56 protein-coding genes and 1 pseudogene (1 of these 57 running past the window's edge) are annotated in these 54,389 nt (G+C 63.5%); 29 read left to right on the top strand and 28 right to left on the bottom strand.

The features are described 5' to 3' along the window. Together FFS37_RS30425 and FFS37_RS30420 are read left to right on the top strand one after the other, a co-directional pair. Positions 1-1,162 carry the 3' portion of an NAD-dependent succinate-semialdehyde dehydrogenase gene (locus FFS37_RS30425; RefSeq protein ID WP_137934661.1) on the top strand. Its footprint begins 296 nt before the window's first position, so the window shows 1,162 of its 1,458 coding nt (coding positions 297-1,458); its start codon lies beyond the left edge, outside the window; the stop codon is at positions 1,160-1,162. A 110-nt stretch (positions 1,163-1,272) separates the two neighbouring features. Next, on the top strand, positions 1,273-2,295 hold the full coding sequence (locus tag FFS37_RS30420) for an aldose epimerase family protein (protein ID WP_137934660.1): 1,023 nt from the start codon (positions 1,273-1,275) through the stop codon (positions 2,293-2,295). A gap of 22 nt (positions 2,296-2,317) precedes the next feature. Here FFS37_RS30420 and FFS37_RS30415 read toward each other — a convergent pair whose 3' ends face one another. Beyond that, positions 2,318-3,235 (bottom strand): sugar kinase, encoded by a 918-nt coding sequence (locus FFS37_RS30415; protein ID WP_137934659.1) that lies wholly within the window; start codon positions 3,233-3,235, stop codon positions 2,318-2,320. Between the two features lie 151 nt (positions 3,236-3,386). Here FFS37_RS30415 and FFS37_RS30410 point away from each other — a divergent pair, with 151 nt between their 5' ends. Further along, complete coding sequence (locus tag FFS37_RS30410) at positions 3,387-3,836, top strand: FixH family protein (protein ID WP_137934658.1); 450 nt, start codon at positions 3,387-3,389, stop codon at positions 3,834-3,836. 7 nt (positions 3,837-3,843) lie between these two features. Then, a complete protein-coding gene (locus tag FFS37_RS30405; RefSeq protein ID WP_137934657.1) occupies positions 3,844-5,043 on the top strand; it encodes a cytochrome-c peroxidase in 1,200 nt (399 codons plus the stop codon). A gap of 6 nt (positions 5,044-5,049) precedes the next feature. Here FFS37_RS30405 and FFS37_RS30400 read toward each other — a convergent pair whose 3' ends face one another. Next, positions 5,050-5,502 carry an Lrp/AsnC family transcriptional regulator gene (locus FFS37_RS30400; protein WP_137934656.1) on the bottom strand — a complete coding sequence of 151 codons (453 nt, stop codon included), beginning with the start codon at positions 5,500-5,502 and terminating at the stop codon, positions 5,050-5,052. Positions 5,503-5,664: 162 nt separating this feature from the next. Here FFS37_RS30400 and putA point away from each other — a divergent pair, with 162 nt between their 5' ends. Continuing rightward, complete coding sequence (gene putA, locus FFS37_RS30395) at positions 5,665-9,273, top strand: bifunctional proline dehydrogenase/L-glutamate gamma-semialdehyde dehydrogenase PutA (RefSeq protein ID WP_137934655.1); 3,609 nt, start codon at positions 5,665-5,667, stop codon at positions 9,271-9,273. A 14-nt stretch (positions 9,274-9,287) separates the two neighbouring features. Here the strand turns inward: putA and FFS37_RS30390 are convergent, their stop codons facing one another. The 5 genes from FFS37_RS30390 to FFS37_RS30370 form a co-directional block, all read right to left on the bottom strand. Then, entirely contained in the window at positions 9,288-9,659 is a 372-nt protein-coding gene (locus FFS37_RS30390; protein ID WP_137934654.1) for a bleomycin resistance protein, read from the bottom strand. A 2-nt stretch (positions 9,660-9,661) separates the two neighbouring features. After that, positions 9,662-9,976, bottom strand: coding sequence for an antibiotic biosynthesis monooxygenase family protein (locus FFS37_RS30385; RefSeq protein ID WP_137934653.1), 315 nt, complete (start codon positions 9,974-9,976; stop codon positions 9,662-9,664). Between the two features lie 60 nt (positions 9,977-10,036). Next, positions 10,037-10,924, bottom strand: a complete 888-nt coding sequence (locus FFS37_RS30380; RefSeq protein WP_232375822.1) for an energy transducer TonB — start codon at positions 10,922-10,924, stop codon at positions 10,037-10,039. A gap of 238 nt (positions 10,925-11,162) precedes the next feature. Beyond that, positions 11,163-11,600: a hypothetical protein gene (locus tag FFS37_RS30375; RefSeq protein WP_137934652.1), complete on the bottom strand. Its 438-nt coding sequence runs from the start codon at positions 11,598-11,600 to the stop codon at positions 11,163-11,165. A gap of 6 nt (positions 11,601-11,606) precedes the next feature. Next, positions 11,607-13,817, bottom strand: coding sequence for a TonB-dependent hemoglobin/transferrin/lactoferrin family receptor (locus FFS37_RS30370; RefSeq protein WP_137934651.1), 2,211 nt, complete (start codon positions 13,815-13,817; stop codon positions 11,607-11,609). A gap of 200 nt (positions 13,818-14,017) precedes the next feature. Between FFS37_RS30370 and hemP the strand changes: the two genes are divergently transcribed. Genes hemP through FFS37_RS30345 form a run of 5 tightly spaced genes read left to right on the top strand, consistent with a single transcriptional unit; the run spans position 14,018 to position 18,117 of the window. Continuing rightward, the gene (gene hemP, locus FFS37_RS30365) at positions 14,018-14,224 is read left to right on the top strand and encodes a hemin uptake protein HemP (RefSeq protein ID WP_137934650.1); all 207 of its coding nucleotides are present in this window, start codon (positions 14,018-14,020) and stop codon (positions 14,222-14,224) included. A 20-nt stretch (positions 14,225-14,244) separates the two neighbouring features. After that, entirely contained in the window at positions 14,245-15,306 is a 1,062-nt protein-coding gene (locus FFS37_RS30360) for a hemin-degrading factor (protein ID WP_137934649.1), read from the top strand. An 11-nt stretch (positions 15,307-15,317) separates the two neighbouring features. Beyond that, positions 15,318-16,211, top strand: a complete 894-nt coding sequence (locus FFS37_RS30355; RefSeq protein WP_137934648.1) for a heme/hemin ABC transporter substrate-binding protein — start codon at positions 15,318-15,320, stop codon at positions 16,209-16,211. 9 nt (positions 16,212-16,220) lie between these two features. Further along, the gene (locus tag FFS37_RS30350; protein WP_137934647.1) at positions 16,221-17,321 is read left to right on the top strand and encodes a FecCD family ABC transporter permease; all 1,101 of its coding nucleotides are present in this window, start codon (positions 16,221-16,223) and stop codon (positions 17,319-17,321) included. A 7-nt stretch (positions 17,322-17,328) separates the two neighbouring features. Next, positions 17,329-18,117: a heme ABC transporter ATP-binding protein gene (locus FFS37_RS30345; protein ID WP_137934646.1), complete on the top strand. Its 789-nt coding sequence runs from the start codon at positions 17,329-17,331 to the stop codon at positions 18,115-18,117. 40 nt (positions 18,118-18,157) lie between these two features. Here FFS37_RS30345 and rirA read toward each other — a convergent pair whose 3' ends face one another. After that, entirely contained in the window at positions 18,158-18,619 is a 462-nt protein-coding gene (gene rirA, locus FFS37_RS30340) for an iron-responsive transcriptional regulator RirA (protein WP_137934645.1), read from the bottom strand. Positions 18,620-18,925: 306 nt separating this feature from the next. Here rirA and FFS37_RS30335 point away from each other — a divergent pair, with 306 nt between their 5' ends. The 3 genes from FFS37_RS30335 (at position 18,926) to FFS37_RS30325 (ending at position 21,453) form a co-directional block, all read left to right on the top strand. After that, complete coding sequence (locus tag FFS37_RS30335; protein WP_137934644.1) at positions 18,926-20,221, top strand: DUF445 domain-containing protein; 1,296 nt, start codon at positions 18,926-18,928, stop codon at positions 20,219-20,221. Positions 20,222-20,325: 104 nt separating this feature from the next. Next, positions 20,326-20,754 carry a phasin family protein gene (locus tag FFS37_RS30330; protein ID WP_137934643.1) on the top strand — a complete coding sequence of 143 codons (429 nt, stop codon included), beginning with the start codon at positions 20,326-20,328 and terminating at the stop codon, positions 20,752-20,754. 201 nt (positions 20,755-20,955) lie between these two features. After that, entirely contained in the window at positions 20,956-21,453 is a 498-nt protein-coding gene (locus FFS37_RS30325) for a MaoC family dehydratase (protein ID WP_137934642.1), read from the top strand. Positions 21,454-21,489: 36 nt separating this feature from the next. On the opposite strand, the pseudogene cml reads toward FFS37_RS30325, so the two are convergent. Then, positions 21,490-22,675: pseudogene (gene cml, locus FFS37_RS30320) on the bottom strand (CmlA/FloR family chloramphenicol efflux MFS transporter). 232 nt (positions 22,676-22,907) lie between these two features. Continuing rightward, positions 22,908-24,353 (bottom strand): MFS transporter, encoded by a 1,446-nt coding sequence (locus FFS37_RS30315; protein ID WP_137934641.1) that lies wholly within the window; start codon positions 24,351-24,353, stop codon positions 22,908-22,910. Positions 24,354-24,493: 140 nt separating this feature from the next. Here FFS37_RS30315 and FFS37_RS30310 point away from each other — a divergent pair, with 140 nt between their 5' ends. Continuing rightward, entirely contained in the window at positions 24,494-25,384 is an 891-nt protein-coding gene (locus FFS37_RS30310; RefSeq protein ID WP_137934640.1) for a LysR family transcriptional regulator, read from the top strand. Positions 25,385-25,396: 12 nt separating this feature from the next. On the opposite strand, the gene FFS37_RS30305 is transcribed toward FFS37_RS30310, so the two are convergent. Next, the gene (locus FFS37_RS30305; protein WP_137934639.1) at positions 25,397-26,800 is read right to left on the bottom strand and encodes an aminotransferase-like domain-containing protein; all 1,404 of its coding nucleotides are present in this window, start codon (positions 26,798-26,800) and stop codon (positions 25,397-25,399) included. Between the two features lie 104 nt (positions 26,801-26,904). Between FFS37_RS30305 and FFS37_RS30300 the strand changes: the two genes are divergently transcribed. After that, positions 26,905-27,768, top strand: a complete 864-nt coding sequence (locus FFS37_RS30300) for a DMT family transporter (RefSeq protein WP_137934638.1) — start codon at positions 26,905-26,907, stop codon at positions 27,766-27,768. Between the two features lie 23 nt (positions 27,769-27,791). On the opposite strand, the gene FFS37_RS30295 is transcribed toward FFS37_RS30300, so the two are convergent. Both FFS37_RS30295 and FFS37_RS30290 read right to left on the bottom strand, forming a co-directional pair. Then, positions 27,792-28,832 (bottom strand): zinc-dependent alcohol dehydrogenase family protein, encoded by a 1,041-nt coding sequence (locus FFS37_RS30295; RefSeq protein WP_137934637.1) that lies wholly within the window; start codon positions 28,830-28,832, stop codon positions 27,792-27,794. Next, the gene (locus FFS37_RS30290) at positions 28,813-29,073 is read right to left on the bottom strand and encodes a hypothetical protein (protein WP_137934636.1); all 261 of its coding nucleotides are present in this window, start codon (positions 29,071-29,073) and stop codon (positions 28,813-28,815) included. Before FFS37_RS30290 ends, FFS37_RS30295 begins: the two co-directional genes overlap by 20 nt. Positions 29,074-29,184: 111 nt before the next feature. On the opposite strand from FFS37_RS30290, the gene FFS37_RS30285 reads away from it, so the two are divergent. The 5 genes from FFS37_RS30285 to FFS37_RS30265 all read left to right on the top strand — a co-directional run bounded on the left by FFS37_RS30285 (position 29,185) and on the right by FFS37_RS30265 (position 32,724). Further along, a complete protein-coding gene (locus tag FFS37_RS30285; RefSeq protein WP_137934635.1) occupies positions 29,185-29,583 on the top strand; it encodes a GFA family protein in 399 nt (132 codons plus the stop codon). 149 nt (positions 29,584-29,732) lie between these two features. Further along, the gene (locus tag FFS37_RS30280) at positions 29,733-29,930 is read left to right on the top strand and encodes a hypothetical protein (protein ID WP_137934634.1); all 198 of its coding nucleotides are present in this window, start codon (positions 29,733-29,735) and stop codon (positions 29,928-29,930) included. 183 nt (positions 29,931-30,113) lie between these two features. Continuing rightward, positions 30,114-30,986 carry an undecaprenyl-diphosphate phosphatase gene (locus FFS37_RS30275; protein ID WP_137934633.1) on the top strand — a complete coding sequence of 291 codons (873 nt, stop codon included), beginning with the start codon at positions 30,114-30,116 and terminating at the stop codon, positions 30,984-30,986. Between the two features lie 206 nt (positions 30,987-31,192). After that, on the top strand, positions 31,193-31,819 hold the full coding sequence (locus FFS37_RS30270; RefSeq protein WP_137934632.1) for a transglutaminase-like cysteine peptidase: 627 nt from the start codon (positions 31,193-31,195) through the stop codon (positions 31,817-31,819). A gap of 119 nt (positions 31,820-31,938) precedes the next feature. After that, the gene (locus FFS37_RS30265; RefSeq protein ID WP_137934631.1) at positions 31,939-32,724 is read left to right on the top strand and encodes a phosphodiester glycosidase family protein; all 786 of its coding nucleotides are present in this window, start codon (positions 31,939-31,941) and stop codon (positions 32,722-32,724) included. Between the two features lie 51 nt (positions 32,725-32,775). Here the strand turns inward: FFS37_RS30265 and FFS37_RS30260 are convergent, their stop codons facing one another. Next, on the bottom strand, positions 32,776-33,417 hold the full coding sequence (locus tag FFS37_RS30260; protein WP_137934630.1) for a DedA family protein: 642 nt from the start codon (positions 33,415-33,417) through the stop codon (positions 32,776-32,778). 26 nt (positions 33,418-33,443) lie between these two features. Further along, positions 33,444-34,409 (bottom strand): DUF1402 family protein, encoded by a 966-nt coding sequence (locus FFS37_RS30255; protein WP_408631460.1) that lies wholly within the window; start codon positions 34,407-34,409, stop codon positions 33,444-33,446. A 235-nt stretch (positions 34,410-34,644) separates the two neighbouring features. Between FFS37_RS30255 and FFS37_RS30250 the strand changes: the two genes are divergently transcribed. From FFS37_RS30250 to FFS37_RS30240, 3 genes are all read left to right on the top strand, one after another. Next, entirely contained in the window at positions 34,645-35,718 is a 1,074-nt protein-coding gene (locus FFS37_RS30250) for a glycoside hydrolase family 25 protein (RefSeq protein ID WP_137934628.1), read from the top strand. Between the two features lie 217 nt (positions 35,719-35,935). Next, entirely contained in the window at positions 35,936-36,235 is a 300-nt protein-coding gene (locus tag FFS37_RS30245) for a Sec-independent protein translocase subunit TatA/TatB (protein ID WP_171026482.1), read from the top strand. Between the two features lie 96 nt (positions 36,236-36,331). Further along, complete coding sequence (locus FFS37_RS30240) at positions 36,332-37,288, top strand: magnesium transporter CorA family protein (protein ID WP_137934626.1); 957 nt, start codon at positions 36,332-36,334, stop codon at positions 37,286-37,288. Positions 37,289-37,324: 36 nt separating this feature from the next. Here FFS37_RS30240 and FFS37_RS30235 read toward each other — a convergent pair whose 3' ends face one another. Further along, entirely contained in the window at positions 37,325-37,513 is a 189-nt protein-coding gene (locus tag FFS37_RS30235; protein ID WP_137934625.1) for a hypothetical protein, read from the bottom strand. Between the two features lie 148 nt (positions 37,514-37,661). Beyond that, positions 37,662-38,030: a VOC family protein gene (locus FFS37_RS30230; protein ID WP_137934624.1), complete on the bottom strand. Its 369-nt coding sequence runs from the start codon at positions 38,028-38,030 to the stop codon at positions 37,662-37,664. Positions 38,031-38,294: 264 nt separating this feature from the next. Here FFS37_RS30230 and FFS37_RS30225 point away from each other — a divergent pair, with 264 nt between their 5' ends. Continuing rightward, positions 38,295-38,744 carry a lysozyme inhibitor LprI family protein gene (locus FFS37_RS30225; RefSeq protein WP_137934623.1) on the top strand — a complete coding sequence of 150 codons (450 nt, stop codon included), beginning with the start codon at positions 38,295-38,297 and terminating at the stop codon, positions 38,742-38,744. Between the two features lie 238 nt (positions 38,745-38,982). Further along, positions 38,983-39,210, top strand: coding sequence for a hypothetical protein (locus FFS37_RS30220; protein ID WP_137934622.1), 228 nt, complete (start codon positions 38,983-38,985; stop codon positions 39,208-39,210). Positions 39,211-39,377: 167 nt separating this feature from the next. On the opposite strand, the gene FFS37_RS30215 is transcribed toward FFS37_RS30220, so the two are convergent. The 6 genes from FFS37_RS30215 to FFS37_RS30190 form a co-directional block, all read right to left on the bottom strand. After that, entirely contained in the window at positions 39,378-43,160 is a 3,783-nt protein-coding gene (locus FFS37_RS30215) for a vitamin B12-dependent ribonucleotide reductase (protein ID WP_137934621.1), read from the bottom strand. 661 nt (positions 43,161-43,821) lie between these two features. Further along, complete coding sequence (locus tag FFS37_RS30210) at positions 43,822-44,133, bottom strand: PilZ domain-containing protein (protein ID WP_137934620.1); 312 nt, start codon at positions 44,131-44,133, stop codon at positions 43,822-43,824. Between the two features lie 112 nt (positions 44,134-44,245). After that, positions 44,246-44,734, bottom strand: coding sequence for an NUDIX hydrolase (locus FFS37_RS30205; RefSeq protein WP_137934619.1), 489 nt, complete (start codon positions 44,732-44,734; stop codon positions 44,246-44,248). 204 nt (positions 44,735-44,938) lie between these two features. Further along, entirely contained in the window at positions 44,939-45,439 is a 501-nt protein-coding gene (gene gpt / locus FFS37_RS30200; RefSeq protein WP_137934618.1) for a xanthine phosphoribosyltransferase, read from the bottom strand. Between the two features lie 115 nt (positions 45,440-45,554). Continuing rightward, complete coding sequence (locus FFS37_RS30195; protein WP_137934617.1) at positions 45,555-46,388, bottom strand: universal stress protein; 834 nt, start codon at positions 46,386-46,388, stop codon at positions 45,555-45,557. A gap of 80 nt (positions 46,389-46,468) precedes the next feature. Continuing rightward, positions 46,469-47,212, bottom strand: a complete 744-nt coding sequence (locus FFS37_RS30190; RefSeq protein ID WP_137934616.1) for a competence/damage-inducible protein A — start codon at positions 47,210-47,212, stop codon at positions 46,469-46,471. A gap of 171 nt (positions 47,213-47,383) precedes the next feature. On the opposite strand from FFS37_RS30190, the gene wrbA reads away from it, so the two are divergent. The 3 genes from wrbA to FFS37_RS30175 all read left to right on the top strand — a co-directional run bounded on the left by wrbA (position 47,384) and on the right by FFS37_RS30175 (position 49,465). After that, positions 47,384-47,983, top strand: a complete 600-nt coding sequence (gene wrbA, locus FFS37_RS30185) for an NAD(P)H:quinone oxidoreductase type IV (protein ID WP_137934615.1) — start codon at positions 47,384-47,386, stop codon at positions 47,981-47,983. A 143-nt stretch (positions 47,984-48,126) separates the two neighbouring features. Next, entirely contained in the window at positions 48,127-49,131 is a 1,005-nt protein-coding gene (locus tag FFS37_RS30180) for an alpha/beta fold hydrolase (RefSeq protein WP_137934614.1), read from the top strand. A gap of 55 nt (positions 49,132-49,186) precedes the next feature. Then, positions 49,187-49,465 (top strand): hypothetical protein, encoded by a 279-nt coding sequence (locus tag FFS37_RS30175; protein ID WP_137934613.1) that lies wholly within the window; start codon positions 49,187-49,189, stop codon positions 49,463-49,465. 69 nt (positions 49,466-49,534) lie between these two features. Here the strand turns inward: FFS37_RS30175 and FFS37_RS30170 are convergent, their stop codons facing one another. From FFS37_RS30170 to FFS37_RS30155, 4 genes are all read right to left on the bottom strand, one after another. Then, positions 49,535-49,774, bottom strand: coding sequence for a DUF2188 domain-containing protein (locus FFS37_RS30170; protein ID WP_013895802.1), 240 nt, complete (start codon positions 49,772-49,774; stop codon positions 49,535-49,537). A gap of 30 nt (positions 49,775-49,804) precedes the next feature. Continuing rightward, the gene (locus tag FFS37_RS30165) at positions 49,805-50,098 is read right to left on the bottom strand and encodes a DUF982 domain-containing protein (RefSeq protein WP_137934675.1); all 294 of its coding nucleotides are present in this window, start codon (positions 50,096-50,098) and stop codon (positions 49,805-49,807) included. A 132-nt stretch (positions 50,099-50,230) separates the two neighbouring features. Next, entirely contained in the window at positions 50,231-50,548 is a 318-nt protein-coding gene (locus tag FFS37_RS30160; protein WP_137934612.1) for an SH3 domain-containing protein, read from the bottom strand. Positions 50,549-50,667: 119 nt separating this feature from the next. Beyond that, positions 50,668-51,771: an NADH:flavin oxidoreductase/NADH oxidase gene (locus tag FFS37_RS30155; RefSeq protein WP_137934611.1), complete on the bottom strand. Its 1,104-nt coding sequence runs from the start codon at positions 51,769-51,771 to the stop codon at positions 50,668-50,670. Positions 51,772-51,924: 153 nt separating this feature from the next. On the opposite strand from FFS37_RS30155, the gene FFS37_RS30150 reads away from it, so the two are divergent. Continuing rightward, positions 51,925-52,503 carry an NUDIX domain-containing protein gene (locus FFS37_RS30150; RefSeq protein ID WP_137934610.1) on the top strand — a complete coding sequence of 193 codons (579 nt, stop codon included), beginning with the start codon at positions 51,925-51,927 and terminating at the stop codon, positions 52,501-52,503. A 426-nt stretch (positions 52,504-52,929) separates the two neighbouring features. Here the strand turns inward: FFS37_RS30150 and FFS37_RS30145 are convergent, their stop codons facing one another. Next, positions 52,930-53,916 carry an NRAMP family divalent metal transporter gene (locus FFS37_RS30145; RefSeq protein WP_137934609.1) on the bottom strand — a complete coding sequence of 329 codons (987 nt, stop codon included), beginning with the start codon at positions 53,914-53,916 and terminating at the stop codon, positions 52,930-52,932. Between the last annotated feature and the right edge of the window lie 473 nt (positions 53,917-54,389).

Here is a 54,389-nt window from a genome sequence, read left to right as displayed (position 1 = left end):
CAAGTCGCTGTTTGAATCCAAGGGCGAGATCGGTTCTGCCGCGGCCTACATCCTGTGGTTCGCCGAGGAAGGCCGTCGCACCTATGGCGACGTCGTGCCTTCGCCGTGGGCGGATCGCCGCATCCTGGTCACCAAGGAGCCGGTTGGCGTCATCGCCGCCATCACGCCGTGGAATTTCCCGTCCTCGATGCTGGCGCGCAAGCTCGGGCCGGCGCTCGCTGCCGGCTGCACCGCGGTCGTCAAGCCGGCCTCGCAGACGCCGTATTCGGGCCTCGCCTGGGGCGCGCTCGCCGAGGAAGTCGGCTTCCCCAAGGGCGTCGTCAACATCCTGACCGGTTCGGCCGCCGAGATCGGCGACGAAATCTGCGCCAACCCGCTGGTGTCGAAGATCACCTTCACCGGATCGACCGAGATCGGCAAGCTGCTCATCCAGAAGTCGTCGGTGACCGTGAAGAAAGTATCGATGGAGCTTGGCGGCAACGCGCCGTTCATCGTCTTCGACGACGCCGACATCGACCGCGCGGTGACCGGCGCGATCACCGCCAAGTACCGCAATTCCGGCCAGACCTGCGTGTGCACCAACCGCTTCCTCGTGCAGGCCGGCGTCTACGACAAGTTCGTCGAGAAGCTCGCCGCCGCCAGCAACGCGCTGAAGGTCGGCTCCGGCCTCGAGGAGGGCGTGCAGCAGGGGCCGCTGATCGACGAGAAGGCGGTCGAGAAAGTCGAGGAACTGATCGCCGACGCCACGTCCAAGGGCGGCAAGATCGTCGCCGGCGGTCATCGTCACGCCCTTGGCGGATCGTTCTTCCAGCCGACCGTCATCGCCGACGCGACCCCCAAGATGCGCTTCATGAAGGAAGAGATCTTCGGGCCCGTCGCCCCGGTGTTCAAGTTCGAGACCGAGGAAGAGGCCGTCGCGCTCGCCAACGATACCGAGTTCGGCCTTGCCTGCTATTTCTACACCGGTGATCTCGGCCGCGCCTTCCGCATCATGGAAGGGCTGAAATACGGCATGGTCGGCGTCAATGAAGGCCTGATCACCACGCCGGAAGCGCCGTTCGGCGGCGTCAAGGAATCCGGTCTCGGCAAGGAAGGCGGGCACCAGGGCATCGAGGACTACCTCGATACCAAATATGTGTGCATCGGCGGCCTCGGCCTCTGATAGTCTTTCCCTGAGACGGGCAGGCCTGTAACCTGCCCGTCTCAGGCTCCGGAAACCTCCTGGGCTCTGGGAATCTGCCGAAATCCTCGGATCAACTGGCATTTGCGGGCGTGGCGATGAAGGACGGCGAGGTATTCGGCACGACGCAGGCGGGCGAGCCGATCCGCCGCTTCGCGATCAGGGGCGGCGGCCTCACAGCCAACATCATCGGGCTGGGCGCGATCATCCAGGATTTGCGCCTGACCGGCCATGACGCACCGCTGGTGCTCGGCTACGACACCCTGGCGGCGTATGAAGCCGACAATGCCTTTTTCGGCGCCACCGTCGGCCGTTACGCCAACCGCATCCGCGATGGCCGTTTCACGATCGCCGGCAATCGCTACCAGACCGAGCCCAATTTCCTCGGCAAGCATACCTTGCATGGTGGCTCGCAGGGCTACGCGCATCGGCCGTGGACGGTTTCGCTGCATGGCAAGGATTTTGTCACGCTGACGCTGCACGACCCCGATGGAACCATGGGCTTTCCCGGCGCGCTCGACGTCACCTGCACCTACCGGCTGAAGATACCGGGTACGCTCAGCGTCGAACTGACGGCGACCTGCGAGGAGCCGACGCTGTGCAATCTGACCCAGCATTCCTATTTCAATCTCGATGACGGCGGCGCCGGCGATATTCTCGACCACCGGATGATGCTGAATGCCGGTGCCTATCTGCCTGTCGACAGCGACATGATCCCGACCGGCGTCGTCAAGCCTGTCGACGGGACGCCGTTCGACTTCCGCCAGGCGCGGCCGCTGCGCATGGAGACGGAAGGCGAGCAGTTGCCCTACGACCAGAATTTCTGTCTCGGCTCGGCACGCGGGCCGCTCCGGCAGGCGTCATGGGCGCAAGGGGCGAATTCGGGTGTCGAGATGGAAGTCTGGACCACCGAGCCCGGCGTCCAGCTCTACACCGGCCAGTATGTGACGCCGCGCACCGGGCTGGAGGGCCGTAATTACAAGGCCTTCTGCGGCTTCTGCCTGGAGCCGCAGATCTGGCCGGACGCGCCGAACCGGCCCTATTTCCCGCAGGCCACGCTGTGGCCCGGCTCCATCTACCACCATGTGACGGAATACCGTTTCCGCCTTCCCTGATTGCAATCTGGCCTGATTGTTGTCAGGCGAAAGCTGCCCGCAGCGTTTCGAACGGCGCCAGGGCGCCGCGCACCTGCACGACAGCAGCCGCGACCCGGTGCGCACGGTGTGCCGCGTCGGCCGGACCAAGACCGGCAAGGCGGGCGGCAAGGTAGCCGCCATTGAAGGAATCGCCGGCGCCTGTGGTGTCGAGCGGCCGGGCGACATGAATTGCCGGAACCTCCCGCAGCGTCTGCGCCTGCGCGACCAGTGCCGGAGCCTCACCATTCTTGACGACGACTTCGCCCACGATACGCCCGAGCCGCGAAGCGGTCGCGAGAGGCGTTTCATCGCCAAACAGCATCTGTTCGTCGGGAAAGGTCGGAAGGGCGATGTCTGTCGTCCCGAGCGCTTCGATGATGACGGCCTGGGCTTCCTCGCGGCTGCGCCAGAGCCGCGGCCGATAATTGGGATCGAAGGCGATCATCGAACCAGCGGCGCGAGCCTTGGCCACTTCTGCCAGAAGCGTCTTACGCGCGGCCTCGTCCAGGATTGCCAAAGTGATTCCGGAAAAATACACAAGCGCCTGATTTTCCAGGCTTTTCGAGAGCGATCCGGGATCCGACGCCAGCTGCCTCGCGGCAGCATCGCCACGCCAGTAAGTGAAGGAGCGCTCGGCCCCGGTCAGCGTGATGGCATAGAGCCCGGGGCGGGCGCCTGGTATCACCGGGCTGGAGCCGATGCCGATGCCATTTTCAGCGAAGAAACCGATCTGGCCCTGCGAGAAGGGATCGTCGCCGAAAGCAGACACGTAGGTCGCGGGCCGCCCATCGCTCAGGGCGTGCAGCGCCCACAGCGTGTTGAACGTGTCGCCGGCAAAGCCCATGCGCCAGTCCGGGCCGCTCTGGCCCGACAGTTCGATCATGCATTCGCCGATCGAAGCGATGCCGTTTCGGGCCATCCGTGATCCTCCAGTGGACTTCGGTCCTGTAGCTTTTTGCCTGGCGCAGCGCCATGCTTGGCAAGCAGGCTTTTTTGCGCCACAGCGTTTTCCCACAGTTTGGCGGGACGCAATCCCGCCGGCAGACGTTGTCTGCAGAAGAGGAACCGGTTTGGCATCGATATGGCGTTATCTCCTGGCGGGTCTTGGCCTGGCTGCTCTGCTGGTCGGCGTTCTCGCGGTCGTCTATCTGACGGCGCCGCAATCGGCGCAGCCCGTCGGCCCGGATGTCTCGCGCGCCAAGAGCACGGACAACGGGTTGTTCCTGGCGAGCTTCGAGCCCGAACGCGGCGTCGTGCGGCAGGGCGAACTGGAATCCTGGTTGCTGACCTTGAAGACGAAGGCCGGCGGGCCGGTGGAGGGCGCCGCGATAGCCATCTCGGGCGGCATGCCGCAGCACAATCACGGTCTGCCCACCAGCCCCCAGGCGACCGACTATCTCGGCGAGGGGCGCTACCGGATCGAAGGCGTGAAATTCACGATGAGCGGCTGGTGGCAGTTTCATTTCGCCATTTCAGCGACCGCCGGGTCCGATACGGTGCTGTTCAACGTGGTGCTGTGAGCGATCGATGAAGCGCCTCCTCTGCTTTCTGGCGCTGACGGTGGCCGCCATCCTTGCCGGTTGCGGCAAGCCTGATTTTTCCGACGCCCAGAAGAAGACCATCGCGTCACTGGCGCTGAACACGCTGCCTTCGCTCAAACCCGACACCACCAACCGCTTCGCCGACTTGCCGGCTGCCGCGGCGCTCGGCTCGACGCTGTTTTTCGACCTTGGCATGAGCCGTGACGGTAAGGTGTCCTGTTCCACCTGCCACAAGATCGACAGGCAGTTTCAGGACGACCTGCCGCAAGCGGTGGGTGTCGGGCGCACCAACCGGCGCACCATGCCGTTGGCCGGCGTGGCGCGCGACCCCTGGTTCTTCTGGGACGGCCGCCGCGACAGCCTTTGGTCGCAGGCGCTGACGCCGCTCGAAAACCCGCTGGAGCAGGCGGGAAACCGCACCGCCTATGCGCATTACATCAAGGCGCGCTTCGGCGAACGCTATGAACGCATCTTCGGGCCGTTGCCGGATTTTTCCGGCATTCCGCCGAATGCGAGCCCGCTCGGGACCGATGCCGAGAAGGCCGCCTGGAACGCGATGAGCGCCGCGCAGCAAGACGGTATCAATCGCGTATTCGCCAATATCGGCAAGGCGATCGCGGCTTTCGAACGCTCGATCGAGCCGACACAGACGCGTTTCGACCGTTTTGCGCTGGACCTCGCCACTGGCGCCGAGCCGAAGGACGATGCCGCTTTTTCCAGGGAGGAAATCCTCGGGCTGAAGCTGTTCATCGGAAAGGCCAATTGCGTGACGTGCCACAACGGGCCGCGCTTCACCGACAATGGTTTTCACAATACGGGCGTGCCGCCGGTGCCGGACCTGCCTTTGGATCGCGGACGTGTCGATGCGGTGGCGCAGGTTCAGGCCGATCCGTTCAACTGCTTCGGCGCCTATCGCGATGGCGATGTCGGAGCCTGCGGCGAGTTGCGCTTCATGGTCAAGGACGCGCCGGAACTGGTGCGCGCCTACAAGACGCCATCGCTGCGCGGCGTGGCCGGGCGGCCACCGTACATGCATGCCGGGCAGTTCTCCTCGCTCGACGAGGTCGTGGCGCATTATGCGCGGGCGGCGCCAAGCGTCGAAGGCACCTCGGAAATACACCCTCTGCAGCTGTCGGACCGCGAGCGCTCGGCGCTGGTGGCGTTCCTGAAAACGCTGTCGGAGTAGAGGGATCTACCTGTCCTTCACCGTCTCCATCGCCACGAAAGTGGATGTCTGGGCGACATGGGGAAGGGCAGAGATGCGCTCGCCCAGTACGCGGCGATAGGCGGCGATATCCCTGGTGCGGACCTTCAGCAGATAGTCGAAGCTGGACGCCATCATATGGCATTGCTCGATCTCAGGCACGCTCTGGACGGCGCGGTTGAAGGCATCGAGCGCGGCGGAGCGGGTGTCGGACAGTTTCACCTGGACGAAGGCGACATGGCCTTCACCCATGCGCTCGCGGTCGATGATCGCCTGATAGCCCCTGATATAGCCGTCCTTCTCGAGCCGCTTCACCCGCGCCTGGACGGGCGTCTTGGAGAGACCGACCCTTGCCGCCAGTTCCGACATGGAAAGCCGGCCATTGCTCGCCAGTGCCGACAGGATGTTCCTGTCGATGCGGTCCAATTGGTCTTCCGTCATGGAAATTGCAGCCCGATCATCTGATATGACCTGCCATGTTAGATCAAATGGCCTGGGAAGTCGATTTCTTCGGACCGACTGGAAATCGCGCCTGTGCTAGCGTGCGCCATTCGGTCCGGTGACCGCCGGCCCGCTCCCTGGTGCTTGCTCCATAGGACCGTCATGCCGCTCGATACCATCCGCCAGCAGATACGCGCCAACTACCTTCCCGATGAGGACGAGGCCGTGAAGCGGCTGGCGGATGCGACGGGACTTTCAGCGAAAGACCGCGCCGCGATCTCGGCGCGAGCCGCCGATCTGGTGCGGGCCGTGCGCGGCTCGACCGATCCCCGGCTGATGGAGGTTTTCCTCTCGGCCTACGGTCTCTCGACCAAGGAAGGCGTGGCGCTGATGTGCCTGGCGGAGGCGCTGCTGCGCGTGCCCGATACCGAAACGATGGACGACCTCATCGCGGACAAGATCGCGCCGCACGACTGGTCGGCGCATTCGGGCGGTTCGAGCTCCATCTTCGTCAACGCCTCGACCTGGGCGCTGATGCTGACCGGGCGCGTGCTCGACGAAGGCGAGGGCGGCATCGAGGGCACGCTGCGCTCTATGGTGCGGCGGCTGGGCGAACCGGTCATCCGCAAGGCGGTGGCCGCGGCGATGCGCGAGATGGGCGAGCAGTTCGTGCTGGGCCGCACCATTGCCGAAGCCGTCAAGCGCGGCCGGCCGATGACGCAGAAGGGCTATCTCTATTCCTTCGACATGCTGGGCGAGGCGGCCCGCACCGAGGCTGACGCCCTGCGCTATCACAAGGCCTATGCGGACGCGATTTCGTCGCTCGATTCGGGCTCCAACGGGCCCGATATCCGCCATAACCATGGAATCTCGGTCAAGCTGTCGGCGCTGCATCCGCGCTACGAGGTGGCGCAGAAGGAAGAGATGCTGCCTGTGATGGCCGAGCGCCTCTTGTCGCTGGCGCTCGCTGCGCGCCATTCGCGCATGGGTCTCAATATCGATGCCGAGGAGGCCGACCGCCTCGACCTGTCGCTGGACGTCATCGAAAGGGTGCTGGCCGAGCCGGAACTCGCCGGCTGGAATGGCTTCGGCGTCGTCGTCCAGGCCTACGGGCCCCGGGCGGCCTACGTCATCGACTGGCTCTATGCGCTGGCGAAAAAGTACGATCGCACCATCATGGTGCGGCTGGTCAAGGGCGCCTATTGGGACACCGAGATCAAGCGGGCACAGACGCTCGGCTTGGCCTCCTATCCCGTCTTCACCCGCAAGGCCAACACCGACGTTTCCTACATCGCCTGCGCGAAGAAACTGCTCGGCATGACCGACCGCATCTATCCGCAGTTCGCCACCCACAACGCGCACACCGTGGCCGCCATTCTTTCGATGGCAGGCAATCGCGACACCTTCGAATTCCAGCGCCTTCACGGCATGGGCGAGGCGCTGCACGAGACGGTGCGCCAAGCCGCGGGCACGCGCTGCCGCATCTATGCTCCGGTCGGCGCGCATTCGGACCTGCTGGCCTACCTGGTGCGCCGGCTGCTGGAAAATGGCGCCAACTCCTCCTTCGTGCACCAACTGACCGACGAGGACGTCGAGCCCGAGGACATCGCCCGTGATCCGCTCGAAACGGTCGAAGGCCAGGGTCCCGCCGCCAATCCGGCGATTGCCCGACCTTCGCAGATTTTTGGAAACGGCCGCCGCAATTCGAAAGGGTTCGATATCACCGATCCGGTGACGCTGGCGGCAATCGACAAGGCCAAGGCCCCCTTCGCGGGGGCGGACCGCTGGCATGCCAAGCCGATTACGCGTGCCGCCGGCTACGGCAAGCAGCGCCCGGTCGTCAATCCGGCGAAACCTTCCGAGGTGGTTGGTACGGTGCTCGAAGCCGCGGCCAAGCAGGTCGCGACAGCGGTGCGGATCGCCGTGGAGGCGCAGCCAGCCTGGGCGAAACGTCCTGTCGCCGAGCGCTCGGCCATCCTCAATCGCGCCGCCGACCTCTATGAGGCCAATGCCATCGAGTTCTTCGCGCTGGCCACACGCGAGGCCGGCAAATCACTGGCCGACGGCGTGGCGGAAGTGCGCGAAGCCGTCGACTTCCTGCGTTACTACGCGGGCGAGGCAGCCAATGCGGAATCGGGAACGCAGGCGCGCGGCGCGATCGTGTGCATTTCGCCATGGAATTTTCCGCTGGCCATCTTTACCGGCCAGATCGCCGCGGCACTGGTGACCGGCAACTCGGTCATCGCCAAGCCGGCCGAGCAAACGCCGCTGATCGCCTTCCGCGCCGTCGAGATGCTGCGCGAGGCCGGCGTGCCGGAGGACGTCATCCAGCTTCTGCCCGGAGACGGACCGACGGTCGGCGCGCCGCTGACCGCTGACCCGCGCATCGCCGGCGTCTGCTTCACCGGATCGACCGAGGTCGCCAAGCTGATCGAAAAACAGCTTGCCGAGACAGCCGCACCCGACGCCATGCTGATCGCCGAGACGGGCGGTCTCAACGCCATGATCGTCGATTCCACCGCGCTGCCCGAGCAGGCGGTGCGCGACATCCTGGCCTCGGCCTTCCAGAGTGCCGGCCAGCGCTGCTCGGCGCTGCGCGTGCTCTACGTGCAGAAGGATGTCGAGAAGAAGATGCTGGAGATGCTGAAGGGCGCCATGGAGGCGCTCAATATCGGCGATCCCTGGCTGATCTCGACCGATGTCGGTCCGGTCATCGACGACGAGGCGCAAGGATCGATCCGGGATTATTGCAACACGATGGGCCTGCAGGGCCGCCTGATCGCCAAGCTCGAGGCCCCGAAGGACGGCCGCTTCGTCGCGCCGCATGTCTTCCGGGTCAAGGGCATCGAGGAGATGGAGCGCGAGGTGTTCGGGCCGGTGCTTCATGTCTCGACGTTCGACGCCGACGAGATCGACGCCGTCATCGCCGCGATCAACCGCAAGGGCTATGGCCTGACCTTCGGCCTGCACACACGCATCGAAGGCCGTGTGCAGCATTTCGTCGACGGCATCCATGCCGGCAACATCTATGTCAATCGTAACCAGATCGGCGCTGTCGTCGGCTCGCAGCCGTTTGGCGGGGAGGGACTTTCCGGAACCGGTCCGAAAGCCGGCGGCCCGCACTATCTCAGGCGTTTCCGCAAGGGACCGGAAGCGGGTACGGAAGTCGGTGAGGGGCACAAGGTGACGGCGACGGAGCTTGCCGACAACCTGCCCGATTCCGCACTTGGCGGCTGGTCGACGCGCCCGGACCGGATCGCGATCCTGCGCAAGCATCTGCGCGGCAAGGGAGCCGCCGCCATCGCCGCCGCGGCTGCAATCGATTTCGGCCAGGTCGATCTGCCCGGGCCGACCGGCGAGGCCAACACGCTGTCGCTGTCGCCGCGCGGGCGAGTGCTGTGCCTGGGGCCGGACGCAGACACGCTGCTCGCGCAGACGATCCAGGCGCTCGCCGCGGGCAATGCGGTGCTGGCCGTGGCGCCGGGCGCGCCGGCCGCACTTTCGGCGCTGACCGGCAAGGGGCTGCCGCTGGCCGCGATCGACGGCCGCCCCGATCCGGTCGAGGCGCGCGCGCTGCGCGTCGATGTCGTCGCCTTCTCCGGCACGCCGGAAGCGGCGCGCATCGTACGCAAGGTGATCGCCGAACGCTCGGGCCCGATCGTGCCGCTGGTCAGCGAGGTGCTCAATCCGGCGGCCTATGCGCATGAACGGGCCGTCTGCGTCGACACCACGGCGGCGGGCGGCAACGCCAGCCTGCTTGCGGCGGCCTGAACGGCAAGGCTGCCTTACACCTCTTCGGGGGCGCAGCCGAACTTCAAGAGATTGCCGTGCGGATCCCGGATATAGAACTCTTTCATGTTCCAGGGCCGCACGGCGAAGGGACTCAGTTGCTTCACGCCGCGGGCCGAAAATTCCGCATGCAGCGCCGGTACTTCGCCACCCCTGATGTAGCAGGCTGACACTTCCGGAAGCTTGCGGTCGTCGCTCTTCCAGAAATGGATTTCGATCTCGCCCCGGCGCACGATCAGATAGTCATCCATCTCCGGCCCGACGACTGCGAAGCCGAGATCGTCGCGGTAGAAATCGCGTGTCGCCGCGATGTCGGGCGAGGGCAGGATCGGGATGCTGCGCGCGGGATCCTCGGCTTGCGCCGTCATGATCAGGCGCCTTCCACGACGGAAAAGCCCTCGAATTGCGGGTGGCCGAGATAGTGGACCTTGGTCGTGCCGACATTCCTGTGCGCGGCGCGGAAGTTTTCCGACTTGGTCCAGCCGACGAAATCGTCGTGGCTCGCCCACACCGTGTGCGAGGCAAACAGCGTATAGCCCTCGGTCTCGTTGACGGGGCCGCGCAGCAGGTGGAACTCGCGAAAGCCTTTCATCTCGGCGAGGCTGGAATCGCGGTTCTTCCACACAGCCTCGAAATCGGCTTCCGAGCCGTTCTGTACCTTGAAGCGGTTCATGGCGATGTACATGGGATTCCTTTCATGTGGATTGTTGTGGTTGCCGTCCTGGCTTGGCGCGGGTCGGTCGATTCAAAACGGGCCGATGTCGAGTTCGAATTCCAGACTTGGCCTGCCGGCCTGAGCAGGAATGGGCGGGAACGGCGCGGCCTTGCGCACGATGCCGAGCGCAGCTTTGTCGAAAGCCGCCGACCCGGAGCTTTCCAGGATGCGCAGCTCGTCGATGGTGCCCTTTCTGCCCACGACGAATGCGACAATCGCGTTGTTGCGCGCGGTCAGCTGCAGCGAGGGCGGGAGTGTGCGGTTGACGCTGCCGAGCTTCCTGAAGACATCGCCGCGATAACTGTCCTCGGTGGCGCTTCCCGTCTCTTTGCGGTTCTTGCCCGTGCTCGTCGCCAGCGCCGCCTGGTCCTTGCCGTCCGCGGTGCCGCTTCTCTCGTCCGCTCCACTGGTTGCCGGCGGCGTTGGTCTCGCCGTGGGGACAGGCGGCCGGTCGGGAACGGCAACCGGCGCCTCGACGACTTGGGTCTGGGCGTTTGGCTCATTCGGTGTTTGCGGCTGAACCACCACGCTCTGATTGTCCGTGCGCGGCGTTGCCGACACCAATATGTCCGGTCTGGCTGGCGACTGCCTGGCGGTTTCCGGCAATGGTTCGGGCGCCGGCTTTGGCGTGTCGGTGGCTGGCACGGGAGCTTGGCTGGTCGCCTGACGCGCCGGCTGCGCCGGCGGCGTCGGCGTGGCAGCTTTTGTCTGCTGCTGTTTGACGGGTTTGGGGCTCGGCACCAGCGTCACGTTCATCGCATCGGGATTGCGGTCCAGCGCGTTGCCGGCCACCTTCTCTCCGGACTGGTCGCTGCCTTGCGATTGCGGGGCGTCCAGCAGATTTGACGAACCGGAGGGCGAGATCAGGAAGAACGCCGCCGCCGCGGCGTGCAACAGGCAGGAGGCCAGGAAAGCCACGGGCCATTTTCCGTTACGCGGGACCGACGCAGGTGCAAGCGGCTCTGCTGGCGCTATCGCCAGCTCGGCGCCGGCGTCTGGGAGGGGGCTGATTTCCTGCATGTCGCGGGCCGGAAATTGCCGCGACCGGCGGGCAAAAGTCAAATCAAGATCGGTTGCCGCAAACGGCGAAATGCCGGCCACCACCCGCGGCCACGGCACGGCATTTCCAGCGAATGCGGTATGCAGTCCCAATGGCTCAGACGCCGAAAGCGATGCCGGTCTTGGTGTCGGTCTTCAGCTTGCGCATGCAGGCGGCCGGTTCGACACCGGTTCCCGTGCATTCGGTCGCGCTGTTGATGAGCACGCGGCTGACCTTGGCGCAGTCGGTGCCGGCGAGATCGAAGCGCGTCACCTTGGTCTTGCCCGCCGGCAGGTCCTTGAAGTCGAGCACGGTCAGCCGGTCGACGACGCCGGCCTCGTTGAACAGGGCGATCTCGAACGCCGCCTTGGAGAGGTCGGCGCCGAGATTGTTGTTGACCAGGAAGGTCAGCCGGCAGCCCTTGCCGGACGGCTGCGCGGCATTGAGTTCGAGGGTCAGGACCGGCGCGGACTGCTCAGCCCACGCCGGAACCGTCGCAAGCGACATCGCCAGCGCCGAGGTCAGCAGACGAAGGGATGTCGTCAAGCTCTTCATGGTCCATCAGCCTCCAAAGCGCATGGTTGCGGCGAGTTTCAACGTGATACCGGGTTCATAGGCCGCGAATGTCGGTGGCGCGGCCGGATTGGTCGACGGAACGACGTTGAGCGGGTTAGCGTATTTGACATCGAACAAATTGTCAGCGCGGAAATCGATCTTCAGATTGTCGGTCGCCTGGTAGCTGGCGAAGGCGTTGACCAGCGTATAGTCCTCGGCAATCGGATTGCCTTTCGGCTTGCCGTTATATTGGACCTCGCCGCCGACGGTCAGCTTGTCCTGGAGGAAACGCAGGCCGAGTTGCGCGGTGACCTGAGACGAGGGGATGGTGGCGAGGTCGGCTTCAACGCCCTTGTACGAGATCGTGTGGCCATTGGTGATCGACGCGGAGAGTCCGGCATAGCCCCATCCGGCATCATAGACGCCTTCCAGTTCAAAGCCGTCGATCTTGGCCTTGGCGAAATTCTGGTACTGGGAGCAGATTGGAATTCCGGGGCCGAACGGACATCCGCTGCCCGGAACGAACGGGGACAGCGTCACGGAGTCTATGTAGTCGTCGACATTGTTATTGAAATAGGCCGCCTTCACACGCAGCGCGTCACCGGCTTCCAGAATGTCGTTCTGCTTGTAGTTGACGCCGAATTCGGTCGTCTTGCCGATCTCGGGCCGCAAATTGGGATTGGGCAGAAACGGGAAGGTTACGCCGGCCGGGTGCATGCCGCTGATCAGCGTCTCGGTCAAAGACGGCGAGCGGTAGCCCTCGGCATAGGTGCCATAGAACTGCAGGCCTTCAAGACCAGCGCTTTGGAATGGCGAGACGCCGATGGTGATGCGCGGCGACAAGCGGTCGCCCGAGGTTTCATGCGTGCTGTCCTTCAGGCTGTAACTGTCGTAGCGCAGCCCAGCAATCACCTCCAGCCAGTCCCAGGTGAGCTTGTCCTGGACATAGGCGCCGGAAACGTTGCGTTTGCCGGAGGGGGTGTAGAAACTATCGCCGCCGGCGGAACCCCCGGTCTCGACATTGTCTCCCACCCAGTCGCCACCATAGGTGAGCTCGTGCGCGATCGCCGCCGTCTCGAATCTCGACGTGTTCCAGATGTCGATGCCCGTCGTGCCGATATCGAAGGTCGACATTGAACCCGCGGGCAGAACCACGGGAAGGCCGGTCACCGGGCTGAAGCGGTTTTGCGGGACCAGGCTCGTCAGGTCGAGATTGGTCTTGTTGTAGGAGGCGTTGATGTGCAGGTCGAGCCAGCTCTTGTTCTCGTCGGTGATGTTGTAGCGTGCGGTGAAGGCATTCGACTTCAAGTCGACGTTGTTCGCCGGCACACCCTGGCTTATCTCGTTCCAGCCGTCGCTCGAGCCGACCCAGCCGAGTTTCAGTTCGCTGTTGTCGGTCGGGCGGATGCTGGTCTTGAGCATGCCGCTCAGCACGTCGAAGCCTGTGCCCTTGACGGTGTCGCCGCCACCATCCTTGTAGTCGCCGTAGTCACGGTAGACGATATTGCCGAGCACATCCCAGTTCTCGTTGACGCGATAGGCGCCCGTGGCGCTGGTGGTCCAGCCCTTGCCGTTGCTCTCGTACCGCCCGGTCACCGAGGCGCCCCAGGTCTCTTCCGGCTTGAGGAAGTCGGCGGCATCCTTGGTGTCGAAGAAGACGACGCCGCCGATCGCACCCGAACCATAGGTGTTGGCGACAGGGCCGCGGATCACATCGACGGATTTGATAAGTTCAGGGTCGATGTAGAAGGTCGACTGCGTGCCGTGGTCGGAGCGCTGAAAATCCTGGCGTGCGCCATCGACGATGACCGCGACGCGGCCAAAATCCTGCAAACCACGGATGTTGATGCTGGTGCTGACGCGCCTGGCGTCGGCCTGCGCCGCCACACCGGGCACGCCGAACAGCATTTCATTCGGGGTCGTCGCCATGCGACGGTCAAGCTGTTCCTGACCGAGATGGCTGGCCGAGGCCAGCGACTGGATCGCCGTCTCGCCAATGCGGCTGAGCACGAGGATCTTGTCGAGCAGTGTCGCGCCGGCTGGCGCCGCCTTCTCCTGCTCGACCGGCTTCGATTGATCGGCCTGCTGGCCCGCGGGCGGTGTCGCCTGCTGTGCGCTGGCCGAGGTTGCAGAGAGGGCGATCGCCGCCACGCTTGCCAACAAAGTCGCTACGCCCGCCGCCGACCGGCCGCGCCGTTCCCAAATCACCAACCCCATGCCCCAACTCCAAAGTCCAGGTTTCATGCTGGCTGGCCTGGGGCTGGCTGGCATTTTTGATCGTGTCCGGCGTCTTAAATGTTGACTCGTTTGCTCCGGTATTGCACTGACTAATAAACATGATTATTCAAGTCAAGAAATGAATCGGCAATTACGCAACGCCTAGCCAGATGCCCGGCACAGGAAAGGGATCGACCCAGATGAACACGCACAATCCCAACGATTTTCGTTATCGCGTCCGCCGTTCCGATGATGCCTCCACCCGCTTCGATCGGATCCCGCTGTCGGTGCGAACCCTCTCCAGCAATACCCTTTTCCAGGGTGAGCACGAGATCGGCATCGAACATCATGGCGCGCTCTACCGGCTGAAGATCACCCGGCAGGGCAAGCTCATCCTCAACAAGTAAAAAGGCAGCAGGGGTAAGACATGGACCAGCGCGTAAAACCCGCCCCACATGAAATCCGGCGGGCACGGACGGAAAATCCGAAAACGCGCGAGCGTGACCTCGCCAGCCAGCTTGGCATTTCGGAAGCCGAGCTGGTGGCTGCGCATTGCGGCGACGGCGTCGTGCGCGTCGAGCCGCGCGTCAACGACCTTCTCACCGGGCTTGAGGCCGTTGGCGAGGTGATGGCGCTGACGCGCAACGAAAGCGCGGTGCACGAAAAGATCGGCGTCTACGACAAGGTCGTCACCGGCAACCACAATGCGATGGTGCTCGGCGAGAACATCGATCTGCGCATCTTCCCGAAGGTCTGGGCATATGGCTTTGCCGTGGAGAAGCGTGACGGCGAAGACATCCGCCGCAGCCTGCAATTCTTCGACGCCGCCGGCGAGGCGGTGCACAAGGTGCATCTGCGGCCGTCCTCCAGCCTCTATGCCTATCAGAAGCTGGTCGCCGCGCTGGAATCGCCGAACCAGGAGCCTACGATCGATATTTCAGGGGTCGCCTCCGACGATGAGGGCGAATCCGGGACGGCGTCGCCGAATCTGGACGATCTGCGCGACCGCTGGAGCCGCCTGACCGACGTGCATCAGTTCTTCGGCATGCTGAAGACCTTGAAGCTCAGCCGCCGCCAGGCCGTGCGCATGGTCGGCCAGGACTATGCCTGGCTGCTCGACAATGACGCGGTCCGCGCCATGTTCCATCACGCCGCCGAAGGCGACATGCCGATCATGTGCTTCGCGGGCAACCGCGGCTGCATCCAGATCCATTCCGGCCCGGTCAAATCGATCAAGCCGATGGGCCCGTGGATCAACGTGCTGGACGAAACCTTCCACCTGCATCTGCGCACCGACCACATCCATGAGGTCTGGGCCGTGCGCAAGCCGACCAAGGACGGCCATGTCACGTCGTTGGAAGTCTATGCCGCCAATGGCGACATGATCATCCAGTTCTTCGGCCAGCGCCATGAAGGCGAAAGCGAGCGCGACGACTGGCGATTCCTGGCGGAAAACCTGCCGCGCATCCCCAACCCGACCGCGGCCTGAGGTAGAATCCGATGCGTACAGTTTTCTGTTTTCGCGCGGCGCTTGCGCCGCTGGTTGGCGCTTTGCTTGCTTTCACGGCCCTGCCTGGCCGAGCCAACGAAGGCACGGCTGTGTTTTCCGATAGTTCGCGGATCGTCTCCATCGGCGGCTCGATCACCGAGATCGTCTATGCGCTCGGCGAGGGGAGCCGGCTCGTCGCCCGCGATTCGACCAGCAATTATCCAGAGGAAGCCTCAAAGCTTCCCGATGTCGGTTATATGCGCCAGCTGTCGCCCGAGGGTGTCCTGTCGGTCAACCCGTCGGGCATCCTGGCGGTCCAAGGCAGCGGCCCGCGTGAAGCGATCGACGTGCTGAAAAAATCGAGCGTGCCCTATATCGAAGTGCCGGATCATTTTACCCATCAAGGCATCCTGGAAAAGATTCGGCTTGTCGGCAAGGCACTGGGTGTCGACGCCAAGGCCGAGGCGCTTGCCGTCGAAACGGACGCGAAACTGGCCGCGGCGGAAAAGCAGACGGCCTCGATCAAACAGCGCAAACGTGTCCTGTTCGTGCTCTCGACACAGGGCGGCAAGATTCTCGCGGCAGGCGGCGACACAGCGGCCGACGGCATCATCAAGCTGGCCGGAGCGGTCAATGCCGTTGAAGGATCGTCCGGCTACAAGACCATGTCGGACGAGGCGATCGTGACAGCGCGGCCCGACGTCATCCTGACGATGAAAGGCGGCGGACCGCCGATTTCGCAAGAGGAGCTCTTCGCCAATCCCGCGATCGCGTCGACGCCGGCGGGTGCCGATCGCAAGTTCATCAGCATGTGGGGCGGCTACCTGCTCGGTTTCGGTCCGCGCACCGCCGACGCCATCCATGATCTTGCCGTCTCGCTCTATGGCGCGCAGGTCACGGACTGAGCGCGGATCATGGTCGATCAATCGATCGCCGGCCAGGTGGGCGCGATGATGACCGGCGAGGGCGATCGTTCCGGACGCGCCCGTCTGGTCATCTTCCTCTCCTTTGTCGTGCTTGTGCTGTCCATGCTCTTGTCGCTGACCTCGGGCGCGTCCGACGCGTCCGCGGTTCGCGTCATCCACGGGTGGTTGACGGGTGCCATTCCGGTGGATGCGGCGCTTGCCGCACGCGACCAGCTGATCGTCTATGACATCCGCATGCCGCGGGTGCTGCTCGGCGTGCTGATCGGTGCGGCACTTGCCGTCTCCGGCGCGGTCATGCAGGGGCTGTTTCGCAATCCGCTGGCCGATCCCGGCCTTATCGGCGTTTCGGCGGGAGCCAGTCTCGGCGCGGTCGCGGTGATCGTGCTCGGCTCGACGCTGCTTTTGCCGCTGACCGTTCTGTTCGGAACTTTCGCCTTGCCGTTTGCCGCTTTTTGCGGCGGGCTGACCGTCACCCTGCTGCTTTACGGCGTCGCCACGCGGCAGGGCCGCACGTCGGTCGCCACCATGCTGCTCGCAGGTCTCGCCATGGCCGCCCTTGCCATGGCACTGACAGGCATCCTGATCTTCATCGCCGATGACCGGCAGCTGCGCGATCTGACCTTCTGGCAGCTTGGCTCGCTGGCCGGCGCGACCTGGCAGAAGATCGGCTCCGTCGGGCCGATCATCGTGCTTTCGCTGGCGGCGATGCCATTCCTGGCGCGCGGTCTCAACGCGCTGGCGTTGGGGGAGGCGACCGCCGGCCATCTCGGAATTCCGGTGCAGCGGCTGAAATACACGGCCATCATCGGTGTCTCGGCGGCGGTCGGTGCCTCGGTTGCCGTCAGCGGCGGCATCGGCTTCATCGGCATCGTGGTGCCGCATCTGCTGCGCCTGCTGATCGGTCCCGACAATCGCTACCTGCTGCCGGCCTCCGCATTGCTCGGAGCGTCGCTGCTTTTGCTCGCGGACGCTGTCGCCCGCACCATCGTGGCGCCGGCCGAATTGCCGATCGGCATCGTCACGGCGATCGCCGGCGCGCCGTTCTTCCTCTGGATATTGCTGCGCAAGCGCGGCGTCATTGATTTGTGAGGCTGGAATGATCGAGGCGAGGGATGTTTCGGTGACGCTGGGTGGCAAACGCATCGTCACCGGTGTCGATTTCGGCGCGCGGCCGGGCGAAGTCGCGGCCATCGTCGGCCCCAACGGTTCCGGCAAGACGACCTTCCTGAAGGCGTTGTGCGGCGAACTTGCCTATACGGGGACTGTCACCCTCAACGGCCGCGACCTGCGTGCGATGAAGCCGGTCGAGGTCGCGGTCCAGCGGGCGGTATTGCCACAGGCGACGGTGCTGTCGTTTCCATTCACGGTGCGTGAAGTGGTCAAGCTCGGCCTTGTCGGCGGTCGTTCGGGCGCCTTGCCTGGCGAGGATTCGCGGCTGCCGGAGAGGGCGTTGGCGCGTGTCGATCTCGAAGGCTTTGCCGGGCGTTTCTACCAGGAGCTTTCGGGCGGCGAGCAGCAGCGCGTCCAGCTTGCCCGCGTGCTGTGCCAGGTCTGGGCGCCGGTGCTCGACGGCAAACCGCGCTATCTGTTCCTCGACGAGCCGGTTTCCAGCCTCGACATCAAGCACCAGCTGATCATCATGAACATCGCCCGCGACTTCGCCAGAAGGGGCGGGGGCGTGGTCGCCATCCTGCATGACCTTAATCTGACGGCCATGTATGCCGACCGGATCTTCGTCATGCATCGCGGCCGGCTGGCCGCGACCGGAGCTCCGCAGGACGTGCTGAGCGACGATCTGATCGAAAGGGTTTTCGATTGCCGGCTGAGGGTCGGTGCGCTGCCTGCCGGCAACATGCCGTTCGTGCTGCCTCAGTCCGCTGTCTGAACCCTACGGTTCCTTGCTCTCATCCTGCCAGAGAACGGGCTCAGGCGGCGGGGGCGCGGCGTTCCAGCATGTCGATGCCGAGCAGGTTGCGCACATTCGGCCGTGCCGCTACGAGGTCGGCGATCGTGTAGCGGGCAAGTACGGCGAAGAAGGCGTTGAGCGCCTCGCGCAAAGCCGAGTTCAACGCGCAGCTGTCGACCAGCGGGCATTCGGCGGCATCGTTTTCGAAGCATTCGGCCATGGCGAAGCTTTCCTCGGTAACGCGCACGACATCGAACAGGCTGATGGCCTCGGCCGCGCGCCCGAGCCGGACACCGCCATTCCTGCCGCGCACAGTCTCGACCAGGCCGTTCTCGACCAATGGCTGCAGGATCTTGAACAGGAAAAGCTCCGACACGGAATAGGCGGCCGCGATTTCAGGGATGCGGCTCAACCGGTCATTGTTGGCGGCACAATACATCAGAATGCGCATGGCATAGTTGGTTTGGCGCGTAAGCCGCATTTTGTCCTCGCTGGGCGCTGGTGCGATGCAACCACGCCGGATTCTTGAACTTTGCTGGGCGGCTCTTCTCCAAGATTCCGGAGTCGCCACACTGGCCTTGGCCGAATATGGCCTATACCTTGGAATAATTCCAGACTAGCTTCGCACAATAGATGAATATTCTCGTCAACTTTATGTGCGCAACCGCATGGAACGCCGGGAAAGGCGGTTGTCGCGGGCATTTGGAAGACCGAAGCCCTAGATAGGGTCGAGATCGACCAGAGATCGACCGAAGTCGACCAGAGATTGGCGAGGAGCATTTCATCCATGTCACAATCGGCCCTGCCGCTGGCGACCGCCGGTTTCGATGCCGACGCTGCCGCCAAGCTTTCCGCTTTGCGCCGGACCAAGTTCGTCGCCACCGCCGCGCTGGCGCTTTGCGTGCTGGTGTTTGCCGTGGCAAAGTCGTTCGAGAGTTCCTATCCGTGGCTGGGTTTCGTCGCGGCTTTCGCCGAGGCGGCGACGATCGGTGGCCTCGCCGACTGGTACGCGGTGGTGGCGCTGTTTCGACGGCCGCTGGGGCTGCCGATCCCGCACACCGCCATCATCCCGGAAAACCAGACCCGCATCGCCGACAATCTCGGCCGCTTCATCGAGGTCAATTTCCTGGCGCCCGAACCGGTGCGCGAAAAATTGGCCGAGGTCGATTTCTCCGCGCTTGTCGCCGATTGGCTCGCCGATGCCGAACGCGCCGCCGGCCTGTCGCGCTTTGTCGTGCGGCTGGTGCCGCAGACGCTTGCCGCCGTCGAGCAGTCCGGCCTGCGGGGCTTCGTCACCAGCCGCATGCTCGAGCAAATCGAAAAGGTGCCTCTGGCCCCGCTCGCCGCCGAGTTGCTGTCGGCGCTCACCGATGATCGCCGGCACCAGAAGCTGTTCGACGAGTTCATAAAGGTGATCGGCCGTTTCCTCAACGACGAACAGGCCCTGGAGACGATGCGCGACAAGATCCGCGAGGAATTGCCGTCGCTGTTCAACCTGTTCAGGGCCGATGCCTATCTTTTGAAGAAGATCGTCGCTTCGGCCGGATCGCTGCTCGATGAGGTTCGTGCCGATCCCGATCACCCGATGCGCGCCGAGTTCGACCGGTTCGCGCAAGGGTTCGTCGAGCGGCTGCGCACGTCGAAGCAATATGCAAGGCGTGCGGAAAAGATGAAGCACGATTTCCTTGCCAGGCCGGAGGTCCGGGCGCTGGCCGGCGACATGTGGGAAAGCCTCAGCCTGTTCATCGAGCAGGATGCCAAGGCGCCGAATTCGGTGATCCGCGAACATCTGACCGATATGTTCGTCGAGGTCGGCCGGCATCTTGCCGGCGATGCGCAGATCAGGGCCGATATGAACCAAGGCTTCGTCGTGGCGCTGGCTTCCTTCGTCGAGAGCCAGAAGAGCGGCGTCTCGAAATTCATCGCCGATCAGGTCAAACGCTGGAATCTGGCGCAACTGACGCGGCTGATCGAGATGAACATCGGCAGGGACCTGCAATATATCAGGTTCAACGGCATGATCATCGGCGGGTTGGCCGGGCTCGTGCTCCATACGATCGAACTGCTGCTCCCGATCAATTGATGCCGATAGCCCGTCAGGCCCGCGTTCGAATTGGACAGGCGATGTCCGAGTGCTATCCTCCGCACGAGGGCAACCGCACCGGCGGCAAAAGGGGAGAAGACATCATGGCGAAACAACCGGAAACCGATTCCTTCATGGACATGTTCGGCAGGTTCGGCCGCGACCTGAAAGTGCCCAACGTCGATGTCGAGGCCATCCTTGCCCACCACCGCAAGAACCTCGAAGCGCTGGAGAAGTCAGCACGAGCCGGCGCCGCCGGCGCGACCTCGCTGTTGTCGAGGCAGCGCGAAATGCTGCAGGACACGCTGCGCGAGGTTGCCGACATGGCACAGGGGTACCGCGCGCCCGGAAATCCGCAGGAGCTGATGACCAGGCAGACGGAGTTCGCCCGGAAATCCTTCGAGGCGGCGCTCAAAAATGCCGGTGAAGTGGCTGAAATGGCACGGAAATCCGGCACCGAATCGATCGAGATCCTGCGCGCGCGCATCAAGGAGGCCATGGAGGAAATTCGTGCCGGCTACGAGAAGAAGTAGCTCCCGGCGACCTCTTTTCAGGCTTTTTGCCGTGGACGCCAATCCGGCTTTGAACCGTTGCGCATCGTCGCATCCGCGCCACACGAGGGGTGGCATGGCACGGTCGAGCCAGAATTTGGCGGAACGGATTCAGGCAGAGTGAATTGACAGAGGCCGCCCGTTCGTGGTCCGGAGGCGCTGCAATCGATCGGGAAAGCAGGAATGAACGAAGCACGGCCTAAAACGCCGCCGACCTACGAGCAGTTGAGGACGATGTCCGGGCAGGAGCTCGGCGTCTCGGAATGGACCACGGTCGACCAGAACCGCATCAACCAGTTCGCCGAATGCACCGGCGACCATCAATGGATTCATGTCGACCCCGAACGGGCCCGGCGGCAGAGCCCGTTCCGCACGACGATCGCGCATGGCTACCTGACGCTGTCGATCATCGGCGCGCTGGCGCTCGACATGGGCATCGTGCCGGAAAATACGCAGGCCGCTTTCAACTACGGATTTGACAAGGTGCGGTTCCTGGCGCCGGTCAAGGTCGGTGCGCGCATCAGGTTGCGCACCACGCTGCTATCCATGGAGGACAGGGGCCCCGGCCAGTACCTGATGAAGGCAGCTAATACGGTCGAGATCGAGGGCGAGGAGAAACCGGCGCTGACGGCGGAAACGCTGGTCATGCTCTATGAGCGCCGCAAGCGGGCAGGGGCCTGAGCGGCGCTCGCTCAAGCCCCCCTCCGGATCCTGGTGCTACCGCTGAAGCAAGCGCCTCAACGCGCATAGGGTTGTCGCCGCCAGCACCGTGGCGTAGCCGGCCAGAGGCCACGCCGTGTTACCGTCCAGCAGGACGATGAAGGCCGTGCCGGCAATCCCGACGATCAGGCTCTGGACACAGAAATAGAGCGCGACCGCCGTTCCCGCCGTGTCGCCGAAGGCTTCGAGCGCGCCATTGGCCGTGACTGAACCGGCAAGGACGATGCCCACCGCCATCACCCACATCGGCAGGACGACGGTGGCGAAGGATGGCGTGGCGAACACCTGCGCGACCACCAGCATCGCCGCGCCGAGCAGCAACATCGCCATGCCGCGCGCGAGGCTGCCGGCCGTGCCCCAGCGCGCGATGAAGGGTCTCGCAAGACGGGTCGTGGCGATCATCACCAGCGCCACCGTGGCAAAGGCGAGGCTGAATCCCAGCTGGGAGTAGCCTGCGCGACCGATGAGCACGCGCGGTGCTGTCGAGAAGAACACGAAGAAGGTGCCCATGGCCGCGGCGAAACCGAGCGTATAGGTCCAGAAGGCAAAACTGCGCAGAACCGGGCCGAAAGCGGGGCGCGGACCGGAACTGTTCTGCGGTCGTCTCGTGCCATCGCAGCCATGCATTGAGGGTGGCCATCATGGCCAGAACGCAAAGCGTGGCAAAGATGGCGCGCCAGCCGAAACCCCCGGCGATCAGAGCGCCGGCGACCGGTCCCAATGCCGGCACGAAGGCCAGCATGGAGCTGAACAGGCCATAGATGATCGTGCCCTCCGGGCGTTCGGCATAGACGTCCCGGACCGTGGCGAAGGTTGCCACCAGGATGGCGGACGCACCCATGGCCTGCGCGACGCGCAGGACGACGAAGGCCGCGCCGGATGACGTGCCGGCGAGCAGGATCGAAGCGGCCGCGAACAGCAAACCGCCGCCGATCAGCACCGGGCGTCTGCCGATCCGGTCAGAGATCGGCCCAAACACGACCTGGCCAACGCCAAGGGTGATCATGTAGAGGCTCAGCGTCAGTTGAATGACGGAAGCCGATGTGCCGAGCGCCTCCGGCATGACCGGAACGACAGGCAAGTAGATGTCCATGGCCAGCGAGGCGAGGATGTCGAAAGGCGCCATCAGCAGCAGCGCCGACGGCAGGGAATGGGCCCATATGGGCCGGTTTTGAGAAGGCATGATTGAGTGTCCGCACAAATGGTGAGATTTGGCGGCGATCTGCCGTTTCAGCGATGGTGTGATTTACGGGGCAGAAGGCCGCGACAACGGGATGTCGCCGCGGCTTACCTGTCTGCTGATTTGGTGGTTCCCATGCCGTTGCCCCGTGATTTGTCTTGCAGGCGGTCGCCTGCGCGCCATCCCGTATCAGCCTGCGACCGGATCGGCAACCGTCGGGTCGGGACGGAGCGGTTCAGCCAGCCTTCGCTCGACGGGCGAGGCGCTGCTGAACCAACGCCAGCAGCAGCGCGACCAGCACCAATCCCGTCGCGGCCTCGAAGGTGACCTGCATGCCCCGCGCGGCAGCCTCCGAATTCAGGACGTCCTGATCTGTTGCTTGCCGTGCCGTCGCCGCGAATATTGCGCCCATCAGCGATGCGCCGGTGACCAGCCCAAGATTGCGCGACAGGTTGAGCAGGCCGGAGATAACGCCACGCTCGCCCGCACCCACCCCGCTCATGACCGCGGCGTTGTTGGAGGTCTGGAACAGCGCGTAGCCGAAGCAGGTGACGGTGATCGGAATGACGTAGCTGGCGATGCCGAGCCTGGTCTGAGCGAGAGACAGAAGGAATGTGCCGATGGCCAGGCTGGCTAGTCCCGCGACCATCATCCTGTTCGCCCCGAAACGATCGGAGAGCCTCCCGGCCACTAACGCCGATAGGGTCGAGACAAGCGGGCCGGCCGTCAGCACCACGCCGGTCATCGTGCTGTCCAGCCCCAGCCCGCGCGCGAGATAGAACGGGGCGACAACCAGCGTCGCCATCATCACCGTCGCGACGATCAGGCTCATGGCCAGACTGGCGCCGAGCCTCGGATCGCGCAGGCTGGCGAGTTGGATCAGAGGATCCTTCGCGATTTTCTGCGAAAGGACGAACATTGCCATGCCGGCAGCGGCCACCGCCAGGAAGCCGATGTTGAGCGCGCCAAAATTGGCCCTGCCGAGCGTCATTGCCAGCGCATAGGCAGCCAGCGTCACGGCCAGCAGGAAGGTGCCCGCCGCATCGAACCTGCCGCGTCGTGCTGGCGCGTCCTTGTCTCGGGCAGGCAGGGCGCTCCAGGCGATCACGAAGGTCAGGAGGCCAAGCGGGACGTTGACCAGGAAGATCGCGCGCCAGCCGAGGCCGGCGATCAGCACGCCGCCGAGCGAAGGGCCGAGCGTCGTGCCAACGGAAGACATGGCACCGAGCAGCCCCATGGCGCGGCCCGTCCTTTCCTTGCTCACGCTTTCGGTCACGAAGGCCAGCGTCAACGTCATCATCAGCGCCGCGCCCAACCCTTGCGCGGCTCTGGCGGCGATCAGCAGCCAGAGCGTGGGCGCCGTTCCGCACAGCGCCGATGCCAGCGTGAACAATGCGATGCCGCCAAGCAGAAGCGGCCGGTGCCCGAAGATGTCGGCCAGCCGTCCGGCGCCGACGACCAGCGTGGTGATGGCCAGGAGATAGGCGAGGACGACCCATTGCACGGCCGGGAACGATGCCGCGAAGGTCTGCATCAGCGAGGGCAGTCCCACGCTGGCGATGCTGGTTCCGAGCGACGACAGCAGCGTGGCGAGCGACAGGCTCGCCAGTGTCCAGTTGGCGGCCCCGATCTTGTGCGGGGCCGATATCAGGCCATCCTGGTTCTGCTCGGCGGCTGCCATGTCGATCTCCTTCTTCTGCGGCTCCGGCCTTCAATGGCGGGCGCCGGGGGGAGATCTAGGCTCACGTTTGATATGGCGGAAGGCGCAGCATTTGCATCATATTCGTGTGTTGAGCGCCATATCATGTTATGGTTCATCCCATGACTTCTCCCGATCTCAATCTGCTCTTCGCTCTGGATGCATTGCTCGCGGAAGGCAGCGTGGCGCGCGCCGCACGTCGCTTGCGGCTCAGCCCTTCGGCGATGAGCCGGACATTGGCGCGGCTACGCGAGGCGACCGGCGATCCCCTGCTGGTCCGCGCCGGGCGTGGCCTGGTGCCGACACCGCGCGCGGAGGCATTGCGGCGGCAGGTCGGCCGCGCGGTCGAGGATGCGGAGGCGCTGCTGCGGCCTGCCGAACTGCTGGATTTTTCAACCCTGGACAGGGTTTTCACGCTGCGCACCAATGAAGGTTTCGTCGAGGAGTTCGGGCCGCGCCTTGTCGCCCGCGTCGAGGCCGATGCGCCAGACGTGCGGCTGCGTTTCGCGCCGAAATCCGACAAGGACGCGATGTCGTTGCGTGATGCGGCGATCGATCTGGAAATCGGCGTTGCCGGCCAAACCGGACCCGAAGTGCGTATCCAGGCCTTGTTTCGGGACCGCTTCATCGGGGTGGTGCGGGCAGGCCATGCCTTGAGCGAAGGCACGGTGACGCCAGAACGCTACGCGGCTGGTCGCCACATCAGCGTTTCGCGTCGTGGCCGCGAGAGGGGACCTATCGACGAGGCGCTGAGCGCGCTCGGCTTGCGGCGAACGGTGGTGTGCATGGTTTCGGGTTTCTCGGCGGCACTTGCCATGGCGCGTGCCTCCGACCTTGTCGCCAGCGTGCCCGAGCGGCATACGGCCAGCGCGCGCGCCGGCATGCATGGTTTTGCGCTGCCGGTCGCCACGCTGGAAGTCACCATTTCCATGCTCTGGCATCCACGCCTGGATGCCGATCCGGCGCAGCGCTGGCTGCGGGACTGCGTACGACAGGTGTGCGCGAGCAGATGATGGGGTGGTCGATCAGCGCGCCATCGCCGCCTCGATCACCTTGAAAATCCGCTCGTCTTCGCATTGGGCGACGTTGAAGCGCAGGAACCGGCTGGCCGTGCGGGACAGGCTGAACACATTGCCGGGCGCCAGCACGACATTGTCCGCCAGGGCGCGACGGGCGACTTCGGCGGCGTCTATCCCGTCCGGCAGGCTGCACCACAGGAACAGTCCGGCCGGCTGTTCGATCCAGGGCGTGATACCGATTGCCTTCAGGCGGCTGCCGGTCCCGACCATGGCGCGCGCAAGTCGCGCGCGCAGCAGATCCATGTGTTTGCGGTAGCTGCCGTCCTTCAGCAACGCCAGCACGAGTTCGGCCGCCAGCCTGCCGCCGCCGAAGGTCGTGGCGATTTTCAGGTCGGTCAGGCCTTCCATCCAGTCACGTGGCGCGGCGATGAAGCCGCAGCGGACGGACGCCGACAGGGTTTTCGAGAAACTGCCGATCTGGACTACACGGCTGAGGCCATCGAAGGCCGCCAGCCTTGGCGCGGGGGCGTGTTCGAAATCGGCGAAGATATCGTCCTCGACGATGGTCAGGTCCGACTGGTCGGCGAGCTTCAGCAGCCGGTGTGCCGTCACCGGCGACAGGATGGCGCCAGTCGGGTTGTGGATGCCGGAATTGGTGATGTAGAGGCGCGGCCGGTGCTCGGCCAACGCCTGGGCGAACAGCTCTATGTCAGGTCCCGACGGGGTGTAGGGAACGCTGACGACCTTGGCGCGATGGGCGCGCAGCAAGGCATGAAAATTGAAATAGCAGGGATCGTCGACCAGCACCGTGTCGCCGGGTTCGATCAGGAACCGGCACAGCATATCGATGGCCTGTGTGCCCGATTCGGTCAGCATGATCTGTTCGGGTGAAACCTCGATACCATGTCCGGCCATGCGGCGCGCCAGCAATTGCCGCAGCGGCGGCAGCCCGAGCGGTGTCCCGTAGTCGGCAAGCGCGACATCGTCGGCTCGCGACACCGTGCGCAGGGCGCGGCGCAGCCCGTCCTGAGGCATCCACGAGGCCGGCAACCAGCCGCAGCCGGGTTTCAGGATCTCATCGCCGGCGTCCAGCGACTGGCGCGAGACCCAGAGCGGATCGACGGCGCGGTCGAGCCGGGGGCCGATTTCAGCCAGGGAAAGCGGCGCCAGCGAACCGGCGGCGTAAAAACCGGAACCGGGCCGGGATCGGATAGCGCCTTCAGCAGCTAGGCGTTCATAAGCTTCAACGACGGTGGATTTCGACACCTGCATTGTCTTAGCGAAGGCCCGGATCGAGGGCAGCCGCGTGCCGGGCGTCAGGCTTCGCGCCGCGATCCGCTGGCGGACCGCGGCCATGACGCTCTCCGCCAGCGTCTGGTCGCTTTCGGGTTCGATGAGAGTGTCTGCCATCTGTACTGCTCTCATGACCATTACAGTTTTGCAAAATTGTACCGCATTGTCTCTGGCTGCGCCACATCTGTCACGCGATAGAGGGCGAAAGATTGGAGCCTGCAATGGACAAGACCGCGAGCGGTTGGACGAACGGATTCATCGGCGTGCTGATCTTCAGCGGCTCGCTGCCGGCAACACGCGTGGCGGTGATGGATTTTGACCCGACCTTCGTGACATCGGCCCGGGCCGCGATTGCCGGATTGCTTGGCCTGGCGATGCTGCTCTTGTTCAGGCAGAAACGTCCGGAACGCGGCGATCTGTTGTCGCTGGTGATCGTCGCCCTTGGCGTGGTGGTCGGCTTTCCCTTGCTGACGGCGCTGGCACTGAAGCACGTCACCTCCGCGCACTCGATCATCTTCGTCGGCCTGCTGCCGCTGGCGACCGCGATCTTCGGTGTGCTGCGCGGTGGTGAACGTCCTCGACCGGCGTTCTGGCTGTTTTCCTGTGTCGGCAGCGCGCTGGTCGCGGGCTTTGCGCTCATGCAAGGCGTGACGGCCTCACCGGTCGGCGACAGCCTGATGCTCGGCGCCATCATCGTTTGCGGGCTGGGCTACGCTGAAGGAGCCGCGCTGTCGCGCAGGCTTGGCGGCTGGCAGGTGATCTGCTGGGCGTTGACGCTGTCGCTTCCGATCATGCTGGTGCTGACATTTGTGACGCTGCCGCCATCGTTTGCCGCCGTCGGCTCCCACGCCTGGATCGGGCTCGCCTATGTCTCGCTGTTCAGCATGCTTATCGGCTTTGTCTTCTGGTATCGCGGCCTGGCGCAGGGCGGCATTGCGGCGGTCGGCCAGTTGCAGCTGCTGCAGCCTTTCTTCGGCCTGGCGCTGGCGGCGAGCCTGCTGCATGAGCAGGTCAGCCCGCTGATGGTGATCGTCACGCTCGGCGTGGTGGCGTGCGTGTTCGGCGCGAAGAAGTTTGCCCGGTAGGCGAATGGCCGGGACCGTCTCGCTCAGAACTTCGTCACCACCCCGATGCCGATGCCCTCGAACCCGCCCATCGCCATCAGGGCAGCGGGTGCCTCATCGAGGCTGATCTTCTTGCCGACCAAAAGTTCGGGCTTGAGCTTGCCGGTTCGGATCATGTCCATCATCGCCTGGTAGCGGAAGGCCTGCATGCCGTGGCTGCCGAGAATTTCGAGTTCGAACGCGATCACCTTGCTCATGGGAACGGGAGCCTTGGCATGGTCGCCCAGCATCAGGCCGACCTGAACGTGGCGGCCGCGCCGGCGCAGGTTGGAGATCGAGTTGAACGAGGTCGTGGGATGGCCGAGCGCGTCCATCGACATATGCGCGCCGCCCTCGGTGATCTGCTTGACGGCTTTCACGACGTTGGGCGTCGTCGAAGCATTGATTTTGGCCACCGCGCCGATCTTGCGGGCAAACTCAAGCTTCTCGTCGGTGAGGTCGATGGCGATGACATTGGCGCCCATGGCGCTGGCGATCATGATCGCCGACAGGCCGACTCCGCCGCAGCCATGCACGGCAACCCATTCGCCGGGTTTTACCCGGCCCTGATCGACAATGGCGCGGAATGAGGTGACGAAGCGGCAGCCCAGGCTGGCGGCGGTGGCGAATTCCATTTCCTCGGGCAGGCGCACGAGATTGGTGTCGGCAAAGTCGATGGCGACATATTCGGCGAACGAACCCCAGGCCGAGAAACCGGGCTGGAATTGATGCTCGCAAACCTGATGATTGCCGGAGGTGCATTCGAAGCAATGGCCGCAGCCGCCGACGAAAGGCACGGTGACGCGATCGCCGGCCTTCCAGCGCGTCACCCGTTTGCCGGCAGCCACGACGACGCCCGCCAGTTCATGTCCGGGCACATGTGGCAGGCGGATGTCGTCGTCGTGGCCCATCCAGCCATGCCAGTCGCTGCGGCAAAGTCCGGTCGCCTCGACCTTGATGACCACGCCATCCGCGGCCGGCTTTGGATCGGGGACGGTCTGGACCGTCGGCGCTTCGCCGAATTTTTCAAAAACAACGGCTTTCATCGGCACGCTCCGCGCTAACCCCGACCTTCATGTCGCAACCAACGATAGCCGATTCCCCGTCGGGCCGGCCGGAAATCGCTTCGGCCAGGGCGAGCAGGCCGACGGCCTTCCATAGACCGCGGCGAACTCGCTCCATTCCGGAAGCCGATGCCCGAGGCGGCGGCCATGATCCTGGCATCTGTGCGGTCGCGGGCGGCGCGAGCAGATCTGCAATGCCGATGGTCTCGATGTCTTGTGTCATGGTCCAAGCCCATCACGATTATCGATGACGTTGCATCAACGCTTTTCAATTGACCCAATCGGTCGCGCCGTTAGCTTGCGCGTCCACTCTCTCCACGATTGGAAACGGGCGATGGCAAAATATGAAGGCGGATGCCTGTGCGGAGCGGTGCGCTATCGCGCGGATGTCGATCCGGTCAACGAACGGATCTGCCATTGCCGCCTTTGTCAGAAGGCGATCGGTGCCGCATTCAATGCTCGTGTGCTGTTTCGCATCGAGGATGTGTCGATCGAGGGGCAATGGGCGATCGTCAACACTTCGCCGGATCTCAAACGCGGCTTTTGCCCAAGCTGCGGCACGACCATGTTTTCGCGTCGCGATGCCGCCGGCATCATGGGCATCACCACCGGGTCGCTCGACGACCCTTCGCTGTTTCGGCCGCAAATGCATATTTTCACCGCCTCGAAGCAGCCATGGGTGATGCTCGATGACGGCTTGCCGCAATATGAGGCCGGGCCACCGGCAGCCTAGGCCTGCCGTTCCTCGCGCGGGGAACGGGGAGCGTGACCATGACAAAAAATTAATCCAAATCGACACGCGATAGCCGGCAAAGCGTCATTGGCGAGCCATTATTGTCTTCCTATCTATGCTGCGCGGGCCGGCATTCGAGGAGACGACGGATGAACGACACCATCAGCACCCTGGACGAGCTTTTGAGCGATCCGATGGTTCTGCTTGTGATGGAGCGCGATCGCGTGCACCCCGAACAGGTCCGCTTGCTGCTCGAACGGGCGAGGCGTCCTTCCGTCGAGGAGCCTGCCGTTCCCCCCGCCCATGTGATTGCGCGCACGTGCCAGAAACTCTGGCTTTGCCCATAGTCTCGGGGCTTGCCCGGCGCGAATGCAAACCGGCGAGATGGCCGGTTTGAGGTGTGTGCTCAAGGCCGCATCAGCTTACAAATCCGTAAATTGATTATCCCATCCATGACGGTAAGGCTTGCCCGCGATAGGCCAACAATGGTCTGATCCCAGCAAGCCGATCTCTCACACACGGAACCCGACATGGCTGACATCTGCACCCAGGGCGTGGATACGGGTTTCGTCGGCCTCGGCTATGCCAAGGTCGCGTTCCTCGGTCTTGTGCAAGGCATCACCGAACTGCTGCCGATTTCCTCGACCGCCCACATGCGCATCGTGCCGGCGGTGCTCGGCTGGCAGGACCCAGGTTCCGCCTTTTCCGCCGCCATGCAGCTTGCCGCGCTCGCCGCCGTAGTCAGTTATTTCTGGGGGGATGTCAGGGATCTGCTGTTCGGGTCGCTCGGGGCCCTCACGCGGCGTGATTTCGCCGACCGGCATTTCCGGATGGCTTTCTGGATCGTGGTGGCGACGATTCCGATCATCATTGCCGGCCTGGCGCTGTCGGGCGTTCTCAACGCGTGCAATTCGCCGCTGCGCAGTTTGAGCGTGATCGGCTGGTCCTGCATCGTCATGGCGATCCTGCTGGCGCTGGCTGAGATTTTCGCCCGCCACCGTCTCACCATGGCCCAGGCGTCGCCCGCCGATGCGCTCCTTGTCGGTCTCGCGCAGGTCGGCGCGCTGATACCTGGTGTCTCCCGGTCGGGCTCGACCCTAACGGCGGCGCTGGGCCTCGGCTTCAAGCGGGAGGAGGCGGCCCGCTTTTCGTTCCTGCTCGGCCTGCCGGCGATCGCGCTCGCCGGCCTCAAGGAATTGTGGGAACTGCACAAGGTCCATCTCGATGGCCACGGATGGTCGGTTCTTGCCGTCGGGCTGGTCGTTGCTTCAATTTCCGCCTTCTTTGCGATCTGGGGCCTGATGCGGGTGCTGGAGCGCTTCTCCGCCTGGCCATTCGTCATCTATCGTGGGCTGCTTGGGGTCGTCCTGCTGCTGGGCGTGGCGATGGGATGGCTTGCCTGAGGCATATCAGGACGCAAGCAGGACTTGAGGCGGGGCAGGCCGTTTCGACGCGATCCGGGCTGAGGCGCGGCGTTCCTGTGTTGCACGGTTGCAACCCGAGGGATGCCTGATTCGATCCCGCAAGATGTGATCGTGCGCTTTCATTGACACGCGTCGATATCCGCCCTTAACATTCTGTTAACAAAATACAGAAGGGGCGGGGCCGCATGGCATCCTCGATGGGTTGGCGCCGAAAGGCGAAGGGGCTGGGGCTGGCTGTCGCCTTGTCAGCCTTCTGTGTAGCGGCGGGTTTCGCTCATGCCGCGCCTGCTTCCATGGTTGTCGGCGGCTCGACGTCCCAGCCGATCGGTCACTATGATTTCTGCAAGATCCACGTCGCCGAATGCTCTATCCGCTCGCCCAACAGCGTGCCGGAACATCTGACCAGCAAGCTGCTGCACGAGATTTCAGCGGTGAATCTGTCGGTGAACACCCGCGTCAAGCCGATGAGCGACCTTGACAATTACGGCAAGGACGAATGGTGGGCCTACCCGGACAATGGCTTCGGCGACTGCGAGGATTACGCGCTGGAAAAGCGGCGTGAGCTGAACGGCATGGGCATTGCCATCGCCAATCTCCTGATGACGGTGGTTCGCAAGCCGGATGGAGAAGGCCACGCCGTGCTTACTGTGCGGACGGACAAGGGCGACTTCATCCTCGACAATCTCGTCGACAAGGTCCGTCTCTGGAACCAGACGCCGTACCGGTATCTGAAAAGACAGGCGAGCGACAACACAGGCCACTGGGTCTCCATCCTCGGCGGCGACGAACAACTGGTCAGCTCTGTGAAATAGTCTTGCCCGCAGCGGCTGGCCGGGTGCAAAACCCGTCTGCGCTCCAGACCAATCTTCCAACATGGCCCCCCGCGATGCTATTCACGGCGGCTCATTGGAGATGGTGAACCGGCAGGCGCATGGATTTTCTGACACTTCTCAACTCGGCGTCCCTGCTGCTGGCCCTGGCCAAGGCCGGGCTGCCGCATGCGGTCGCCGCGATCGTGGCATCAGGCCAATGGCTGGCGTCGGTTCCGCCATGCCGGGACTTTGTCTTCGAGACGGCCAGCTATTTCGTCTGCGAGGTCGATCCGAGGCGCTATTCGATAGAACTGTTCTGGAAGGATCCGGCCGGAAAGCCCTACCAATCGCTGCACAATCTCGACAATGCGCAGCGCGCCGCGGGACGCACCTTGCTGTTTGCCACCAATGCCGGGATGTATCATCCGGACCTCCGGCCGGTGGGTCTCTATGTCGAGCGTGGCGTGGAAATGGCCGGGGTGAAGACGGGATCGGGAAGCGGCAATTTTTCGCTGCAGCCGAATGGCATCTTCTACATCGGCGGCGGCAAGGCCGCGGTTCGGGCGACCAGGGATTTCGTCAGGAAGCGGCCGTCGACCGACTATGCGACGCAGTCCGGGCCGATGCTTGTCATCGATGGCGAACTGCATCCGAAATTCCAGGCCGACAGCACGTCGCGCAAGACCCGTGACGGTGTCGGTGTTCGCAAGGACGGCGTCGCTGTCTTCGCGATCTCGAACGGCACCGTGACGTTCCACGCCTTCGCGCGCCTGTTCCGTGACGCGCTCGGCTGCGACAATGCGCTGTTTCTTGACGGTTCGATCTCGAGCCTGCTCGCGCCTGCCATCAATCGCAACGACGATTATTGGAATCTGGGGCCGATGATCGGGGTCTTCAGGCGGTAGAGCCGGATGATCTCAAGTCGAATCGACCTGAGATCTGAAGCCGCCTCTCAATCATGCTCTGGGATCGGCTGGTTCGCGCTTGCCGCCACGCAGCCTGATGACGACCACCGCGACGATGATTGCCGCCAGGAGTGCGATCGCCGCCATGCCGAACAGACTGGTCGCATCGAGTTCGGGCAGGCTGTCGGCCCCCTTGGCGACCAGCCATCCCGGCGACAGCACGGCCGGCGCCCATATGATCGCCGACAGGATGTTGGCGATCTGGAAGCGGCGCCGGTTCATGCCCATCATGCCCGCGACCAACGGCACGGTGGCGCGCACCGGGCCAAAGAAGCGGCCGACGAAAACCGCCGCGAAGCCATAGCGGTGGAAGAACAGGCGGGCCCTGGCGACCTCGCGGCGGTAGCGGTTGAGCGGCCATTTATGGACAACGCCACGTCCCAGCCATTTGCCGAGAAAATAGGAGACGGTATCGCCAAGGGCGGCTCCGATCATCGCCGCCAGGAGGACGGGCAGGGGGTCGATGATGCCTGCGCCGACGAGACCGCCGACGATCACCAGCACCGTCGTACCGGGCAACAGGATGCCGACGAGCACGAGCGACTCGCCGAACGCCAGCAATCCGACCACGAGCCCGGCCCAGGCCTGATGGTTTTCGATGAAACAAACGCTCTGGTCGATGAACGACTGCACGCAAGCCCCTTGATAAAAAGCGTTTCTCAGCTGCCGTTGTCGAGCAGGCTCCTGAGCTCGTCGAGCTTGTCGTTGACGAGCCAGCCATAATAGTTCTCGACAGGCAGCTTGTGGCCCTTGCCGCTGGCGAGCGCCGCCGCGCGCAGCCTTGGCTGCCCGACATTGTAGAGCGTGGCCGTGATGCCCGGATTGCCCGATATGTCGAAGCCCTGTTCCTTGTAGGCGTCGATCGAGTCGCGCACGATGGCGGCGATGTAGACGATGCTGCGGTCAGGATCCATGACGTCGCGATAGATCGCCTGCGGATGATCCGGCGAGAGCTTGTCGAAGCCGCTCACCCTGTTGACCATATCGGTGACTTCGAGCGCAGTCAGCGGACTGATCTGGCCGAGGCCGAATGTCTGGCCGGCGAAGAAGGGTTGGAAGAATGCCTGCTGGAAGGTCATCGCGTCATAGGTGACGCCGTCGACCGTCTTGCCCCGGAAATGCTCGATCCACACCCGGTCGCGGCAACTCCACAAGGCGGCACTGTCCTTCGCCTGCGCGCAGGCGGCGAATTCAGGCCGCTGGACGAAGGTCTGCACCGGCACGCCCTTGTAGCGGAAGGCGAAGTCGAGGCCGGAATAGGACAGCGCCTTGACGTAATAGGTCTGCACCGAGCCGACGGCTGTCACATTGTAGGTATGCTCGCCAACCAGCGCGCCGATGATGTGGATGGGGTCGATGTCATAGGCCGCGGCGACCTGCTTGATATGCGTTACGAGCTTCTTCTCGCGCTTCAGGAGCGCGACGATCTTCTGGTATTTTTCCTCATAGGTGGTCTTGAACGCACGGGTCCGCGTCGCCGACGCGTCCGGAATGGTGGGTTGCGTTTCGGAGCGATTGCCGGGAGGAACGACGACCAGCCCGCTGGCATGAGCCGTCGGCGTAAGAGCCGCGCCGCCCAAGGCCATGAGCAGGATGACCGGAAGAAGTCGCTGCAATGCAATCATCGGGCGCCTTTTTGCAATTGCTGAACCTGTCGGCAAAAGCGCCGCATACCGTTCTCAACAGGCACATCGTGGCGCTGTCAAGGCTGTACGGACCCTTGGCGGCGAATGTCTGAAATGGGCCACAGCTATGGTAAAAAACTTGATTCAAACTTTATTGGTAATTTCTCGTTCATAACTCGTCTGGTTGTCCGTCGGCCGTCGCCCTCGGTCTGTTGTGTTCTGAGTACAGGTCCAGATGCGGTCATCAGGCATCGTCAGTTTCGTGTTCGCGTCGCTTTGCCTTGCCGGCTGCTCGTCTACATCCGGCATGGACGCGCTCGACGTCCAGAAGCCCTCGAACGAGACCACCAGTTCGGTGGTGCGTCCCAGTGCGCCGATCGCATCGGCGCCAGTGGCCAAGGCCGGCAATGCGCGCAAGCCGGCGATGGCAGCGCCCGCCGGCGAGCCTGTGCGGCCCTTCGGCCTCGCGGAGGAGGAGACGGTAGCATTTCCAGCGCCTGACCTGCCCGACAACGTCGATCCGCCGGTCGAACCGGTCGCTCTGGTGTCGCCGCCGAAACTCCTGTCGCGGGCGGCCCCCGCAATGCTCGCGGGGCCGGTGACGCGCAACGGCTTCCGTGATGCCAAGCCGATCAATTTCGGCCGCTCCTCGCCGCGCCACCTTGCCGTGCACGGTGTCGACGTGTCGCGCTGGCAGGGCAATGTGAACTGGGAAAAGCTGCGCGCCCAGGGCGCCAACTTCGCCTACATCAAGGCCACCGATGGCGGCGACCATCTCGATCCGATGTTCATGAAGAACTGGCGGGGCGCCGATGCGGCCGGCCTGAAGCGCGGCGCCTATCATTTCTTCTACTGGTGCCGGGTTGCCAGCGAACAGGCCGACTGGTTCATCCGCAACGTGCCGAAGGTCGACGGCGCGCTGCCGCCGGTGATCGATGTCGAGTGGAACGGCGACTCCTCCTGCAAGCGGCGGCCTTCGCGCGAAAAGGTGCTGGAGAAGATGCAGGTGTTCATGGACAAGCTGGAGCGTCACTATGGCCAGCGTCCGATCATCTACACCGCGCCTGATTTCTATCGCGACAATCTGCAGGGGGCTTTCCCCGACTATCCGTTCTGGCTGCGCGCCGTGGCGCAGCACCCGTCAAAGGTCTATCCCGGCCGCAAATGGCTGTTCTGGCAATATTCGGGCTCCGGCCTGTCCCATGGCGTGACTGGCCGCATCGACCTCAACGTCTTCCATGGCGACGAGCGGCAATGGCGCGCCTGGGCCGGCGGCGGCGGCCGGCAGATGATGGCGGACGCGGACTAGGAGTAGGCCAGGAGCACTCTCGAGCGGGCTTTCCGGCCATCGAAAGTGCCCTGCGTGGCCTGCCATGGACCCCAATTGAAGAAACTGTGAACGGCATCGCCCCATGGCGTGCTGGATCGGCGCGGGCGCGGCGCTATGATCTGACATCTCGCACCGCCGATCGAGGTGATCGGGCGGGCGTTGTCACGGTGCCATAGAGGCGCCTTGGGATATGGCTATGTTCGGACTTGGCTGGGATCATCTCGTCGTGATCTTCGTGGTGGCGATGGTCGTCTTCGGACCGGGGGAGCTTCCGAACGTCATGCGCTCGCTCGGCGCCACGATGAAGACGGTCAACCGGTACGTCGGCGATTTCCGCAGGCAGTTCGACGACGCCATGCGGGAGGCCGAGAAAGAGCTCGATCTGGAAGACACCCGCGCCAAACTCAGGAACGCCGGAAGCAGCGTGACGCAGGACGCCGGCACAACGGAGGTCGCGAAGGAGCGCGGCCAGGATGCCCGGACCGCTGCCTCATGAGCGGTTCCGGTGGGCTGTTGAAACCGGGGCAGGGTGTGTTCACCTTGCTTGACCGTGGCGTGCCGATCGCGCTGCTGCTCGTCGGAGCCTAGCGCTATGCTCACCGCCTATCCGCAAAGCAAGACCCCGGCGGCGAAAGCGCGGCCGATCTGGATCGATCTCTGCAATCCCGAACCGGCCGAACTCGCCGAGGTTGAGAAGCTGACCGGCGTTGCCATGCCGAGCCGTGCAAGCCTGAGCGAGATCGAAAGCTCCAGCCGGCTCAAGACTCGCGAAGACGTGCTGACCATGAGCGTGCCCATGGTCACGCATGTCGAGGGCGACGCACCGCAGTTCGCGCCGGTGGGGTTCGTGCTGTCGCGCGAACGTCTGGTCACCGTCCGCTTCGCGGCCTTGACGGCCTTCGACACGGTCGCTGGACGCTTCGCCGATCCTGCCGGACGCCCGGGCTCCGGCCTCGAGGTCTTTGTCGAGCTCTGCGAGGAGATCGTCGATCACCTTGCCGACAGCCTCGAGCAGTCGGCGACGGAGTTGCGAACCCTGTCCGCGACGGCCTTCCACGTTCCGGACAGCGGCGGCCGCAAGGCGATCCGTTCGAACCGGGTCATTCGCGCTCAACTGCGTCATGTCGGCAGGCTTGGCGACCATCTTTCGGAAAAGCGCGACATCCTGCTGGCGCTGGGCCGCGCCATCGATTTCGCATCGCGCATGACCGCGGACTGGAATGCCGCGCAGATGGCGCAGCGCCTGACCGGCCTCAAGGAGGATGTGGCGTCCCTTGATGACTACGAGGTCCACCTCGCCGACAAGGTGCAGTTCATGCTCGACGCCATGGTCGGCCTGATCGGCATCGCGCAGAACGACATCTTCAAGATACTCACCATCGTGTCGATCGTCGGCATTCCTCCAACGCTGATCGCCGGCATCTATGGCATGAACTTCAAGGGCATGCCTGAATATGACTGGGCCTATGGCTATCCCTACGGACTGGCGATGATCGTGCTCAGCGCCATCATTCCGCTGGTATGGTTCAAATGGCGGGGCTGGTTCTGAACCATCGGCTCCCGCGCGGCGCGCGGTCCCGGCGATCTACCGTAGCTGGCCGCCCCGGCCGTTGCGTTCGTCGCTAAGCCGCAGCTGCGTTCTCAGGGCCATGATCTCGGCGATCGCGGCGTCGATCATGGTCAGAAGCGTCAGCGTGTCGTGCTGGGTCGGATCGGCCCTGACATAGGCAAGCTGGTTCACGATGTCGTTTTCGTCGTCGGTCTCGTTGCTCAAGCTGATCTCCCGACTGCTGTCCGCGAATGCTCCCACCTTAAGCCGAACGGTTGAGCCGTCAAATTACGCTTCTGCAATCCGATCCGAACCGTGGTTGGGCGGGAGAAGACGGCTTGCCTTACGCCGCAAATGGGGGCGGGCAGAGAAGCTACGCGTTGATCATCGCCTCGATGTTGTAGCCGTCCGGGTCGAGCACGAAGCAGGCATAGTAATCCGCGCCATAGTCCGGACGCGGGCCGGGCGCGCCATTGTCCGAGGCGCCCGCTTCAAGGGCCGCACGATAGAACGCATCGACCTCCGCCCGGCTGTCGACGCGGAAGGCCACATGCAGATGCGTCAGCGGCGGCTTTTCCTCCGCCTGCTGGATCTCGAACAGGCTGCCGGCGCCGGCGTCGAAAGCCCAGAACACGTCCTCCTTTCCGAAAGCGAGGCCGTATCCCAGCGGCGCGAAGGCGCGTTCGTAGAAAAGCTTGCTTCTCGCCAGGTCGCTGACGGCGATGGTGATGTGGTCGATCATGTTGCCTCTCCGGAAACGCCCGAAATCTTGCGGCCTTCCTGCTTTCGAATGTCCTCGGTCTGCGCCGGGACCCAGTCCCTTAACGCCTTGCTCTTGGCCGTGTCGAGGCAGGTTGCGAGGCGGGCTGGATCGGCGGCCGGATTTGTGCAGGCAATCACTCAACGGCACCGAAGCCTCGATGCGTCGAATGCATATTGCCTTCACAACCAAAGGGGTGGATTTTGCCAGCACGTAAATGCGCGTGGCGTCGCCCACGGAGTGGATATGCAGGACATCAGCACCAGACGTCTGCTCACCTTCGGGGCGCTGGCTTGTCTTTTGACGCTCGCGGCGCCCGCGAAGCCGGAGGCTTCGGCCCTCAAAGACCCTACGGGCGAGACGCTGGACCGCTGCCTGAACGACCCCGCCAACGGCTCGACCGCGGGGCAGACCGGATGCGAGGCGACGGCATCCGACGACTACGACCGCCGGATGAACGCGGCCTACGCCACGCTGATGCGCGAGTTGCCGCGCGAGGCGGCGCAACAGCTGCGCCTGTCACAACGCGCCTGGCTGGCCTTCCGCGACGCCGAGGCGAAGGCGCGGAACGCGCTTTATGAAACCCGCCAGGGCACGATGTATGTCCCCATGCAGGCATCCGACGCCACCAACCTCGTCCGCGATCGCGCGCTCCTGCTGGAGGGGTATGTTCGGGTCATGGCAATTGACGAGTGAGGGAGCAGGGCATTGGCTTGGGATGGCACCGCACACTGCTGGCGCCCAAGGTCTTGTTCCCGAAGTGTTGAAGCCTTGGGCCGGCAACTCTCCGCAATAGATATTTCATCCCAGACTACAGTGGCGTATCAACTTCCTTGAAATGCCGAAGCCGGCATCGGCCCGGCCTGCGCGATGGCGCAGAGCTGATTGCCTGTAGTGCGTTGGTCCAAGAAATGCATGTGGCGGGAGGATCTCGATGACCTATGGTCGCGTTACTGTCATTCTGGGCGCTGCTCTGCTCGCGTCAGGACTTGCCTTGAACATGACCGCTCCGGCGAGCGCGGGAGCTCCCCTCAAGGGCATCGATTGCAAGTTGGGCAAGAATCCCGGGAAGGGTTGCGTCAAGCGCAAAGCGAAGCCAGCCGCTCCAAACTCCGTGAAGACCGCAAGGGTCAAGAGCCACAGCAATCAAAGCAACAACTGATTTGATCGCCGTACTTGAGCGTATCTCGCGCGGCAGTTCCGGTGTTGCCCTCCTCGCGGTGAGGAGCAAATTCAGCGGAATGATTGGGGCACTGTCAGACTAGGCCTGCGGATCAGGGCGCGGGAGGACAAACCATGTTGTCCTCCGCACCATGACCAAGTTTTCGCTCAGCTGCACCCGCTCGTGGCGCCGCAGGTGTCGCATTTTTCGCAAGTCCCGTTGCGCACCATCGTGAAGTTCTGGCACTCGGAGCAGGAATTGCCGGTGTAGCCCTGCAGCAGCGACTTGGCGCGGCGGTCGGCGGCGAGTTTCTTCGCTTCGGCCGCTTCGCTGGCCGCGGCGTCGGTGAAGAGGGCCGAAGTGGCGTCGGTGGAGGCTTCGGAGGCCGCTTCCTCGAAGGCGATGTCCTCCGCCAGCTCCTTGGCGCGCTCCTCATAGTCGCGCTTGTAGGCGACCGCCTCGTCGCTGGCCGGCTTCAGCGCCAGCACGTTCGAGCCGGAGAAGGCCGATGGCGCCGAGCGGGCAGGGGTTGCGGCGGTGCCGCCGGCAAAGCCCTTCGGCTCGCTGCCGCTTGCCCTGGAAACCAGCTTCACCGGCGAACCGCGGGTCAGGCCCTTGGAGACGGCGTCGGTCTTGCCTTCGCTGATGCCGCGGCCAAGCGCGGTGTTGGAGAAGTCCGACTGGTCGACATGGGCGAGGTCGTTGCGGCCGAGATAGGAGATCGCGAGTTCGCGGAACACGTAGTCGAGGATCGACGTCGCGCTCTTGATGGCATCGTTGCCGATCACCATGCCGGCCGGCTCGAACTTGGTGAAGGTGAAGGCATGCACATATTCGTCGAGCGGCACGCCGTACTGCAGGCCGAGCGAGATCGCGATGGCGAAGTTGTTGAGAAGGCCGCGCAGCGTGGCGCCTTCCTTGTTCATGTCGATGAAGATCTCGCCGAGGCGGCCGTCATCATATTCGCCGGTGCGCAGGAAGATGGTGTTGCCGCCGATCTTGGCCTTCTGGGTATAACCCTTGCGGCGGCCGGGCAGCTTCTCCTGCTCGCGCGACACACGCTCGATGATGCGCTCGACGATGCGCTCGGTGATCTGCGCCGCGCGCGCCGCCTGCGGGGCGGCGACCAACTGCTCGACCGCCTCGTCCTCGTCCTCCTCGCCATCGGCGAGCAGCGAGGCATTGAGCGGCTGCGACAGCTTGGAGCCGTCGCGGTAGAGCGCGTTGGCCTTCAGCGCCAGCTTCCACGACAGCATGTAGGCGTTCTTGGCGTCCTCCACCGTCGCGTCGTTGGGCATGTTGATGGTCTTGGAAATGGCGCCCGAGATGAAGGGCTGCGCCGCCGCCATCATCTGGATGTGGCTGTTGATCGAAAGCGAGCGCTTGCCGATCTTGCCGCACGGGCTGGCGCAGTCGAACACGGGGAGGTGCTCGGCCTTGAGGAAGGGTGCGCCTTCCAGCGTCATGGCGCCGCAGACATGGATGTTGGCGGCCTCGATGTCCTTCCTGGAGAAGCCCATCGCCGGCAGCATCTCGAACGAGAAATCGTTGAGCTGCTCGTCGGTGAAGCCGAAGGTCTCCTTCACCCAGTCGGCGCCGAGCGTCCACTGGTTGAAGACGAACTTGATGTCGAAGGCGGACTTCAGCGCGGCATTCAGCGCCGCGATCTTCTCATCGGAAAAGCCCTTGGCCTTGAGCGAGCCGGGATTGATGCCGGGCGCCTGGTTGAGATTGCCGTGGCCGACGGCGTAAGCCTCGATCTCGGCGATCTGGCTTTCGGAATAGCCCAGCGTGCGCAGCGCTTCCGGCACGGCGCGGTTGATGATCTTGAAGTAGCCGCCGCCGGCGAGCTTCTTGAACTTCACCAGGGCGAAGTCGGGCTCGATGCCGGTGGTGTCGCAATCCATGACGAGGCCGATCGTGCCGGTCGGCGCGATCACGGTCGCCTGTGCGTTGCGGTAGCCATGTTCCTCGCCGAGCTCGATGGCGCGGTCCCAGGCGGCTTTCGCATGCTCGGCAAGCGCCTGCTGCTTGAGGTCGGACGCAACCAGCGGCACCGGATTGACGGCGAGCTTCTCGTAGCCGTCCTTGTCGCCATAGGCGGCGCGGCGGTGGTTGCGCATGACGCGCAGCATGTTCTGCGCGTTGCGGTCGTAGTCTGCGAAGGCGCCGAGTTCAGACGCCATCTCCGCCGACGTGGCATAGGCGACGCCGGTCATGATGGCGGTGAGCGCGGCGCAGATGGCGCGGCCCTCGTCGGAATCATAGGGGATGCCCGAGGTCATCAGCAGGCCGCCGATATTGGCGTAGCCAAGGCCGAGCGTGCGGTAGTCGTAAGAGAGCTTGGCGATCTCCTTCGACGGGAACTGCGCCATCATGACCGAGATTTCGAGAACGACGGTCCACAGCCGCACCGTGTGTTCGTAAGCCGCGATGTCGATCGTGCCGTCGGCGTTGCGGTAGGGCAGCAGATTGATGGAGGCCAAATTGCAGGCCGTGTCGTCGAGGAACATGTATTCCGAGCACGGGTTGGACGCCCGGATCGCACCGGCGGAAGCGCAGGTGTGCCAGTCGTTCATCGTCGTGTTGAAATGCAGGCCCGGATCGGCGGAAGCCCAGGCCGCGTAACCGATCTTTTCCCAGAGATCCCGGGCCTTCAGCGTCTTCAGGACCTTGCCGTCCTTGCGGGCGGTCAGGTGCCAGTCGGCGTCCTGCTCGACGGCGCGTAGGAAATTGTCCTTCAGCGACACCGAATTGTTGGAGTTCTGGCCCGAAACGGTGAGGTAGGCATCCGAATCCCAGTCGGTGTCGTAGGTCTTGAACGACATCGACGTGTAGCCCTGCTTGGCGAACTGGATGACGCGGTAGATGTAGTTTTCCGGCACCGCGCTCTTCTTGGCCGCCTTGATCTCGCGCTTCAGCGCCGTGTTGATGGCGGGGTCGAAGCAATCGTCATCATGGCCTTCGCAATTAACGCAGGCCTTCATGATCAGTTCGAGATGCTTCTTGACGATCTTGGAGCCGGTCACCAGCGAGGCGACCTTCTGCTCTTCATTGACCTTCCAGTCGATGAATTCCTCGATATCGGGGTGATCGGCGTCGACGATGACCATTTTGGCGGCGCGGCGCGTCGTGCCGCCCGACTTGATGGCGCCCGCCGCGCGGTCGCCGATCTTGAGGAAGCTCATCAGGCCCGACGAGCGGCCGCCGCCGGACAGCTTTTCGCCTTCGCCGCGCAGCAGCGAGAAGTTGGAGCCGGTGCCGGAGCCATATTTGAACAGGCGCGCTTCACGCACCCACAGGTCCATGATGCCGCCCTCGTTGACGAGGTCGTCCTGCACGCCCTGGATGAAGCAGGCATGCGGCTGCGGATGTTCGTAGGAGGATTTCGACTTGGTCAGCTTGCCGGTGAATGGGTCGACATAGAAGTGACCCTGGCTCGGGCCGTCGATGCCGTAAGCCCAATGCAACCCAGTGTTGAACCATTGCGGCGAATTCGGCGCGACGCGCTGGGTGGCGAGCATATAGGCGAGTTCGTCACGGAAAGCGCGCGCGTCTTCCTCCGACTTGAAGTAGCCGCCCTTCCAGCCCCAATAGGTCCAGGTGCCGGAGAGCCGGTCGAAGACCTGGCGGGCATCGATCTCGGAACCATAGCGTTCAGCCTCGGGCAATTTGGCAAGCTCGGCCTCGTCGGCCACGGAGCGCCACAGGAAGGAGGGAACGTCGTTTTCCTCGACCTTCTTCAGCCGCGCGGGGACGCCGGCCTTGCGGAAATATTTCTGCGCCAGGATGTCGGCAGCGACCTGGGAGAACTGCGCCGGCACATCGATGTTGTCGAGTCGGAACACCACAGAGCCATCCGGATTCTTGATCTCGGAAAGCGCCTTGCGGAATTCAATCTCGGCATAAGCGGATTGCCCCGGCTTGGTGAAACGACGCTCGATGCGCATTGGTCCTGTCCCTTTTGTCTATATATAGCGCTTCCGTCAGGAGATTGCTGCCCCCCAAGGCGAAAAGCGCAGTCCGCCGTTTGCCGGCAGCGCGAACGACGCCGGCATCTCCTCTTCGCGGTTTCGGCCACGCACACGACGAAACGCCTTGCCGGGCGTTTGTCCAGGCTGCCTGCCGACCCCGCGGGTCCTTTCGAAACTGAATTTTTCGATTCCCTCACCGGAGGGAAATTCACACTATCTAGCGTCGAACCTACCTGCAAACACTAAATATAGTGTTAACAGACAATTTATTCCAGTCCGACAATTCTCCCTTTCGTCGCCCCACCACCCACAATCCCAACGCTTCCGCCGGCCTCGTAAACAGGCGGAAATGCGAGCAAAAACGCACATAATCCGGGAAAAAGACCGGGCTCAGAACTTTCCGGTCGCGCTCTCAACAGGAGCACATGGCCTATAAAAGGCGACTCGTTTCGAGCCGTCAAGGATTCGTTTGCGTAGCTTTTGTGACCCCAACATCTTGTGTGTCACATATGTGGATAACGGGGATAGAACCGGTCAGTCGGAACTGCCATTGCCGGCGGCGCCGGCGCGGCCGGCAATCGAGAACCGCCGCCGGGCACAGGCATCCTGGCTCAAAACCTGCGCCGAAAACGCGCGGTCAGCCGTAATGCATCTTCGGCTTTGGTTCCGTGCCGGTGAACTGGACGCCGACCCGGTCGTTGCGGCGCCAGCGGACCTCGCACCGGTAAGCGATGCCGTCGACGGGTACGTAAAGCAGGAAGCGGTCGGGAACCCTGGCCTCGAGCGGTACCTTCAGTTCGGCGCCGCCCGCATGCTGGTTGCGCAGCAGAACACCGACCTCCGAGTTCTGAATCCCGGTGATGATTGTTCCGCCCTTGAGCACGCGCGGGCGATGCTCGCGTTGAGGCTCCGCCGGATCTTGTTGAGTTGGGTTTACAGGATTCGCCATCGATCAAACGCCAGGTTGGCCGATTCCTAGCGAAGAAAAATTATCAAACCATTCATGCGACACATCACAGGGTTGTGAATCTGCCGCAATGCACGCGATGAAGGGCGGCGGGTTAGGAAAATCTCCGGGGGTCGGCGCAGAAATAGGCGATGATCTGGCAAAGGTCTGGTTCATGGACCATGCGCACGGCTTCGCTGGAAGAGACCCATTTGCGGGTGCGGCAGTGCTTTTCCTTCCAGCGGTCGGCGATCTTGCCGACATGCAGCGGAAACACCAGCACCTCACAGGGCACTTCCTCGCCGGAAGCCAGCACCTTGGCATAGAAATAACGACCGGCCTCGATATGGGAAACGTTTCCGCGCAACCCGGCTTCCTCGCCGGCCTCGCGCGCCGCTGCCTCGCAAAGCGGCTCCCGTGCTTCCGGCCAGCCCTTCGGCAACACCCAGCGGCCTGTATCGCGGCTGGTGATCAGCATGACCTCGACGCCGTTTTCGGACTCGCGCCAGGGCAGGGCGGCAACCTGAAGGCGGCACGGCGCGGTGCCGAAGAGTCGCCGGACCCTTTCAGCCAGATGGTTGTGCGTCGTTGGCCTCGTCAACATCGAAGAAGCTAGCCCAAGCCCAGAATCGTTTTGCCGCCTCATGAATCCTACGGCGAATTGTCAGCAATAAAAGTAAAAACTTCGGTCGGGCTGGCCGATTCCCGTCAACAAAGCTCGATTGTACAGGATATCTTGCCCGCCAAGCCGCCGGTGCGAGCAAATATTGCCGCCGATCACGGCTCAATTGAGAAAAATGTTTGTCGCTCAGCCGGCGTGGTCGTCGGCGATCGGCTTCTGGTAGGTGAAGCCCATATCCCACGGGAAATAGATCCAGGTGTCCTGGCTGACCTCGGTCACGAAGGTGTCGACCAGCGGCCGGCCCTTGGGTTTGGCGTAGACGGTGGCGAAGTGGGCCTTGGGCATCATGGCCCGCACGATGCCGGCGGTCTTGCCCGTGTCGGTAAGGTCGTCGATGATCAGCACGCCGGCGCCGTCATCGGCCAGCAGCGCCGGCGTCACTTCCTTGAGCACCTGCAACTGCCCCTGGCTGGTGTAGTCGTGATAGGAGGCCACGCTGACGGTTTCGATGATGCGGATACCGAGTTCGCGCGAGATGATTGCCGCGGGAACCAAGCCGCCGCGCGTGATGCAGACGATCGCCTTCCATTGTCCCTTGTTCGTGCCGGCAAGCCGCCAGGCAAGCGCGCGGGCGTCGCGATGAAACTGGTCCCAGGAGACCGGGAAGGCTTTTTCGGGAAGGGACATGTCTCGCGCACTCCACGGCACGCGAGAGCCGCGTGCAAGAAACAGGGGAATGCGCGCGGAATTAACTGGAAACCCTACGCTTTGGCAAGGGCGGGGGCTGGCGATCGCTGTGGACTTACCGCGACAGGAAAACAGCCACCTGTGCCGTTCGCAACACCGTGCGCGTCACGCCGCCGAACAGAAGCTGGCGCAGCCAGGAGTGGCTGTAGGCGCCAAGCACCAGAAGATCGGCGCCGCTCTCTACGACCCTGTTCTGGATAATGTCGTCTACGGAGGTGCCGCCCGATTTCTGCACCGAGACGCTGACGTTCGCGCCGTGGCGCGACAAGGCGGACGCGATCTCCGCGCCGGATGCCTCGGGGCTTTCGTCGAGCGTGTCGGGCGGATCGATGACAAGGATGTCGGTCTTTTCAGCCTCGATTATGAAGGGCAGGGCGTCAAAGGCGGCACGGGCGGCCTCCTTGCTGCCGTTCCACGCCAGCAACACGCGTTTGAAAGTGGTCACGAAGGGACCGGCATGCGGCACCACCAGTACCGGGCGGCCGGCATCATAGACAAGCGAATCGACATCGGCGCTGGGGTCGCCGCCGGCCTCGCGCTGGGCTGCGATGATGAGATCGGCGGCGCGCACGCTCGAAATGCCGGTCAGCGCGCTGTCGCCGGAAAAGCTCTCCAGGCTGCGCCACTCGAAGGAGAGGCCGGAGTCCTCTATGCGCTTGAGGAACGCGGCTTGCAGCTTGTCGGCCCGCTCCCGGTTCATGTCGGCCGACACCTGCAGGAATTCGGTATCCGGAAAGCCGGTCGCGGACGTGTAGGGCACCGGAAGCGCCTCGGCGTGAATGCCGATCAGGTGGCTTTGAAAGCGGCTGGCGAGCGGAATGGCGCAGTCGAGCACGCGCTCGGCGTCCTGCTCGTTCTGCAGAATGGCAACGATGGTCTTGAAGCGCATGGTGATCCCTCAATTCGCGGGCGTTGGCACCCGCGCGGGTGAAACGTCGGGGCGTAGCGCTTGGTTCCGGTCCGAAGTGCTCAGCTCGCGCTGGCGGCGAAACCCGCCACCATTGCCTCGACGTCAGCGCGGGCGGCGTCCAGCGCCTCCTGGCTGCGGGCGCGCACCACAAGTTCGGTCCAGAACTTGCCGTCGCCATATTTCGGATAGGAGCCGATGATCGTGTCCGGATGTGTCTTCTGGATCTCGCCCAGCGGTCCGCCGACAAGGCCCTCGCCGAATGGACAATGCACCGTCGCCGACAGCATTTTGGTGCCGGTCTTCAGGGTCGGCACGACATTGTCGAGCATGGCCTGGAAGATCGAGGGCACGCCGGCCATGACGTGGACATTGCCGATGCGGAAACCGGGTGCGACCGACACGGGGTTGTCGATGTGGTCGGCACCGCGCGGCATGCGCGCCATGCGCTTGCGGGCCTCGGTATAGTCGATGCCGCGCGCGGCGTAGCTGGCCTCCAGCATCGCATAGGCCCTGGCGTCGTATTCGCAGGGCACGCCGAATGCCTTGGCAATCGAATCCGCCGTTATGTCGTCATGCGTCGGGCCGATGCCGCCGGTGGTGAAGACGTAGGTGTAGCGGGCCCGCACGGCGTTCACGGCCGCTACGATCTCGTCCTCTTCGTCGGGAACGATGCGCACTTCCTTCAGGTCGATGCCGATCGCGGTCATGATGTCGGCGAGATGGCCGATATTCCTGTCCTTGGTGCGGCCGGACAGGATCTCATCGCCTATGACGAGCATGGCGGCGGTGACGATTTCTGGCATGGAAGGCTCCGGAGGGACGGTCGCCTGAGATAGCGCGGCGCGGCGTCATCGGCAATGCCGGCCGAACTGTGAACAATCTGTGCCCAGATGTGAGATATCCATTGAACGTTCGGCCCTCTAGATAGATCGCCCAAGGCCGGGCGGTTCCCGGCAATCATCGAGGAGACGGAAATGGCGAAGGTACTTGTTCTCTATTATTCGAGCTGGGGCCACATGGAGCAGATGGCCAAGGCCGCGGCCGAAGGCGCTCGCGAGGCCGGCGCGCAAGTCACCATCAAGCGCGTCGCCGAACTGGTGCCCGAGGCGGTGGCCAAGGCTGCCTACTACAAGCTCGACCAGGAAGCGCCGATCGCCGATCCGCTCGAACTGGGCGACTATGACGCGATCATCGTCGGTGCCTCGACGCGCTATGGAGCCATGGCTTCGCAGCTGAAGAACTTCTTCGACCAGACCGGGCCTCTGTGGGCCAAGGGTGCCCTCGTCAACAAGGTCGGATCGGTCATGGTTTCGACGGCGACCCAGCATGGCGGCGCCGAACTCGCTCTTTTGAGCACCCAGGCGATGTTGCAGCACCACGGCATGATCATCGTTCCGCTTTCCTATGCCTATCAGGGCCAGATGGGCAACGACGTGGTGCGCGGCGGCGCTCCCTACGGCATGACAACGACCAGCGATGGCGACGGGTCGCGCCAGCCTTCGGCTCAGGAACTCGAGGGCGCGAAATTCCAGGGTAAGCGCGTCGCCGAGATCACTGCCAAGCTGCACGGCTGATTGTTCCGCCGTGCCGGGCTCGGCCGGCGGTGTGCACCGGGAAATCGATGAAGAACGGGCGGTTCTGGAGCCGCCCGTTTCGATTCAAGGTTGCGGCATGATCCCATGCGGCTAAGTTCAGCCTGTCGAGGTCCGGGTGAAAAATGCTTCTGTCCGTCGTGTCGTGGTTGCTGGCCATACTCTTGCTGGTGGTAACCCTTGCAGTCGCCTGTCTGGTGCTGGCGACGTTTTGGATCGCGGCGAAAGCGACGAGACTGGTTCCGCCGGTCGGAAAATTCATCGAGATCGACGGCAACCGCATCCATTATGTCGATGAGGGCGAGGGCAGGCCGATCGTCTTCGTGCACGGGCTTGGCGCGCAGCTCCATCATTTCCGGCACACGATTTTCGGGCGCTTCGGACCGGGTTATCGGCTGATCGCGCTCGACCGCCCGGGATCTGGCTATTCGGTTCGCGCCGCCGGCGCCACCGGTCGCTTGCCCGAACAGGCACAACTGGTGCGGCGCTTCATCGAGACCCTTGGGCTGGAGCGGCCCCTTGTGGTGGGACACTCGCTGGGCGGCGCCATCACGCTGACCCTGGCCGTCGAGCATCCCGATGCGATTTCAGGCATCGCATTGCTGGCGCCCTTGACGCATCTGGAAGCCGGCATGCGCGAAAAGACCGGTTTGCTCAATATCCCTTCGCGTCCGTTGCGCTGGATCATGGCTCACACCGTTGCGATCCCCATGAGCCTGCGCTACGCGCGCCCGACAATGGAATTCATCTTCGCGCCACAAACGCTGCCGGCCGACTATATGACCGCAGGCGGCGGATGGCTGGGGCTAAGGCCGGCCCATTTCCAGGCCACCTCTGCCGATGTCGTGGCGATAGAACGGGACCTTGGCCGAATCGAGCAGCGCTATGGCGAGATCGCCATGCCCGCCGGCATCCTTTTCGGCACGGCCGACCGCGTCCTCGACTTCCATGTCCATGGTGCGCCGATGCAAGGCAAGATCGGGGCTCTCGATTTCGAAGCCGTCGACGGTATCGGTCATATGCCGCAATTCGCCGAGCCGAAGCGCATCGTCGATTTCATCGAGCGGATTGCGTCCCGGGCCTTTCCATCAAGGCCGCCTCACGACAAATTCAATGAACCAACCGGCTGACCGCCGGGTTTACTTCGTGCCGCACCCAAGGCGGCCCAAGACACGGAGTAATTCAATGTACAAGAAACTTTTCGCGGCATCGGTTCTGACGATCGGTCTCGCCACCTCGGCGATGGCGCAGTCGTCGGACGCCTCGTACCGCAACCATCACAATTGGTCGCTGTTCGGCAATGAGGATTCCTCAGGTGTCGATCAGAGCCATACGGGCAGCATCGATGGTTCGGGGTTGAACACCCTTGGCAATACCGGCGCGGCCGGCCCGTGTGCCTACAACACGCCAGGCCCTGATGCGAACGCCCAGGGCAATGTCAACGATCAGTACTGCGGCAAGTAGCGAGCCGCAGGCTCACGTCCGGTCGCCGGACACCATCTCTCCTGGTGTCCGCGGCCGGCGTCATAGCGATCAGTCGGAAACCTCGGTCTGTGGCCGGTCGCGGCCATCGGCCAGCTCCTCATGCCATTTGCCTTCGGCGTCCTCATATTGGATACCGTCCGTCGATCCAGCGACCTGCTGCTCCGCCGAAGCGATTTCGGCTGCACGCAGTGCGTCCTGGTGGGTGGGAAATGTCTCCGAGAAGGTCGCGCCGACCTTGTAGGCCCAGCCGCCGTCATGTTCGACGATCTTGTAAGTCAGCTTCGCCATCAAAAACCTCCGGTTGAAAGGTCCACCTGCTCAATGCAGCCGGTCGTCGGGCAGCCGTTCGGCCGGTAGTCTGTCGTCAGGCACCAGCACTTCCGATTCCCTTGCGGCCTCGATCAATGCCCGGCGCGCTTCCGCCGTCGAACGATAACCTTCCAGCACTTTGAGGCAAGTGTCGAGAGCATCACGATGGCGCGGGCCGCGATTGAGCGGCCACACCGTCATCAGGCACTCCGCTGCTTCCTGGGTGCTGCGGATATGACGATATTTGCCGACATGGCCAAGTTCGACCACGACCGGCGTTTCAAAGGGTTTGTTGTCCATCATGGCGGCAACGCAAAGCAGCCAAATTGGTTGCAAACGTGGCTCCCGACCTGCGCCCAATGGTCGCGTCGCGCCCGCGAACAGCCTCGGTTGCCTGTCTGATGGACGTCCCCGGCCCAGAAGCCGGCTCGAACCTTAGTAGCCGCAATCGTTGCGCAGCCAGCGCGCATTCGCCCAGCCGGTCGCACCGCCGATTTCAACCTGGTACCAGTTGCCGCGACGGTCGAAGATCTCGGTGTGGTCGCCGTTGAACAACTGGCCGATCATCCGCGATGACGAGTTCGGCTGCGTCCGGACGGCGAGGAAGCCGCTGCCGGTCGCCAGATTGTAGCGGCCCGACAGGCCATGCACCGTCCCCTCGCAATATTGCGCGCCGGCCGGCGTCGATGCTCCGATCCATAGGCCGGCCGCCGCGGTCAGCGCGGCAGCCGTCAAAACTGTCCTGAACAGCATTTTTCTCTCCCAAGCCCGGCCGCGCCCACTGCGGCCTTACCCAAGGTAACATCTTGGCGGGAAAATTGAAGCGAGGCTGTGGCGGATCGCCATCGCTTGCGGTGAAGGGCGGAGGCCTATCAGCCGGCCGCCTTCATCCAATGCTCCATGGTCGTGACCGAGCGGGCCAGCTGCGGCGCCGGATGGATCTTCTCGCTGAACGTGGCGGCTGCCCGCCAGCCCCAGCGCGGGTCGGCCAGAAAGGCGCGAGCCAGGGCGACCATGTCGGCGCGGCCCTCGGCGATGACAGCTTCGGCCTGCTTCGGATCATCGATCAGCCCCACCGCCCGGGTCGGGATGCCGGCGCCCTTGCGCACGGCTTCCGCCAGATGCACCTGGTAACCGGGGCCGGTGGGCAGTTTCTGCAACGGGGAATTGCCGCCGCTGGAGCAGCAGAGATAGGCGACACCCTCAGCCTTCAGCGCTTTGGCCACCTCGATCGCATCCTCGACGTCGAATCCGCCATCGACCCAGTCCTTCACGGACAGCCGCGCGCCGAGCATCAGCTTCGGCGCCGCCTTCTTCACCGCTCTGGCGATTTCGACGACGAGACGCATCCGGTTTTCCAGTGAGCCGCCCCAGCGGTCGGTGCGCTGGTTGGACAGCGGCGACAGGAACTGGAAGATCAGGTAGCCATGTGCGGCATGCAGTTCGATGAAGTCGAAGCCGGCGCGTTCGGCCCGCTTCGCGGCCTCGGCGAACCGCTGGACAAGCCCCAGGATCTCCTCTTCTTCCAGAGCGCGCGGCACGTTCCAGCCGGTGTCGTAGGCGATCGCCGAGGCCGAGACGGTCTGCCAGGGGTCTTCGTCCGGCTGCAGCGGCCCGCCGCCCTCCCAGGGCTTGCGGTTCGAGGCCTTGCGACCGGCATGCGCCAGCTGCGTTCCGAACCTCGTGCCGGGTGCCGCGACCCGCCTGGCGGCGTCCAGAGCCCGCCGTGCAGCGGCCTCATTGTCTTCGGAGTAGAGGCCGAGGCACCCGTGCGTGATGCGGCCGCGCCGCTCGACATCGGTCATCTCGACCGTCACCATTCCGGCTCCCGACATTGCGAGGTTCATCCAGTGGTAGAGGTGCCAGTCGCTGGCCGAGCCATCATCGGCCGAATACTGGCACATCGGCGCCACTGCGATGCGGTTGGGAAAGGTGAGGCCGTCGAGGATGATCGGCTGGAAAAGCGATGCAGTCATGAAACGGGCTCCGGAGGGACAGGGCGCCTCTCTAGGCAATGGGTCGAGAGCGCGCCAGACACGAGGCGGTGAGGGGCTTTTCTGGACCAATTGCCGGCATTGCGCAAATGCCGCCCGGCGGCTACGCCTCGATCCGGCAGCATGGAGACCATCATGGAAGACCGCATCCGCATCCGCTCGGAGGAAGTCCTGTCCGACGACTGGGCGATCCTGAAGAAGACCGTCCTCGACTATCGGCGGCGCGACGGTCAGTGGGAAACGCAGATCCGCCAGACCTATGATCGCGGCGACGGCGCGGTGATCCTGCCTTACGATCCCCGGCGCCAGACGGTGCTTCTGGTGCGCCAGTTCCGCTATCCCGCCTATGTCACCGGCCACCGCGAACCGCTGATCGAGGCCTGTGCCGGTCTGCTGGACCAGAACGACCCCGAGACGGCCATCCGCAAGGAAGCGGAAGAAGAGCTCGGCTACCGGCTGAATACCGTGGAGCGGCTGTTTTCGCCCTATATGAGCCCGGGCAGCGTGACCGAGCGCCTGTGGTTCTTCATCGCCCGCTATTCGCCCGCCGACCGCATCTCGGCCGGTGGCGGCGCGCCGGAGGAGGGGGAGGACATCGAGGTCCTGGAGATGCCGCTGGACGAAGCGCTGGCCGGCATCGCCGACGGCCGCATCATCGACGCCAAGACGATCATCCTGATCCAGCACCTGAAGCTGCACCCGATGCGTGCTTGATGGATTGTCGCCTCTATCGGGGGGCCTGGCTGCCTTGGTGCGGACGACGGGAATCGAACCCGTGCGATCAGAGATCGAGGGATTTTAAGCCAGATGCGTCTGATGATATGATGTTGAAATTATTTGTATATTTGACTTTTATATCCAGCTATGTGAGGGATTTCGTGTAAACTTCGCGCCAAAACTACGGCTGTTTCCGCATCCGAAAGGCCATAGGACCTGAATCTAACCGGTGGCATGGCCGATCATCGAGGAAAGGCCGGAATCTACAGCTAGACAGCCCAAGCGGCATCGATACCGACACAACGCACCTCGATCGCACCGCTGGTGTTTAAAAGAACTGTGTTCGCGATCGAGGACAACCGCGCGATCAAGTCCTCAAAAGAAAGCTTTTGACGCGTCGATCTGTCGATCCATTGGCGTAGACTATGGTTGGTGACGATCAGGACGCCATGCCGCCTGCTTGCAGGTTTTAAAGCCTGTTCCAATAATTCCAAGCGCAAAGACGAAGAACGCAAACTGGCCGGCGATCGGTCGAAGCGCTTCAGCCGCCTGCGATGATGTCTGAATGTCGGTCACGCCGTTGGCGTTCAGCGTCGCCGCGGTGGTCACGATAATAAAGAGGGCAACGGTGTTGGAAATGGCCATCCCAAAATATGTATCGATGCGGATACGCGTCAATTCTTCTGGTGCCTGTTCGGGAGCGACTTTGAGCGGCGAGGCCTCATCGCGCTCCTTAACCTCCTCCACCTCCTGTCCAGCTTGCCAGAAGAAAAGATAGGGGCTGATCGTCGTCCCAAGGATGGCCACGACAGAAGTGATGTATTGGCCGTCAAGGCTGATGTGCGGAACAATCAGATTGTAGCCGACCGTCGCCCAGGGGACCTTCGCAACGAAGGCCACGGCGACATAAGCCAGAAGCGACAGTGTGAGCCACTTCAGTACCGACACATAGCGCGAGTAACGAGAGAAGATTTCAAGCAGGACGGTGACGATGCCAAACGCGGCGACGTACAGCAACTGTGGCCCGCCAATGATCAGTTTTAGCGCAGCTCCCATTGCACCCAGGTCGGCGCCGATGTTGATGATATTGGCGACCATGAGCAGCGACACGATCGAAATGCCCACGCCGGCTGGATAGTACTTTCGCAGGTTGCCCGCGATGCCTCGACCGGTGACACGGCCGATCCTGGCGCTGATCTCCTGGATGGCGCACATAAGGGGCCAACTGAACAGCATGACCCACCCCATGCCGTAGCCGAACTGGGCACCGACTTGAGAATACGTTGCGATGCCGCTTGGATCATCGTCCGAGGCACCTGTAATCAAGCCCGGACCAAGTATTTGCAACAGCTTGGGCGTCCCTGGCTGTTTGACGGTTTCAGCCGAGTCCTTTTTTAGGATCTCTGTCATCACAAGCCCCTCTCAAGAGATCGATCAATCGCGCGTGCTGATCGTCTGAAGGTCACTGCACAGTCTCTTTCCTGGCGCCCTGAGCCTAACTCACCCAAGACCACCGAAACTACCGCAGCGCCGATATCAGTCTAATCTAATGTTGTGCCGAACACGCAATGCGAAAGATCCGGATTCGTTCCGAGAGAAGTCACATTGTACGTGCCATTTCCAATCTGCATCAATGCTCAGACCAGCCCGCAAGTGCGTCGAACAACAGGACCGCCTAGCCTCCTAGGTTCTCGAAATCGTATCCTTTGCGACCGCCAATACAGGTCCATTTGCTCGTCGCTGCTCCAAAGCCTCACACGGGCCGCCCTTAGAGCCTGAATCAAAAAGAATGGTTTGATATCAAGCTCTTGCGAGCCTGCGTGTGAGCAGGCGAATGTGGGCGACGTATATCCAGGCTTCTGCAGAAGCGATGGATTTCTCCC

The sequence above is a fragment of the Mesorhizobium comanense genome (genome assembly GCF_005503535.1).
GTDB classification, from domain to species: Bacteria; Pseudomonadota; Alphaproteobacteria; order Rhizobiales; family Rhizobiaceae; genus Mesorhizobium; species Mesorhizobium comanense.
The sequence above is the reverse complement of the archived record's forward strand: the minus strand, read 5'-3'. Positions and strand labels throughout refer to the sequence as shown.

What these genes read in the sequence shown, in the direction of transcription:
- FFS37_RS30415 (WP_137934659.1), bottom strand. Translation starts at nt 3,235, where the DNA reads ATGGCCCGAAACGGCATCGCTTCGATCGGCGAATGCATGATCGAACTG.
- FFS37_RS30405 (WP_137934657.1), top strand. Translation starts at nt 3,844, where the DNA reads ATGAAGCGCCTCCTCTGCTTTCTGGCGCTGACGGTGGCCGCCATCCTT.
- FFS37_RS30400 (WP_137934656.1), bottom strand. Translation starts at nt 5,502, where the DNA reads ATGACGGAAGACCAATTGGACCGCATCGACAGGAACATCCTGTCGGCA.
- putA (WP_137934655.1), top strand. Translation starts at nt 5,665, where the DNA reads ATGCCGCTCGATACCATCCGCCAGCAGATACGCGCCAACTACCTTCCC.
- FFS37_RS30390 (WP_137934654.1), bottom strand. Translation starts at nt 9,659, where the DNA reads ATGACGGCGCAAGCCGAGGATCCCGCGCGCAGCATCCCGATCCTGCCC.
- FFS37_RS30385 (WP_137934653.1), bottom strand. Translation starts at nt 9,976, where the DNA reads ATGTACATCGCCATGAACCGCTTCAAGGTACAGAACGGCTCGGAAGCC.
- FFS37_RS30375 (WP_137934652.1), bottom strand. Translation starts at nt 11,600, where the DNA reads ATGAAGAGCTTGACGACATCCCTTCGTCTGCTGACCTCGGCGCTGGCG.
- FFS37_RS30370 (WP_137934651.1), bottom strand. Translation starts at nt 13,817, where the DNA reads ATGGGGTTGGTGATTTGGGAACGGCGCGGCCGGTCGGCGGCGGGCGTA.
- hemP (WP_137934650.1), top strand. Translation starts at nt 14,018, where the DNA reads ATGAACACGCACAATCCCAACGATTTTCGTTATCGCGTCCGCCGTTCC.
- FFS37_RS30360 (WP_137934649.1), top strand. Translation starts at nt 14,245, where the DNA reads ATGGACCAGCGCGTAAAACCCGCCCCACATGAAATCCGGCGGGCACGG.
- FFS37_RS30355 (WP_137934648.1), top strand. Translation starts at nt 15,318, where the DNA reads ATGCGTACAGTTTTCTGTTTTCGCGCGGCGCTTGCGCCGCTGGTTGGC.
- FFS37_RS30350 (WP_137934647.1), top strand. Translation starts at nt 16,221, where the DNA reads ATGGTCGATCAATCGATCGCCGGCCAGGTGGGCGCGATGATGACCGGC.
- FFS37_RS30345 (WP_137934646.1), top strand. Translation starts at nt 17,329, where the DNA reads ATGATCGAGGCGAGGGATGTTTCGGTGACGCTGGGTGGCAAACGCATC.
- rirA (WP_137934645.1), bottom strand. Translation starts at nt 18,619, where the DNA reads ATGCGGCTTACGCGCCAAACCAACTATGCCATGCGCATTCTGATGTAT.
- FFS37_RS30335 (WP_137934644.1), top strand. Translation starts at nt 18,926, where the DNA reads ATGTCACAATCGGCCCTGCCGCTGGCGACCGCCGGTTTCGATGCCGAC.
- FFS37_RS30330 (WP_137934643.1), top strand. Translation starts at nt 20,326, where the DNA reads ATGGCGAAACAACCGGAAACCGATTCCTTCATGGACATGTTCGGCAGG.
- FFS37_RS30325 (WP_137934642.1), top strand. Translation starts at nt 20,956, where the DNA reads ATGAACGAAGCACGGCCTAAAACGCCGCCGACCTACGAGCAGTTGAGG.
- FFS37_RS30315 (WP_137934641.1), bottom strand. Translation starts at nt 24,353, where the DNA reads ATGGCAGCCGCCGAGCAGAACCAGGATGGCCTGATATCGGCCCCGCAC.
- FFS37_RS30310 (WP_137934640.1), top strand. Translation starts at nt 24,494, where the DNA reads ATGACTTCTCCCGATCTCAATCTGCTCTTCGCTCTGGATGCATTGCTC.
- FFS37_RS30305 (WP_137934639.1), bottom strand. Translation starts at nt 26,800, where the DNA reads ATGGCAGACACTCTCATCGAACCCGAAAGCGACCAGACGCTGGCGGAG.
- FFS37_RS30300 (WP_137934638.1), top strand. Translation starts at nt 26,905, where the DNA reads ATGGACAAGACCGCGAGCGGTTGGACGAACGGATTCATCGGCGTGCTG.
- FFS37_RS30295 (WP_137934637.1), bottom strand. Translation starts at nt 28,832, where the DNA reads ATGAAAGCCGTTGTTTTTGAAAAATTCGGCGAAGCGCCGACGGTCCAG.
- FFS37_RS30290 (WP_137934636.1), bottom strand. Translation starts at nt 29,073, where the DNA reads ATGACACAAGACATCGAGACCATCGGCATTGCAGATCTGCTCGCGCCG.
- FFS37_RS30285 (WP_137934635.1), top strand. Translation starts at nt 29,185, where the DNA reads ATGGCAAAATATGAAGGCGGATGCCTGTGCGGAGCGGTGCGCTATCGC.
- FFS37_RS30280 (WP_137934634.1), top strand. Translation starts at nt 29,733, where the DNA reads ATGAACGACACCATCAGCACCCTGGACGAGCTTTTGAGCGATCCGATG.
- FFS37_RS30275 (WP_137934633.1), top strand. Translation starts at nt 30,114, where the DNA reads ATGGCTGACATCTGCACCCAGGGCGTGGATACGGGTTTCGTCGGCCTC.
- FFS37_RS30270 (WP_137934632.1), top strand. Translation starts at nt 31,193, where the DNA reads ATGGCATCCTCGATGGGTTGGCGCCGAAAGGCGAAGGGGCTGGGGCTG.
- FFS37_RS30265 (WP_137934631.1), top strand. Translation starts at nt 31,939, where the DNA reads ATGGATTTTCTGACACTTCTCAACTCGGCGTCCCTGCTGCTGGCCCTG.
- FFS37_RS30255 (WP_408631460.1), bottom strand. Translation starts at nt 34,409, where the DNA reads ATGATTGCATTGCAGCGACTTCTTCCGGTCATCCTGCTCATGGCCTTG.
- FFS37_RS30250 (WP_137934628.1), top strand. Translation starts at nt 34,645, where the DNA reads ATGCGGTCATCAGGCATCGTCAGTTTCGTGTTCGCGTCGCTTTGCCTT.
- FFS37_RS30245 (WP_171026482.1), top strand. Translation starts at nt 35,936, where the DNA reads ATGTTCGGACTTGGCTGGGATCATCTCGTCGTGATCTTCGTGGTGGCG.
- FFS37_RS30240 (WP_137934626.1), top strand. Translation starts at nt 36,332, where the DNA reads ATGCTCACCGCCTATCCGCAAAGCAAGACCCCGGCGGCGAAAGCGCGG.
- FFS37_RS30230 (WP_137934624.1), bottom strand. Translation starts at nt 38,030, where the DNA reads ATGATCGACCACATCACCATCGCCGTCAGCGACCTGGCGAGAAGCAAG.
- FFS37_RS30225 (WP_137934623.1), top strand. Translation starts at nt 38,295, where the DNA reads ATGCAGGACATCAGCACCAGACGTCTGCTCACCTTCGGGGCGCTGGCT.
- FFS37_RS30220 (WP_137934622.1), top strand. Translation starts at nt 38,983, where the DNA reads ATGACCTATGGTCGCGTTACTGTCATTCTGGGCGCTGCTCTGCTCGCG.
- FFS37_RS30215 (WP_137934621.1), bottom strand. Translation starts at nt 43,160, where the DNA reads ATGCGCATCGAGCGTCGTTTCACCAAGCCGGGGCAATCCGCTTATGCC.
- FFS37_RS30210 (WP_137934620.1), bottom strand. Translation starts at nt 44,133, where the DNA reads ATGGCGAATCCTGTAAACCCAACTCAACAAGATCCGGCGGAGCCTCAA.
- FFS37_RS30205 (WP_137934619.1), bottom strand. Translation starts at nt 44,734, where the DNA reads ATGTTGACGAGGCCAACGACGCACAACCATCTGGCTGAAAGGGTCCGG.
- gpt (WP_137934618.1), bottom strand. Translation starts at nt 45,439, where the DNA reads ATGTCCCTTCCCGAAAAAGCCTTCCCGGTCTCCTGGGACCAGTTTCAT.
- FFS37_RS30195 (WP_137934617.1), bottom strand. Translation starts at nt 46,388, where the DNA reads ATGCGCTTCAAGACCATCGTTGCCATTCTGCAGAACGAGCAGGACGCC.
- FFS37_RS30190 (WP_137934616.1), bottom strand. Translation starts at nt 47,212, where the DNA reads ATGCCAGAAATCGTCACCGCCGCCATGCTCGTCATAGGCGATGAGATC.
- wrbA (WP_137934615.1), top strand. Translation starts at nt 47,384, where the DNA reads ATGGCGAAGGTACTTGTTCTCTATTATTCGAGCTGGGGCCACATGGAG.
- FFS37_RS30180 (WP_137934614.1), top strand. Translation starts at nt 48,127, where the DNA reads ATGCTTCTGTCCGTCGTGTCGTGGTTGCTGGCCATACTCTTGCTGGTG.
- FFS37_RS30175 (WP_137934613.1), top strand. Translation starts at nt 49,187, where the DNA reads ATGTACAAGAAACTTTTCGCGGCATCGGTTCTGACGATCGGTCTCGCC.
- FFS37_RS30170 (WP_013895802.1), bottom strand. Translation starts at nt 49,774, where the DNA reads ATGGCGAAGCTGACTTACAAGATCGTCGAACATGACGGCGGCTGGGCC.
- FFS37_RS30165 (WP_137934675.1), bottom strand. Translation starts at nt 50,098, where the DNA reads ATGATGGACAACAAACCCTTTGAAACGCCGGTCGTGGTCGAACTTGGC.
- FFS37_RS30160 (WP_137934612.1), bottom strand. Translation starts at nt 50,548, where the DNA reads ATGCTGTTCAGGACAGTTTTGACGGCTGCCGCGCTGACCGCGGCGGCC.
- FFS37_RS30155 (WP_137934611.1), bottom strand. Translation starts at nt 51,771, where the DNA reads ATGACTGCATCGCTTTTCCAGCCGATCATCCTCGACGGCCTCACCTTT.
- FFS37_RS30150 (WP_137934610.1), top strand. Translation starts at nt 51,925, where the DNA reads ATGGAAGACCGCATCCGCATCCGCTCGGAGGAAGTCCTGTCCGACGAC.
- FFS37_RS30145 (WP_137934609.1), bottom strand. Translation starts at nt 53,916, where the DNA reads ATGACAGAGATCCTAAAAAAGGACTCGGCTGAAACCGTCAAACAGCCA.